The sequence below is a fragment of the Acinetobacter sp. WCHAc010052 genome, from assembly GCF_002165295.2.
In the GTDB taxonomy this organism is placed as follows: Bacteria; Pseudomonadota; Gammaproteobacteria; order Pseudomonadales; family Moraxellaceae; genus Acinetobacter; species Acinetobacter chinensis.
Window position 1 is genome coordinate 3,396,829 of sequence record NZ_CP032143.1, and the last position, 56,902, is coordinate 3,453,730.

At 43.3% G+C, this 56,902-nt stretch carries 62 protein-coding genes and 2 tRNA genes (2 of these 64 running past the window's edge); 26 read left to right on the forward strand and 38 right to left on the reverse strand.

The genetic code is table 11. The features are described from left to right. The 3 genes in view from CDG61_RS16585 to CDG61_RS16595 are tightly spaced (at most 27 nt apart) and all read left to right on the forward strand, a layout consistent with a single transcriptional unit that may run on beyond the window. Window positions 1–919, forward strand: partial view of a LysM peptidoglycan-binding domain-containing protein gene (locus CDG61_RS16585; RefSeq protein ID WP_087551150.1) — the 3' portion only. The gene continues 236 nt to the left of window position 1, outside the view; the window shows 919 of its 1,155 coding nt (coding positions 237–1,155); its start codon lies off the left edge, out of view; the stop codon is at window positions 917–919. A 19-nt stretch (window positions 920–938) separates the two neighbouring features. Next, entirely contained in the window at window positions 939–2,084 is a 1,146-nt protein-coding gene (gene dprA / locus CDG61_RS16590) for a DNA-processing protein DprA (protein ID WP_087551149.1), read from the forward strand. Window positions 2,085–2,111: 27 nt separating this feature from the next. Continuing rightward, window positions 2,112–2,681 (forward strand): L-threonylcarbamoyladenylate synthase, encoded by a 570-nt coding sequence (locus CDG61_RS16595; protein WP_087551148.1) that lies wholly within the window; start codon window positions 2,112–2,114, stop codon window positions 2,679–2,681. A 509-nt stretch (window positions 2,682–3,190) separates the two neighbouring features. Here the strand turns inward: CDG61_RS16595 and CDG61_RS16600 are convergent. Together CDG61_RS16600 and CDG61_RS16605 are read right to left on the reverse strand one after the other, a co-directional pair. Beyond that, window positions 3,191–4,075 carry a DMT family transporter gene (locus CDG61_RS16600; protein WP_087551158.1) on the reverse strand — a complete coding sequence of 295 codons (885 nt, stop codon included), beginning with the start codon at window positions 4,073–4,075 and terminating at the stop codon, window positions 3,191–3,193. 116 nt (window positions 4,076–4,191) lie between these two features. Continuing rightward, the gene (locus CDG61_RS16605) at window positions 4,192–4,836 is read right to left on the reverse strand and encodes a TetR/AcrR family transcriptional regulator (protein WP_087551147.1); all 645 of its coding nucleotides are present in this window, start codon (window positions 4,834–4,836) and stop codon (window positions 4,192–4,194) included. 130 nt (window positions 4,837–4,966) lie between these two features. Here CDG61_RS16605 and CDG61_RS16610 point away from each other — a divergent pair, with 130 nt between their 5' ends. The 5 genes from CDG61_RS16610 to CDG61_RS16630 all read left to right on the forward strand — a co-directional run bounded on the left by CDG61_RS16610 (window position 4,967) and on the right by CDG61_RS16630 (window position 8,923). Continuing rightward, entirely contained in the window at window positions 4,967–6,196 is a 1,230-nt protein-coding gene (locus tag CDG61_RS16610) for an MFS transporter (RefSeq protein ID WP_087551146.1), read from the forward strand. Continuing rightward, window positions 6,184–6,972, forward strand: coding sequence for an AraC family transcriptional regulator (locus CDG61_RS16615; protein WP_416240694.1), 789 nt, complete (start codon window positions 6,184–6,186; stop codon window positions 6,970–6,972). The genes CDG61_RS16610 and CDG61_RS16615 overlap by 13 nt, the downstream gene beginning before the upstream one ends. Before the next feature lie 142 nt (window positions 6,973–7,114). Then, entirely contained in the window at window positions 7,115–7,660 is a 546-nt protein-coding gene (locus CDG61_RS16620; protein ID WP_087551145.1) for a glutathione peroxidase, read from the forward strand. 173 nt (window positions 7,661–7,833) lie between these two features. Continuing rightward, on the forward strand, window positions 7,834–8,193 hold the full coding sequence (locus tag CDG61_RS16625) for an RcnB family protein (protein ID WP_087551144.1): 360 nt from the start codon (window positions 7,834–7,836) through the stop codon (window positions 8,191–8,193). Window positions 8,194–8,335: 142 nt separating this feature from the next. Beyond that, window positions 8,336–8,923: a hypothetical protein gene (locus CDG61_RS16630; RefSeq protein ID WP_087551143.1), complete on the forward strand. Its 588-nt coding sequence runs from the start codon at window positions 8,336–8,338 to the stop codon at window positions 8,921–8,923. Window positions 8,924–8,931: 8 nt separating this feature from the next. Here CDG61_RS16630 and CDG61_RS16635 read toward each other — a convergent pair whose 3' ends face one another. Then, a complete protein-coding gene (locus CDG61_RS16635) occupies window positions 8,932–9,771 on the reverse strand; it encodes an SDR family oxidoreductase (RefSeq protein WP_087551142.1) in 840 nt (279 codons plus the stop codon). A gap of 39 nt (window positions 9,772–9,810) precedes the next feature. Beyond that, window positions 9,811–11,298 (reverse strand): flavin-containing monooxygenase, encoded by a 1,488-nt coding sequence (locus tag CDG61_RS16640; RefSeq protein ID WP_087551156.1) that lies wholly within the window; start codon window positions 11,296–11,298, stop codon window positions 9,811–9,813. A 140-nt stretch (window positions 11,299–11,438) separates the two neighbouring features. Here CDG61_RS16640 and CDG61_RS16645 point away from each other — a divergent pair, with 140 nt between their 5' ends. Together CDG61_RS16645 and CDG61_RS16650 are read left to right on the forward strand one after the other, a co-directional pair. Beyond that, complete coding sequence (locus tag CDG61_RS16645) at window positions 11,439–12,068, forward strand: TetR/AcrR family transcriptional regulator (protein WP_087514185.1); 630 nt, start codon at window positions 11,439–11,441, stop codon at window positions 12,066–12,068. A 144-nt stretch (window positions 12,069–12,212) separates the two neighbouring features. Next, entirely contained in the window at window positions 12,213–13,214 is a 1,002-nt protein-coding gene (locus CDG61_RS16650; RefSeq protein WP_087551155.1) for a pirin family protein, read from the forward strand. On the opposite strand, the gene CDG61_RS16655 is transcribed toward CDG61_RS16650, so the two are convergent. Beyond that, window positions 13,211–13,675, reverse strand: a complete 465-nt coding sequence (locus tag CDG61_RS16655; RefSeq protein ID WP_087551141.1) for a hypothetical protein — start codon at window positions 13,673–13,675, stop codon at window positions 13,211–13,213. The genes CDG61_RS16650 and CDG61_RS16655 overlap by 4 nt on opposite strands. Window positions 13,676–13,888: 213 nt before the next feature. On the opposite strand from CDG61_RS16655, the gene CDG61_RS16660 reads away from it, so the two are divergent. Beyond that, complete coding sequence (locus tag CDG61_RS16660) at window positions 13,889–14,524, forward strand: CatB-related O-acetyltransferase (protein WP_228199593.1); 636 nt, start codon at window positions 13,889–13,891, stop codon at window positions 14,522–14,524. 10 nt (window positions 14,525–14,534) lie between these two features. Here the strand turns inward: CDG61_RS16660 and CDG61_RS16665 are convergent, their stop codons facing one another. The 11 genes from CDG61_RS16665 to CDG61_RS16715 form a co-directional block, all read right to left on the reverse strand. Then, window positions 14,535–14,828 (reverse strand): hypothetical protein, encoded by a 294-nt coding sequence (locus CDG61_RS16665; protein ID WP_087551139.1) that lies wholly within the window; start codon window positions 14,826–14,828, stop codon window positions 14,535–14,537. A gap of 132 nt (window positions 14,829–14,960) precedes the next feature. Continuing rightward, the gene (locus CDG61_RS16670; RefSeq protein WP_087514189.1) at window positions 14,961–15,380 is read right to left on the reverse strand and encodes a F0F1 ATP synthase subunit epsilon; all 420 of its coding nucleotides are present in this window, start codon (window positions 15,378–15,380) and stop codon (window positions 14,961–14,963) included. 27 nt (window positions 15,381–15,407) lie between these two features. Continuing rightward, window positions 15,408–16,802, reverse strand: a complete 1,395-nt coding sequence (atpD, locus tag CDG61_RS16675; protein ID WP_004684425.1) for a F0F1 ATP synthase subunit beta — start codon at window positions 16,800–16,802, stop codon at window positions 15,408–15,410. A 26-nt stretch (window positions 16,803–16,828) separates the two neighbouring features. Next, window positions 16,829–17,698: a F0F1 ATP synthase subunit gamma gene (gene atpG / locus CDG61_RS16680; protein ID WP_087551138.1), complete on the reverse strand. Its 870-nt coding sequence runs from the start codon at window positions 17,696–17,698 to the stop codon at window positions 16,829–16,831. Between the two features lie 89 nt (window positions 17,699–17,787). Further along, window positions 17,788–19,332 carry a F0F1 ATP synthase subunit alpha gene (gene atpA, locus CDG61_RS16685; RefSeq protein ID WP_087514191.1) on the reverse strand — a complete coding sequence of 515 codons (1,545 nt, stop codon included), beginning with the start codon at window positions 19,330–19,332 and terminating at the stop codon, window positions 17,788–17,790. A 63-nt stretch (window positions 19,333–19,395) separates the two neighbouring features. Beyond that, window positions 19,396–19,932 carry a F0F1 ATP synthase subunit delta gene (locus CDG61_RS16690; RefSeq protein WP_087514192.1) on the reverse strand — a complete coding sequence of 179 codons (537 nt, stop codon included), beginning with the start codon at window positions 19,930–19,932 and terminating at the stop codon, window positions 19,396–19,398. Between the two features lie 12 nt (window positions 19,933–19,944). Continuing rightward, window positions 19,945–20,415, reverse strand: coding sequence for a F0F1 ATP synthase subunit B (locus CDG61_RS16695; RefSeq protein ID WP_086178663.1), 471 nt, complete (start codon window positions 20,413–20,415; stop codon window positions 19,945–19,947). A gap of 38 nt (window positions 20,416–20,453) precedes the next feature. Beyond that, a complete protein-coding gene (gene atpE / locus CDG61_RS16700) occupies window positions 20,454–20,699 on the reverse strand; it encodes a F0F1 ATP synthase subunit C (RefSeq protein WP_016654735.1) in 246 nt (81 codons plus the stop codon). 85 nt (window positions 20,700–20,784) lie between these two features. Further along, entirely contained in the window at window positions 20,785–21,660 is an 876-nt protein-coding gene (gene atpB / locus CDG61_RS16705; protein WP_087514193.1) for a F0F1 ATP synthase subunit A, read from the reverse strand. 108 nt (window positions 21,661–21,768) lie between these two features. Further along, window positions 21,769–22,161 (reverse strand): ATP synthase subunit I, encoded by a 393-nt coding sequence (locus tag CDG61_RS16710; protein ID WP_087514194.1) that lies wholly within the window; start codon window positions 22,159–22,161, stop codon window positions 21,769–21,771. Between the two features lie 171 nt (window positions 22,162–22,332). Beyond that, window positions 22,333–23,172 (reverse strand): metal ABC transporter solute-binding protein, Zn/Mn family, encoded by an 840-nt coding sequence (locus tag CDG61_RS16715; protein ID WP_087551137.1) that lies wholly within the window; start codon window positions 23,170–23,172, stop codon window positions 22,333–22,335. 141 nt (window positions 23,173–23,313) lie between these two features. Here CDG61_RS16715 and CDG61_RS16720 point away from each other — a divergent pair, with 141 nt between their 5' ends. Genes CDG61_RS16720 through znuB form a run of 3 tightly spaced genes read left to right on the forward strand, consistent with a single transcriptional unit; the run spans window position 23,314 to window position 25,373 of the window. Then, complete coding sequence (locus tag CDG61_RS16720) at window positions 23,314–23,811, forward strand: transcriptional repressor (protein WP_087514196.1); 498 nt, start codon at window positions 23,314–23,316, stop codon at window positions 23,809–23,811. Continuing rightward, window positions 23,793–24,575, forward strand: coding sequence for a zinc ABC transporter ATP-binding protein ZnuC (gene znuC / locus CDG61_RS16725; protein ID WP_087514197.1), 783 nt, complete (start codon window positions 23,793–23,795; stop codon window positions 24,573–24,575). The genes CDG61_RS16720 and znuC overlap by 19 nt, the downstream gene beginning before the upstream one ends. Window positions 24,576–24,578: 3 nt before the next feature. After that, window positions 24,579–25,373, forward strand: a complete 795-nt coding sequence (gene znuB / locus CDG61_RS16730) for a zinc ABC transporter permease subunit ZnuB (protein WP_087551136.1) — start codon at window positions 24,579–24,581, stop codon at window positions 25,371–25,373. A 46-nt stretch (window positions 25,374–25,419) separates the two neighbouring features. On the opposite strand, the gene CDG61_RS16735 is transcribed toward znuB, so the two are convergent. After that, a complete protein-coding gene (locus tag CDG61_RS16735; protein WP_087551135.1) occupies window positions 25,420–26,322 on the reverse strand; it encodes a hypothetical protein in 903 nt (300 codons plus the stop codon). Window positions 26,323–26,377: 55 nt separating this feature from the next. Next, window positions 26,378–26,998, reverse strand: coding sequence for a LysE family transporter (locus tag CDG61_RS16740; protein ID WP_087551134.1), 621 nt, complete (start codon window positions 26,996–26,998; stop codon window positions 26,378–26,380). Between the two features lie 165 nt (window positions 26,999–27,163). Here CDG61_RS16740 and CDG61_RS16745 point away from each other — a divergent pair, with 165 nt between their 5' ends. Then, entirely contained in the window at window positions 27,164–28,084 is a 921-nt protein-coding gene (locus CDG61_RS16745; RefSeq protein ID WP_087551133.1) for a Dyp-type peroxidase, read from the forward strand. Between the two features lie 74 nt (window positions 28,085–28,158). Here CDG61_RS16745 and CDG61_RS16750 read toward each other — a convergent pair whose 3' ends face one another. From CDG61_RS16750 to CDG61_RS16765, 4 genes are all read right to left on the reverse strand, one after another. Beyond that, a complete protein-coding gene (locus CDG61_RS16750) occupies window positions 28,159–29,055 on the reverse strand; it encodes a hypothetical protein (RefSeq protein WP_087551132.1) in 897 nt (298 codons plus the stop codon). A gap of 1 nt (window position 29,056) precedes the next feature. After that, complete coding sequence (locus CDG61_RS16755) at window positions 29,057–31,246, reverse strand: LysM peptidoglycan-binding domain-containing protein (RefSeq protein WP_087551131.1); 2,190 nt, start codon at window positions 31,244–31,246, stop codon at window positions 29,057–29,059. A gap of 27 nt (window positions 31,247–31,273) precedes the next feature. Further along, entirely contained in the window at window positions 31,274–34,546 is a 3,273-nt protein-coding gene (locus CDG61_RS16760) for a type VI secretion system Vgr family protein (RefSeq protein ID WP_087551130.1), read from the reverse strand. A gap of 148 nt (window positions 34,547–34,694) precedes the next feature. Then, a complete protein-coding gene (locus CDG61_RS16765) occupies window positions 34,695–36,392 on the reverse strand; it encodes an NAD-dependent malic enzyme (RefSeq protein WP_087551154.1) in 1,698 nt (565 codons plus the stop codon). Window positions 36,393–36,753: 361 nt separating this feature from the next. Between CDG61_RS16765 and argS the strand changes: the two genes are divergently transcribed. Further along, window positions 36,754–38,559 carry an arginine--tRNA ligase gene (argS, locus tag CDG61_RS16770; RefSeq protein WP_087551129.1) on the forward strand — a complete coding sequence of 602 codons (1,806 nt, stop codon included), beginning with the start codon at window positions 36,754–36,756 and terminating at the stop codon, window positions 38,557–38,559. Between the two features lie 27 nt (window positions 38,560–38,586). Further along, entirely contained in the window at window positions 38,587–39,186 is a 600-nt protein-coding gene (locus tag CDG61_RS16775) for an SPOR domain-containing protein (RefSeq protein ID WP_087513003.1), read from the forward strand. 89 nt (window positions 39,187–39,275) lie between these two features. On the opposite strand, the gene CDG61_RS16780 is transcribed toward CDG61_RS16775, so the two are convergent. Further along, a complete protein-coding gene (locus CDG61_RS16780) occupies window positions 39,276–40,175 on the reverse strand; it encodes a DMT family transporter (RefSeq protein WP_087551128.1) in 900 nt (299 codons plus the stop codon). 170 nt (window positions 40,176–40,345) lie between these two features. On the opposite strand from CDG61_RS16780, the gene CDG61_RS16785 reads away from it, so the two are divergent. Further along, on the forward strand, window positions 40,346–41,209 hold the full coding sequence (locus tag CDG61_RS16785; protein ID WP_087513001.1) for a helix-turn-helix domain-containing protein: 864 nt from the start codon (window positions 40,346–40,348) through the stop codon (window positions 41,207–41,209). Here the strand turns inward: CDG61_RS16785 and CDG61_RS16790 are convergent. The 10 genes from CDG61_RS16790 to CDG61_RS16835 form a co-directional block, all read right to left on the reverse strand. Next, window positions 41,186–41,800 (reverse strand): alpha/beta fold hydrolase, encoded by a 615-nt coding sequence (locus tag CDG61_RS16790; RefSeq protein WP_087551127.1) that lies wholly within the window; start codon window positions 41,798–41,800, stop codon window positions 41,186–41,188. The genes CDG61_RS16785 and CDG61_RS16790 overlap by 24 nt on opposite strands. A gap of 24 nt (window positions 41,801–41,824) precedes the next feature. After that, the gene (locus CDG61_RS16795; RefSeq protein WP_087551126.1) at window positions 41,825–42,484 is read right to left on the reverse strand and encodes a glutathione S-transferase family protein; all 660 of its coding nucleotides are present in this window, start codon (window positions 42,482–42,484) and stop codon (window positions 41,825–41,827) included. A gap of 100 nt (window positions 42,485–42,584) precedes the next feature. Then, window positions 42,585–42,983, reverse strand: coding sequence for an OsmC family protein (locus tag CDG61_RS16800; protein WP_087551125.1), 399 nt, complete (start codon window positions 42,981–42,983; stop codon window positions 42,585–42,587). Window positions 42,984–43,076: 93 nt separating this feature from the next. Further along, window positions 43,077–44,024: a pirin family protein gene (locus CDG61_RS16805; RefSeq protein WP_087551124.1), complete on the reverse strand. Its 948-nt coding sequence runs from the start codon at window positions 44,022–44,024 to the stop codon at window positions 43,077–43,079. Window positions 44,025–44,250: 226 nt separating this feature from the next. Then, on the reverse strand, window positions 44,251–44,532 hold the full coding sequence (locus tag CDG61_RS16810; RefSeq protein WP_087551123.1) for a DUF2798 domain-containing protein: 282 nt from the start codon (window positions 44,530–44,532) through the stop codon (window positions 44,251–44,253). A 32-nt stretch (window positions 44,533–44,564) separates the two neighbouring features. Further along, window positions 44,565–44,867 (reverse strand): DUF3861 domain-containing protein, encoded by a 303-nt coding sequence (locus CDG61_RS16815; protein WP_087551122.1) that lies wholly within the window; start codon window positions 44,865–44,867, stop codon window positions 44,565–44,567. Window positions 44,868–44,913: 46 nt separating this feature from the next. Beyond that, a complete protein-coding gene (locus tag CDG61_RS16820) occupies window positions 44,914–45,405 on the reverse strand; it encodes a PadR family transcriptional regulator (protein WP_087551121.1) in 492 nt (163 codons plus the stop codon). Window positions 45,406–45,561: 156 nt separating this feature from the next. After that, a complete protein-coding gene (locus CDG61_RS16825; RefSeq protein WP_087551120.1) occupies window positions 45,562–46,506 on the reverse strand; it encodes a restriction endonuclease in 945 nt (314 codons plus the stop codon). Window positions 46,507–46,714: 208 nt separating this feature from the next. Continuing rightward, window positions 46,715–48,283 carry a glutamine-hydrolyzing GMP synthase gene (gene guaA, locus CDG61_RS16830; protein ID WP_087551119.1) on the reverse strand — a complete coding sequence of 523 codons (1,569 nt, stop codon included), beginning with the start codon at window positions 48,281–48,283 and terminating at the stop codon, window positions 46,715–46,717. Between the two features lie 301 nt (window positions 48,284–48,584). Further along, complete coding sequence (locus CDG61_RS16835; RefSeq protein ID WP_087551118.1) at window positions 48,585–49,001, reverse strand: DoxX family protein; 417 nt, start codon at window positions 48,999–49,001, stop codon at window positions 48,585–48,587. A 194-nt stretch (window positions 49,002–49,195) separates the two neighbouring features. On the opposite strand from CDG61_RS16835, the gene CDG61_RS16840 reads away from it, so the two are divergent. Continuing rightward, complete coding sequence (locus CDG61_RS16840; RefSeq protein ID WP_087551117.1) at window positions 49,196–49,831, forward strand: DedA family protein; 636 nt, start codon at window positions 49,196–49,198, stop codon at window positions 49,829–49,831. A gap of 12 nt (window positions 49,832–49,843) precedes the next feature. Here CDG61_RS16840 and CDG61_RS16845 read toward each other — a convergent pair whose 3' ends face one another. The 5 genes from CDG61_RS16845 to CDG61_RS16865 form a co-directional block, all read right to left on the reverse strand. After that, entirely contained in the window at window positions 49,844–50,434 is a 591-nt protein-coding gene (locus CDG61_RS16845) for a LysE family translocator (RefSeq protein WP_087512989.1), read from the reverse strand. A gap of 216 nt (window positions 50,435–50,650) precedes the next feature. Further along, a complete protein-coding gene (locus CDG61_RS16850; RefSeq protein ID WP_087551116.1) occupies window positions 50,651–51,043 on the reverse strand; it encodes a hypothetical protein in 393 nt (130 codons plus the stop codon). 15 nt (window positions 51,044–51,058) lie between these two features. Further along, window positions 51,059–51,895, reverse strand: coding sequence for a ParA family protein (locus CDG61_RS16855; RefSeq protein WP_087512987.1), 837 nt, complete (start codon window positions 51,893–51,895; stop codon window positions 51,059–51,061). 85 nt (window positions 51,896–51,980) lie between these two features. Continuing rightward, window positions 51,981–52,376 carry a SirB2 family protein gene (locus CDG61_RS16860; protein WP_087551115.1) on the reverse strand — a complete coding sequence of 132 codons (396 nt, stop codon included), beginning with the start codon at window positions 52,374–52,376 and terminating at the stop codon, window positions 51,981–51,983. A gap of 14 nt (window positions 52,377–52,390) precedes the next feature. After that, the gene (locus tag CDG61_RS16865) at window positions 52,391–52,702 is read right to left on the reverse strand and encodes a BolA family protein (protein ID WP_087551114.1); all 312 of its coding nucleotides are present in this window, start codon (window positions 52,700–52,702) and stop codon (window positions 52,391–52,393) included. 224 nt (window positions 52,703–52,926) lie between these two features. Here CDG61_RS16865 and CDG61_RS16870 point away from each other — a divergent pair. The 7 genes from CDG61_RS16870 to CDG61_RS16900 form a co-directional block, all read left to right on the forward strand. After that, a tRNA-Gly gene (locus CDG61_RS16870) sits at window positions 52,927–52,999 on the forward strand. A gap of 47 nt (window positions 53,000–53,046) precedes the next feature. Next, a tRNA-Gly gene (locus tag CDG61_RS16875) sits at window positions 53,047–53,122 on the forward strand. 390 nt (window positions 53,123–53,512) lie between these two features. Further along, the gene (gene ribBA, locus CDG61_RS16880) at window positions 53,513–54,634 is read left to right on the forward strand and encodes a bifunctional 3,4-dihydroxy-2-butanone-4-phosphate synthase/GTP cyclohydrolase II (RefSeq protein ID WP_087512984.1); all 1,122 of its coding nucleotides are present in this window, start codon (window positions 53,513–53,515) and stop codon (window positions 54,632–54,634) included. An 11-nt stretch (window positions 54,635–54,645) separates the two neighbouring features. Beyond that, window positions 54,646–55,116, forward strand: a complete 471-nt coding sequence (gene ribE, locus CDG61_RS16885) for a 6,7-dimethyl-8-ribityllumazine synthase (protein ID WP_087512983.1) — start codon at window positions 54,646–54,648, stop codon at window positions 55,114–55,116. 3 nt (window positions 55,117–55,119) lie between these two features. Next, window positions 55,120–55,569, forward strand: a complete 450-nt coding sequence (nusB, locus tag CDG61_RS16890; RefSeq protein WP_087512982.1) for a transcription antitermination factor NusB — start codon at window positions 55,120–55,122, stop codon at window positions 55,567–55,569. 15 nt (window positions 55,570–55,584) lie between these two features. After that, window positions 55,585–56,502: a thiamine-phosphate kinase gene (gene thiL / locus CDG61_RS16895; protein ID WP_087551113.1), complete on the forward strand. Its 918-nt coding sequence runs from the start codon at window positions 55,585–55,587 to the stop codon at window positions 56,500–56,502. 22 nt (window positions 56,503–56,524) lie between these two features. Beyond that, window positions 56,525–56,902, forward strand: partial view of a phosphatidylglycerophosphatase A gene (locus CDG61_RS16900; RefSeq protein ID WP_118998486.1) — the 5' portion only. 99 nt of this gene lie beyond the right edge of the window; 378 of the gene's 477 nt are visible here — the first part of the coding sequence; its start codon is at window positions 56,525–56,527; its stop codon lies off the right edge, out of view.

Here is a 56,902-nt window from a genome sequence, read left to right on the forward strand (position 1 = left end):
CTGGCCTGAAATCTGGGCAAGTAACAAGCATGTAAAAAACCCGCACTGGATTTTTCCTGGCGACCGCCTGCTGATGTGTACCTATAACGGTAAACCGATTATCGGTAAAGATGAAGGTGATGGCTGTGAAGGTATTATCCGTCGCTATACCGGTGGCACCAAACTGCAGCCACAGGTTCGTGTTGAATCACTGAACAATGCCATTCCAGTTATTCCTCTTGAATATATCAAACAGTGGCTGGAGCGCAGTACCATTATTCCTCAGAGTGCCATTGAAGGAACACCATACATCCTGGGTACCAGTGATCAGCGTGTAATGGCTGCCAAAGGTCAAACTGTCTACGCACGTGGCAACGGTCTTGTTGCAGGTCAGCGTTACTCCGTTTACCGTGAAGGTGAACCGTACATGTTCACTGACGCAAAAGGCAAAAAATACAATGCAGGTCTGGAACTGACTCAGGTTGCATCAGGTATTGCCATCCGTGGTGAAAATGACATCACCACCCTTGAACTGACCAATACCTATAATGGTGAAGTCCGTCGTGGTGACCGTGTACTGCCTGAATATGATCCAATGCTGCCGACCCTGTTCTATCCAACGCATGCTGAAGATATTACCGCTGGCGGTCAGATTGTCCGTGTGATGGGTTCTATTGGAACCGCTGCGAAAAACAGTGTTGTAACCATTGACCGTGGTACTTTACAGGGCATTCAGGTTGGACATGTGCTTGCCGTTTCCCAGAAAGGCGAAACTGTCACAGATCCAAAAACACATGAACGTGTTCAACTGCCAGGACAGCGTATTGGTAACATCATGGTTTTCAAAGCATTTGATAATCTGAGCTATGCATACGTACTGGACAGCGAATTACCGATCAAAGTCGGGGCAGGTATCCAGCCACCGCTGATGGACGAATAACCTTTCGGAAGTCATAAACATGCTGAACCCTTTATCACAAGCGCAGATTGAAACAATTACCTTGTGGTATCTGGTTCAGCATTCTCTTTCTGCTTTTTATAAACTGAAACAACATTTTGGCAGTGTCCATCTGGCGATAGCCCCCAAAGGTCTTGCGCAGTGGTCTCAGCTGAATCTGCATAAAAATCACATACAGCGTGCACAGGAATTTCAGACTGACGCTGGACAACAGAAATTTGCAGAACTTCTGCAAAGCATTCAATCTCATACAGATTTTGTTCTGATCCCTGAATCCACCGACTATCCTGCTCAGCTTCTTCCTTATACCAGCCCTCCGCCCATTCTGTTTGGACAGGGAAATGCTCAAGCTTTGCTGCAACCTCAGATTGCGATCGTCGGCAGTCGCAAACCCAGTCCTCACGGACGTCAGATTGCCTATGATTTTGCCTTTTATCTGAGCGAAAAGGGTTTTTATATCAACAGTGGACTGGCTCAGGGTATTGATGAAGCTGCCCATAAAGGCGGGTTGAAGCACCAGCGAACCATTGCAGTCATGGGAACAGGACTGGACCAGACTTATCCGACAGCCCATACCCAGCTCAGACAGCAGATTACTGAACAGCGTGGTGCGGTCATCACAGAGTTTTTACCTGGTACACTTCCTCTTCAGCAGCATTTTCCACGGCGTAACCGCATTGTCAGTGGACTAAGCCTGGGCGTCATCGTTGCAGAAGCCAGTCTGAACAGTGGCTCACTGATCACAGCTCAACTTGCCGCTGAACAGGGAAAAACCGTGTTTGCCATACCTGGACATATTTACAGCGAGTTTCATCAGGGATGTCATCAACTGATCCGTGAAGGTGCAATCCTGATTGACCATCCTGAACAGGTGATTGAGGACCTGGCACTGCCTACCCAGTGGATGGTGCAGCAAAAGAAAGAGACCAGCACGGTTCCAGAAACACCTGTCCTGCCTGAGCATCTGATTGCTTTATACCAAACCCTGGACTGGAACGGACTGAACATGGATCAGCTGGCAAACAAACTCAGTATGGATATTTCAACACTGACTGGTCAGCTGATGGAACTGGAGCTTCAGGGGATGTGCATTCAACAGAGTGGATTATATCTGCGTTGTCGTCAGGGTCATTTAGGTTCACAATAGTCCTTTATTTTTTTAAGGCAAGATCCCATGATCACCACCTCTGTTGTTGAAGCTGCTCAATGTCTGCATAAAGGACAGGTTCTGGCATATCCTACAGAGGCTGTATGGGGACTGGGCTGTGACCCTCTCAATGAACAGGCATTTCACGAGATTCTGCGTCTTAAACAGCGTCCCATTGAAAAAGGCGTCATTCTGCTTGCTGCACAGATTGCACAGGTAGAACCTTTGCTGAAAGATCTTTCTCCTGAAATGTATGAACAGGTGATCAACAGCTGGAGCAACCGTAAACCGAATGAGCGTGCCACCACCTGGCTGTTGCCCGCAGGTGAGCATATTCCTGCATGGATTAAAGGCAATCACTCAAAGGTTGCTGTACGCGTCACCACACATTCGCTCTGTGTCGCACTCTGTAATGCCTTTAATGGATTTATTGTTTCGACCAGTGCAAATCCTGCCGGACTTGAACCTGCACGCTCCCTTCAGGAAGCCAGCCGCTACTTTTCAGGCGATATGAATTATCTGAACGGTGATCTGGGACTGAGCCGTGAACCCAGCCGGATTATTGATGCTGAAACAGGTGAAGTAATCCGTGCATAATGCGGATTATTCCAGTACATACATGAGCAGTCTGATGAATTTCATCGACTGCAATCTGCTCCAGAAACACGATGTTCAAAAAATAATCAAAAGAAGCAGCTGTAATTTACAGTAGAAATATTCAGGCAAAAAAAAACTCAACCATAGAAGACTGGTTGAGCGTTAAAAAGGATGTGCAAAAAACACATCCAGAGGGTCTTTAAATCCACCAGACAACAAGCTGATTAGTTAAGAAAAACTTAATCATTGTCTGTACAGACATTATGTAACAAATGCTTTCTTTATACAAATACAATATTTATATAATTCACTTAAAAAAACAGACAGACTGTCATCATTAAAATTTAACAATTAAATATATATCACTATTTTATTAAATTATTTTATCTATATTCAGTTTTATAAAATGCCAGTATGCACATTAAATCACCAAACTCAAAATAATGTAATTTTCAATCAATTGTTCATCAATTATACAACTACTGTTCGCTCTACCCAGCCCAGAGACATCAGTGTCGTTTCTGGGCGAGTAAAATCCCTGCAACAATCACGATTCCACCCACAGTGTGATAGACCGTCCATGCTTCTTTCAGCCAGAAAAAAGCAATAATCGCAGTGAAAACCGGCATCATGTTCATAAAGATACTGGTCCGGTTCGGTCCGATCCATTGCACAGCGAGCATCCATAACAACGGTGCAATCAGTGATGGAAAAATACCGGCATAAATCACACTGGGAGCATTCTCTGCATTGACCGTATCCAGTCCCATCCATAATACAAACGGCAGGTGGTACAGCAGTGCAAATCCAATCTGTACATACAGACTCTGCATCAGAGGAATTTTCAGCTGCCACTTTTTCAGAAATACGCCATAAAATGCATAAAAGAAAACAGCAGCAATCATCAGCACATCACCCAGATGCCCGCCTGACTGAACCAGTGCCGTAATATTACCCTGCCCCATGACATAGATCAGACCTGCAAAAGAAATCAGACTGCCCACAACCGCATAACGGTTCGGAATATCTTTTAGAATCAGCATGGAAACAAAAATGGTAAATACAGGAATAAAGGCATTGATAATGCCCATATTGGTTGCGGTCGTATAATGTGCAGCTGTATATGCCACACCCTGATACATCACCATTCCGAATGCGCTCAGAACAGCAAGCTGTTTCAGATGTGGACGGATATCTGCCCACTCCTGAATCACCCGAAACAGCATAAAAGGCGTAAGAATCAGAAAAGCCACCAGCCAGCGGTAAAAACTGATACTGACAGGAGAAATATAGTCTGTGACATAGCGGGTCACAGCAATGTTCATAGACCAGATCAAAACGGCGAGCAACGGTAAGGCAATCATCCACCAGGCTGTTTTAATAGGTTGTGTCATGTTCGTTCCCATCATTTTCAGTCATGGTATTTTCCCTCAGGTCTGAGATGTTTGAAATATGGTATTTCAGACATCTCTACCGCAGACACGACATCTTCATCACTGAAAATCTGTCATCAGAATGTGTCCCAGCTTTTCATAGCATGCTCAGCCACCCGATTCAGCTGTTCAATCGTGGCTCCATCCCTTGCCTGTAAAGTCATGCCCTGAATGATGGTGGTATAAAAATCTGACATAGCCTCTATTGGGCTGTTCGGACTTAAATCCTGATCCTGTATGCCCTGTTGCAGACGTTCATAAATACGCTGTTTGACCCAGTGCCGTTTCTGTAACAGCTGTTCCTGAATCTGATGGTTCTGCTCGGAGCAGTTCATGGTTGCCACCACCAGCATGCATCCTGCCGGTTTATGATCCTGTACCATCTTTTTAATATTTTCATGCAGGTAAATTTCAATAGCGATTCGGGCGGTTCGGGCTTCCTGAAAAATCCTTTCAATCGGGCAGGCTTCAGTGGTCAGATAATAATCCAGACAGCGATAGAACAGCTGACTTTTATCCCCAAAACTGCCATACAGACTGGGCGCGGTAATATTCAATGCCTGAGTCAGATCACTGATACTGGTTGCTTCATAACCATATTCCCAGAACAGCAGCATGGCTTTGTGCAGTGCTTCCTGCTCATCAAAACATCTGGGTCTGCCACGACCACGGCGAACAACCAGATCAGCATGTCCTGAAACAACTTTGTCTGATTCTGTCATAAACATCACACATATTTTTATAACAATTACTATTAAATTAATTGACACGGGTAAAATGATCAAATATTTTATTTTTATAATGATCGCTATTTAATTATTCAAACAAAATACCTGAATACGGAACCTGATTATGCCAATCTCTCCCAACAGTCAGAACAGCGAAATACGCTCTGAAGCTCCCCCCACTACAAAGGGCAGCTGGTATGCCCTGCTTTCTGTCGCCATTACTGCTTTTGCCCTGGTTACCAGTGAATTTTTACCGATTGGCGTACTGAACAGCATTGCCTCAGATCTGCATATTTCAGCAGGCACGGCAGGTCTGGTGATTGCCCTGCCTGGCATTATGGCAGCCCTTGCCGCACCCCTGTTACCCGTGTGGATCAAAGAACTTGACCGTAAATACCTGCTGATCGGACTGACTGTCATTATGGTGATCGCCAATCTGATGACTGCTTTTTCCACGAGTCTGTCCATGCTTCTGTTCAGCCGTTTCATACTCGGTATCGCCATTGGCGGTTTCTGGGCAACCGCCATTGCCCTGAGTGGAAAACTGGGACCACAGCATCTGCCGATTGCTAAAGCCACTGCCATTGTTATGGCGGGGGTTACGCTTGCAACGGTACTCGGTGTTCCTCTGGGGACCTGGTTAAGTGAATATTTTGGCTGGCGCAATGCCTTTTTGCTGACAGCCATTATTGGTGCTGTGGTCCTGTTGCTGGAACTGATTTTCCTGCCTGCACTGAAACCGGATTCAGCGACTCATTTCCGTGATCTGCCTGCCTTACTGAAAAATAAAAAAGCCCGTAAAGGATTGATTATTATTATCCTGGTCGGACTGGCACACTTTTCATCCTTCAGTTATCTGGCTCCATTTTTTAAAAATACTGCAGGGTTTGACAGCTCCACCATCAGCAGTCTTCTACTCCTGTACGGTGTTGCAGGTATTTTCGGTAACGCTTTTGCCGGCTACAGTGGCAACCTGAATGTCCGTTATACCTTTGCCTTTATCTGCCTGCTCTTTGCCATTGTATTTTTCAGCTTCCCTGTGTTTGCCGTTTATCTGCCAGGTGCACTCATACTGACCGCACTGTGGGGTTTTGCATTCGGTGCATTCCCAACAACAGCCAATATCTGGATGTTTGTGCATGCGCCTGATGCCGTTGAAAAAGGGATGCCGCTGTTTGTCGGTTTCTTCCAGGTCATGATTGCCACAGGGTCATTACTGGGTGGCTATGTCGTGGATCATTTCAATGCAAGCATCCTGCTCTACAGCGTGCTCAGTTTTATTCTGATCGCTGTGCTTTCAATATTTACATGGTCACGTGGTCTGAATAATCCTAAAATGGAATGCACCTCATAACCGATCAGTCCGCCATGCAGAATAATGTTGCGCTTAAAGATCTGATGGAAATTGAAGAATTTCATTTTCACAAAGATGAAACAATCACCCCACATAGCTGTCTGTGGGGTGATTTCAATTTCAGTCTGAATGGTCTGCTCGAGTTTTCAATCGGATCTCAGGTCTTTATGTCGCCACCCAGTTATGGCATCTGGATTCCACCCCGGACAGAACACTGCAGCATTGCAGTGGATACCCAGCTGACCCATTACATCTGTATCCGCATACATCCCTCACTGTGTCATTTATTCAGCCAGGACAGCAGAACCCTGAGTATTACACCCTTTTTAAGACATACCGTGATGGAACTGCTGGCTCGGAAAAAGGCCGGTTATCCTGTTGCACACTACCAGCAGCATCTGCTTCAGGTTCTGCTGGATCAGCTGCAACTGGCACCCTGCCATCATCAGTATTTACCGCAAAGCAGTCATGTGGTTCTTGAACCTGTACTGAAACTGTTGTCTGATCCCGAAAAGTTTAATCTCAGCCTGCAACAGTTACTGGGTACTTTTCCTTTGAGCGAACGGCATATTTTAAGACTCAGCCAGCAGGAGCTGCAGATTCCGATTTCTGAATGGCGCAACCGGGCAAAAATTATTTATGCCATCGGGCAGCTGCGTAAAGGCATCAGCATCAAGAAAACGGCCTATGAACTCGGTTATCAGCACAGTTCCAGTTTTATTGAATTTTTTAAACGGCACACGGGACAGACTCCCTCCCAGCTTCACGAAAACTGATGACAGTGCAGTTATGAAAATCTGAATCTGCCATATTCACATACAAAATTCTTCTGAAAGTTCCGCTGGAATCACTTGCCGATCGTGATAATTCCCGATACAACTTGCATGCTGAAATAACAATTTAAATCAGGACAATACTATGAGCACTTCGGTTTACAATATTCCGGTAAAGACGATTCAGGGCAATGACGTCACGCTGAACCAGTACGAAGGAAAAGTACTGCTGATCGTAAATGTGGCATCCAAATGTGGACTGACCCCTCAGTATGAAGGGCTTGAAAAACTGTACACAGAGAAAAAAGCTGAAGGCCTGGAAATTCTGGGCTTTCCTGCCAATAGCTTCCTGGCACAGGAACCGGGTTCTGATGCAGAAATTCAGGAATTCTGTTCACTGAATTATCAGGTGGATTTTCCGCTTTTTTCAAAAATTTCTGTCGCAGGTGATGACAAGCATCCTCTGTATACAACCCTGACTCAGGCTGTTCCAGTCCGTACCGGAGAAGGACCGTGGTGGAAAGATCTGGTGGATTATGGACTGACTCCTAATGAGCCACCTGAAGTGCTGTGGAACTTTGAAAAATTCCTGATCAACAAACAGGGAGAAGTCGTTGCCCGTTTTGCACCTGATATCAAAGCAGATGATGCCCGTATTGTTGATGCCATCAATGCTGAACTGGCAAAATAAATCCTGACAGATTAAATAATTCTCATGAGGTGATAATAATCACCTCATTTTTTACATATATATTCCATTTTTATTCATTATTTTAATCATAAGATAACATTCCCTCCTTTCTGCATCAAAAATTCAGGCATTTAATGACGCTTATAGAGCAATATCTTTATAAGAGTCTGATCATGAATACATTTACTAAATCGCTGATCCTGTCCGTTTCTGCTGCACTGATTTCCGTTTCTGCATCTGCAGCACCTCAGGGTCATCCGTCTGAACAGCATCATCAGGTTCAGCACAGCACACAGAGCACCACGCATCATCAGCACGGTCAGACTCAGAAAAAATCAGTCCATCCTTCCCATGACTGGAAAGCAGGACAGAAAGTTCCGGCCCAGTATCGTGGACAGGGCTATAAAGTTGATCACAGCAAATACAGAAAACTCAGTAAACCTGGTCATCAACAACAGTGGATCAAGGTCAATGGAGATTATGTGTTAACCAGTACATTAACCCATACCATTATCCGCATCATTGCGGGCTAAACCGTTCATGAACAAAAAAAAGAGTGCGCTAAGTGCTCTTTTTTATTAATGTTTGTTATGACTTTGCAACTTTAACATTTATCTCCACATTTCAATTCTATAGTCAGTACACAGCAGAGCAACGTTATAAAAGCAGAGAAAGATGAAAAAACTGATTCAGGGTGCATTACTTCCATTTGCGATTTTTACAGCAGGGATTCTTTTGATTGGCTGTGAACAGGCACGTGAAGCACCTGTCCAGGACAATACAGCAGCTGAACAGTCCGTTTCAGAACAATCCCCTGTTGCGCAGAAATCACTGCCGAGTGGCAATATGCTCTATATGGTTCGTGACACAGCCGACCTGCAAATGAAAGCAGGACAATATATGCAGCAGCTGCAGCAGACTCAGTCTGATCTTCAGACAGCTGTTCAGAATAAAGACCAGCAGTTACTGTCCACCTCAGCCAGCGAGCTGAAACAGCAGTTAACCGGTTTCAATACTGCACTGGAAAGTCTGAATCTGAAAAGCCAGGAAGTGGAATCCATCCGTCAGCAGATGCTGCATGCCAGTCAGCAGTTACTGAGCAGTTCTTTTCTGAATGGTGACCTTGATTTCAGCAAAATCAACTTTGCCCAGATTCAACAGCAGATCGGAAGCGTACAGTCAGAAATGCTGAAACTTGCGACCATGCTGCTGCCACAGGAAAAGAATACTGAGCAGGAAAATACAGCTTCAGCAGAGCAGTAAAGCTGTATTTATTTTCCTGTCAGTCGGCTGATACGGTCTGCATAACCTGCATGTGCAGCCTTATCCAGTTTTTCAAGAATTCTGCGGTCACCCAGCAGTCGGCGTCCCTTGTCCTGTACCCAGGCAGGCAACAGATGATAGGCACTGTGCGCCACCTGTAAATAATCCGGAACCGCCACCAGCAGTCGGGGTTTAACCAGTACACCGACAACAGCCTGCGCCACCTGCTCAGGCGTTACCGCAGGAATACCCTGATCTGCGCCATCCGTACCTGAAGACAGTTCAGTCAGTACTTTGGATGGCATAATGGCTGAAAAATGAACTCCGGTGTCTCTGTAATCGGCTGCAACAGCTTCAGTCATACCGACCACAGCAAACTTTGTTCCGGTATAAACTGCTGCACCAGGGATCGCAAAACGTCCTGCCAGCGATGCGATATTGACAATATGACCCTGTCCCTGTGCCAGCAGGACAGGTAATGCCTGCTGCATGCCATACACCACACCACGGAAGTTAATGTCGATCTGGGCATCAGCCAGTGCTGGATCTTCCTCAAGAAATGCACCCATAGGCATAATGCCTGCGTTATTGACCAGTGCATACAGCTGGCCATAGTGAGCAATCGTCTGTTCAATAAATGCTGCAAACGAAGCCCTGTCTCGGACATCCAGTTCAAAGGCAACTGCACCCAGCTTTTCTGCTGCCTGTTTTGTCAGCTGAATATCGACATCACCAATACTCACTTTTGCACCCTGAGCAACCAGGGCTGTGGCTATAGCAAACCCGATTCCTCTTGCACCACCTGTGACTGCGACCACCTTACCTTTCAGTTTTTGTTTCTCTGACATTTTATTATCCTTTTAAACTCTTTTATTTTTACAGTTCTGTCATACAGATACTGATTCCTGTTGCTCTGATGCATGATTCAGGCGATATTCCGCCAGATTAAAAGCACTCAACTGCTCTCTCAGCTTAAATGTCGTCCACGGCCAGGCCACACTGTTACGACCATTCCGATCCAGAAAATAACTCTGACAGCCACCTTTATTCCATACAGTCGACTGTAAGGCAGCCTGAATTTTTTCATTATAAACAGCTGTTTTTTCAGGATCAGGCTCAATGGTCTGAATATCCAGCTCAATCGCCTGCCGCAGCGCATCCATAATATAGGTCAGCTGTGCTTCAATAATGATGAATGCGGATGAACTCACTGCCACATTCGGACCAAACATCAGAAAACCATTGGGACAGTCGGCGACCATTGTGCCTTTGTATCCTTCCGGACTCCCTTGCCAGACCTCTGCCATGGACTGACCAAAACGGTTAAACACCCGTTTGGCTATCGGTGGTTCTGCGATTTCAAATCCTGTTCCCAAAATAATAATATCTGCCTCACACTGACTGCCATCCGAAGCAATCAGGGTATTTCCTTCCACTTTGGCAAGACCGCTGGCAATGACACTGACATTAGGTTGTGCCAGTGCGGGATACCAGTTATTGGACTGAAGAATCCGCTTACAGCCAATAATAAAGTCAGGCGTCAGTTTCCGTCTCAGCTCAGGATCTTTAATGGTCAGCTGCAGATGCAGTTTTGCCAGACGCTGAAACTGCTTCATCGCTGTCGGACTCTGGATACCGCCATTAATGGTTTCAAAAATGCCATATACGCCACCACGCATCAGTTGCTGGGTCAGTGGCAATAACTTAAACAAAGCCTGAACCGGTTTCGGCAGATTCATGTCTGATTTCGGCAAAATCCATTGCGCTGTACGCTGAAAAACCGTCAGCTGACTGACCTGAGGCTGAATCTGAGGAACAAACTGAATCGCAGATGCTCCCGTACCAATCACGGCAACACGCTTACCCGTCAGGTCAATATCATGACGCCATCGGGATGAATGAAAAATCTCTCCTGCAAAGTTCTCAATACCACTGACTGCAGGCAATACAGGTTCATGCATAGGACCACATGCCATGATGGAAAACTGTGCTCTGAATTCGCCCTGATTGGTCTGTATAATCCAGCAACCGTCCTGATCTGACCAGGTGGCACTCAGCGCTTCATGCTCCAGACGGACAAAAGGCATGATCTGATGTTTTGCAGCAACATCCTGTAAATAGGTTTTAATTTCTGCCTGCGGTGCGAAAACCCTGCTCCATTTCGGATTGGGTTCAAATGAATAGGAATACAGTGCAGAAGGTACATCGCAGGCACAGCCAGGATAGGTATTTTCACGCCATACACCTCCGAGTTCATCTCCTTTTTCAAGCAGAATAAAATCCTCTATTCCCTGCTCTTTCATTTTGATCGCTGCGCCCAGTCCTGCAAAGCCGCCACCAATAATGATCACTTTATGGAATTCTGACGTATTCATTTTATTTTTCTGATCATCCATCTCAGTCAATCCGATCACATAATATACAGTTGGAACAGACTGTCAAAAACGGAATGGATTGTCAATGCACATAATTGTCGTTATATTGAGTCAGAAATGTCTATTTTATTTTCTTGATCATGTCAGATTTATCGTCACTCAGTCGTGCAGAACGTCAGAAAATTCAGTTGCAGCAGGACATTATTCAGGCTGCTTTCCTTGAGTTCTCTGAACGTGGCTATCATCAGACCGCTATTGCAGATATTGCAACACGGCTGGGCATTGGTCATGGGACGTTTTATCGTCATTTTCAGAACAAAAGAGATATTCTGGAAAAAGTCATCATTGATACTGTGACAAAAATCAACAGTCTGCTGACCGGTGAAAATGCTCCCGCTGCGGTCAGTACGCTGGCGGCTTATCAGGAACAGTGTGAACGTATTGCAGAACGTCTGATTGCATTTGCACAGGAAAATCCGCTGGCACTGAAACTGATTCTGCTCGAAGCAACATCCATAGATGCGGAAATGACTCAGTATGTTCAGAGCATGATTCAGATGTCAGCCACCATCACCGCCCATTATCTGCAAAATGGCGTGGAACAGGGCTTTTTACGTCAGGATCTGGATACCGAAGCCACAGCACATGCCATTATTGGCATGATTACCAACGGAGCCTTACGCTTTCTGACAGCTCCTGATGATCTGACTGCACTTGAGAACTATGCTGTCTCTGTCATTCAGCTGATTGTGCAGGGAATGAAAAACTGAATATCTGCATAGCCCTGACCTCTATAACCTTTAAAAATTCATAAGTTTACAAATTACTGCTGAACTCTGTCCGGTTTCTGGCTTACATTAAAAACAGAAGCTGTCCGTGACTGCGACAGAAAAAAGCAGATGAGACGTAAAAATATGAACAATAATATAATTTATGAACTGACACCGATTGAATTCAGACTCGATCTTAAAGATCCCTTTCTTTTCACTGCACATCACATTGATCATTTCCCTGCTGGAAATGCGCAGCTGGGTCCTGTCTCCCCTGCTCAGAATCATGAATACAACATGTACTACGGAGAAACTGTCCCAGGTTTCCCCGAACATCCACATACCGGTTTTGAAACCATTACCCTGGTGGAACAGGGCTTTGTTGATCATTTTGATTCACTTGGAAATGGCGGACGTTATGCTGCAGGCGACGTACAGTGGCTCAGCACAGGAAATGGTGTTGAACACTGTGAAATGTTTCCCCTGATTCATCAGGATAAAAGCAATCCTTTTGAACTCTTTCAGATCTGGTTCAACTCATCGGCAGAACAGAAGAAACAGGATGCCGCCTATAAAATGATGTGGCGTGAACAGATTCCACATGTATTTGAGACGGATCAGGAGTCCAGAAAATCGGATATCCGTGTCATCTCTGGGCACTATAAAGAGACTGAAGCCATCAGCCGACCGCCTCATTCATGGGCTGCGGACAGTCGCAACAAAGTCAATATTTATCTGCTGACCCTGGAACCCTATGCAGAACTGACCATTCCGGCCACCTCACCCACCTCCAGCCGTTTTGCCTATTTTTACCAAGGCAACACACTTAAGATTGAAGACCAGACGGTTCAGCATAAATACCTGGCAGAACTGAAACCCGATGCAGAAATTCATTTAAAAGCAGGCGGGCTTGAAGCCCGTATATTATGGTTGGAAGGTGAACCGATTGGTGAACCTGTTGCCATGCGGGGACCTTTTGTACTGAACAGTGCCCAGGAACTGGATGATGCTTTTCGTCGTTACAGAGCAACCCATTTCGGTGAATGGCCATGGGACAGTCCAGCTCCTGTATTTAAGCGTGAACAACCCCGCTTTGCCAGTTATGAGGGAGGTCAGCGTAAAGAATTTCCAGAATCTGAACTTTAACTTTTCAGATGATACGGGGAGTGATTGCACAGTGCATCCTTCCCTTGCGCCCACCTTAAATCCTGTTTAAATCTTTGCTGAGCAAATCTGAACTTTGCAGGCAGAAACAGCGTAATCCGTGTTTTTTCAGGTGCAAGCGCTTCTACTGTGGTTTTTTGCAGATATGCTCCCCCTTCAGTTCGTGCAAACAGTGTTCCCATCTCCAGATGCTGTTCCAGGCGGTTATCTGTAAATACAAAATCTTTTTCTGCTGAAAATGCAATACAGTGCTGATAGGCCTGTTTCAGATTCATATATGCCTGCACATAGGGAATGTCCAGTTCGGCACTTAAACCATTGTCCACGGCATCAGCAACAAGACTGGCTTCTGTCGGTGAGTTTGGTGTTGTGACAAACTGAGACTGACAAGCTGAAAATAAAAAGCAAAACACAGCAATATGTAGTTTTTTATTATTCTTCATAGAGTTTTTCCAGAACTTCTGATTATATTAAAGTCAGTTCATCATTTGAATATGCTTCAGACTACATATAAAAGCGATAATAACTTAGAGTAAAAGACCATGCTTTATCAGAATATAAAAGATATTTTAGAGGAAAAACGGATATTTTTTTCAAGAAACGGAGAAGCACGACATCAGGATCAGGATGCTTTTATTTTTTTCCCAGATTTAAAAATGGAGCCTTATTCTGCCATTTTAAGAGGCAATATTCTCTGGAGTATTGGCAGTTTTTCATATTCCTACAGTATTCTGCCTGCCAATACCAAAATGGGACGCTATTGTTCCATTGCCAAAGGTATTTCTGTCCTGGGGGTAAGACATCCGCTGGAATGGTTAACCACCAGCAGTTCCACCTATGACCCTAGATTCCATATTTTCAGCAAATTTCTGCAGGATCACAATTCAGATATTACAGCCATGAATGTACGACGCCGACCCAGTGCAATGAGAGACCATGGTCTGATCATTGGGCATGATGTATGGATTGGGGCAAATGCGGTTTTAAAAAATGATCTGATTATTGGCAATGGGGCAGTGATTGCTGCCAATGCGGTCGTGACCAAAGATGTCCCTGCTTATGCCGTTGTTGGAGGAAATCCTGCCAAAGTGATCAAATACCGGTTCAGTGAAGAACAGATACAGAAACTGCTGGAATCAGAATGGTGGAATTACGAATTTCCAGACATCCAGAAACTGGATATTGAAAATATTGACGAATTTCTTGAACAGTTTGCTCAGATTAAAGCAAGCCTACAACCTTTCAAACCTGAACCACTCACCGTGAATGATTTCAGATCGGTCGAAAAATAACAGTCCACTGTCATCCTTTCTTCCACAGCATAAATGCCTGCTGCATTGCCTGTTTGTCCTCAGGTGATGCTGAAAGCTGTTCCAGCAGACTGAAATCTCCGCAATAAGATTCTTTGACGATACGGTCTGCAAGTTCCTCAATCGCAATCCGTCCCTTATTTTTATAATGTTCAGCAACATCATCCGCCAGCCTTATATCCCAGCAGGACACCACGGAACTCATATCTACAGCGATGCTGAGATAATATTGATTGTGGTTCTGATAAAGCTCCCAGAAATGAGGCTGTTGTTCGATCAGATTCATAACATGTCAAAAATTCATTGATATTTTCAAGATTATGCTGAAAACAGATCCAGGTAAAATAGACTTTAGCTTATTTTATTTACCCATAAAAAAACCACCCTTTCGGGTGGTTCTTCAATCTCCAACTGCGTCTTACTGAGCGCGGTTTTTGATTTTGCGGATGGTTTCCAGCTGAGCAGCAGTTTCTGCAAGAGCAGCCAAAGCAGCAGCAGCGTCCAGATCGCTCTTCTGATTTGCAAGCAAAGTTTCAGCATTTTTACGTGCTTCAATAATTGCCGCCTCATCAAGGCTTTCCGCACGTACAGCTGTATCTGCAAGAACAGTTACAACATGCGGCTGAACTTCAAGTACACCACCTGATACATAGATTAACTCTTCTGTACCGTTCTCAAGCTGAACGCGGATTGCGCCCGGCTTAAGTAAAGTGACTAACGGAGCGTGACCAGGCATGATACCCAATTCACCGCCAGCACCTTTTGCGATAAGCATTGTTACAGTGCCTGAGTACAAAGACTCTTTAACACTTACAACGTCACATTGCATAGTCGACATGTGAATCTCCTAAATGAGAGTTGCTAATTAAAGCTTCTCGGCTTTAGCGATCACTTCGTCAATACCACCAACCATATAGAACGCCTGTTCTGGAATGTGGTCGTATTCACCAGCTAGAAGACCTTTAAAGCCACGAATCGTTTCTTTAAGCGGTACAAGTTTACCAGGAGCACCAGTAAACACTTCAGCTACGTGGAACGGTTGAGAGAAGAAACGCTGGATCTTACGTGCACGGTATACAGTAAGTTTGTCTTCTTCTGCCAGTTCGTCCATACCAAGAATTGCGATAATGTCTTTCAGTTCTTTATAACGCTGAAGAACGTTTTGAACTGAACGAGCGATTTCGTAATGCTCAGCACCCACTACAAGTGGATCCAACTGACGTGAAGTTGAGTCAAGTGGATCGATCGCTGGATAAATACCAGAAGATGCGATGTCACGGCTCAATACAACAGTTGCGTCCAGGTGAGCGAACGTAGTTGCAGGCGATGGATCTGTTAAGTCATCGGCAGGTACGTATACCGCTTGGATTGACGTAATAGAACCAGACTTAGTCGATGTAATACGTTCCTGAAGAACACCCATCTCTTCTGCAAGTGTAGGCTGATAACCTACAGCAGATGGCATACGACCTAACAGTGCTGATACTTCAGTACCTGCAAGTGTATAACGGTAGATGTTATCTACGAACAATAGAACGTCACGGCCTTTACCGTTTTCGTCTTTCTCGTCACGGAAATATTCAGCCATAGTCAGACCAGTCAACGCTACGCGTAAACGGTTACCTGGTGGCTCATTCATCTGACCGTAGACCATTGCTACTTTGTCAAGAACGTTGGAATCTTTCATCTCGTGATAGAAGTCGTTACCTTCACGAGTACGCTCACCAACACCAGCAAACACAGATAAACCTGAGTGAGCTTTCGCGATGTTGTTGATCAGTTCCATCATGTTTACGGTTTTACCAACACCCGCACCACCGAATAAACCAACTTTACCACCTTTAGCAAACGGGCAAAGTAAGTCGATGACTTTAATACCAGTTTCTAAAAGATCAGTAGAAGCAGCCTGTTCAGCATAAGAAGGCGCCTGACGGTGAATCGGTAAACGCGCTTCAGTTGCAACTGGACCAGCTTCGTCGATTGGGCGACCAAGAACGTCCATAATACGACCAAGAGTCGCTGTACCAACTGGTACAGAGATAGGCGCGTTAGTGTTAGTTACGTTCAGACCACGCTTAAGGCCTTCAGTAGAACCCATTGCAATAGTACGAACTACGCCATCACCAAGTTGTTGCTGAACTTCAAGTGTAGTTTCAGTGCCATCAACGTGGAGAGCGTCATAGATCTTAGGAACGCTGTTACGTTCAAACTCGACGTCGATAACCGCGCCGATGATCTGAATGATACGACCGCTACTCATTGCTGTCTCCTCAATTCAAAATAATGTTAAACGGCAGCGGCACCACCAACGATCTCAGAAATTTCCTGAGTAATCGCGGCTTGATGCAGCTTGTTATAAATAAGTTGCAGGCTCTTGATCAAATCACCAGCGTTGTCAGTTGCAGCTTTCATTGCAACCATACGAGCTGACTGCTCACACGCGATGTTTTCGATCACACCTTGATATACCACAGACTCGATATAACGAACCAGTAAGCCATTTAAAAGCTCTTCAGCTTCAGGCTCATAGATATAGTCCCAACCGTACTGACGGTTAAGAGTCTTGTCATCTTCAGCAGCTGCTAAAGGAACAAGCTGTTCAATCTTCTGATCTTGAGTCATGGCATTGACAAAGCCGTTTGACACTAAATAAATACGATCTAACTCGCCTTTATCAAACGCGTCCAACATCACCTGTACAGAACCAGATAACTGTTCAAGACTTGGTGTATCACCGACGTTTGTCGTTGCACCAAGTACTTTACCGCCGTAGTTTTTAAAAAACGAAACCGCTTTTTGACCAATCAAAGCAAACTGAACTTCAATTGACTGCTCTTGTTGCTGTTGTACGTGTTTGACCACTTTTTTGAACAGGTTAATGTTCAAACCACCAGCAAGGCCGCGATCTGAAGAAACAATGATATAGCCAACGCGCTTCACAGGGCGTTCAACCATATAACGGTGTTTATATTCAGGATTCGCCTGGACCAGATGAGCAATTACACGGTGCATATTTTCGGCATACGGACGGCCCTGAGCCATGCGCTCTTGCGCACGACGCATCTTAGAAGCCGCTACCATTTGCATCGCGCGAGTAATTTTCTGCGTGCTCTTGATACTGGCTACTTTGGCGCGAATTTCTTTTAAATTTGCCATACGCTTAACCTAGTATTCGAAAGCCCTTTCGAGCTTTCGAAGGTTGATTCCGTGAACCAAACCTTAACTATGCTTCAACAGGTTGAAACTTAGTAAGTTTGAGTCGCTTTAAAGCTTTCAATACCAGCTTTGAATGCTGCTTCGATATCTTTATCCCAAGCACCAGTCTCGTCAATTTTTTGCATTAACGCAGCTTGTTCTGAACGGAAGTAAGAAACCAGCGCAGCATCAAATGCAACGATTTTCTTCACTTCAACGTCAGCCATGTAGCCTTCGTTAGATGCATAAATTGAAACAGCCTGATCAGCGATTGAATATGGAGCATACTGTTTCTGCTTCATTAATTCAGTTACGCGCTGACCGTGTTCAAGTTGCTTACGGGTTGCTTCATCAAGGTCAGAAGCAAACTGAGCAAACGCTGCAAGTTCACGGTATTGAGCCAAAGCGGTACGGATACCACCAGACAATTTTTTGATGACCTTAGTCTGAGCAGAACCACCAACACGTGATACAGAAATACCCGCGTTCACAGCAGGACGGATACCTGCGTTGAATAATGATGTTTCAAGGAAGATCTGACCATCAGTAATCGAAATTACGTTCGTTGGTACGAATGCAGATACGTCACCCGCTTGAGTTTCAATGATTGGTAATGCAGTTAATGAACCAGTCTGGCCTTTAACTTCACCATTCGTGAATTTCTCAACATAGTCAGCAGAAACGCGCGAAGCACGTTCAAGAAGACGGGAGTGAAGATAGAATACATCACCTGGATACGCTTCACGACCTGGTGGACGACGTAACAGTAATGAAATCTGACGGTAAGCAACTGCTTGCTTAGACAGATCATCATAAATGATCAGAGCGTCTTCACCGCGGTCACGGAAGTATTCACCCATTGTACAGCCAGAGTATGGAGCCAGGTACAGCATTGCTGCTGGATCGGCTGCAGCTGCTGCTACAACAGTTGTATACGCCATAGCGCCAGTTTCTTCCAGCTTGCGCACAACGTTAGCGATAGTCGACTGTTTCTGACCAATAGCTACGTATACACATTTAATGCCAGAGTTTTTCTGAGCGATGATCGCATCGATCGCCATTGCTGTTTTACCAGTCTGACGGTCACCAATGATCAGCTCACGCTGACCACGGCCTACAGGGATCATTGTATCTACTGATTTATAACCAGTCTGTACAGGTTGATCCACTGATTGACGCCAGATTACGCCTGGTGCTACTTTTTCAACAGCATCAGTTAATTTAGCATCAATTGGGCCTTTACCATCAATCGGGTTACCCAAAGCATCTACTACACGGCCTAAAAGTTCTGGACCAACCGGAACTTCCAATACACGACCTGTGCAACGAGCTTTCTGGCCTTCCTGAAGGCTTAAGTAGTTACCTAAAACAACGACGCCCACTGAATCCTGTTCTAGGTTCAGTGCCATACCGTATAAGCCGCCGTCGAATTCGATCATTTCACCGTACATTGCATCAGCAAGGCCGTGAATACGCACAATACCGTCGGAAACCATAACAATGGTCCCTTCGTTCTTAGCGGTCGCGCTGGTGTCCAGATCGCCGATACGCTGTTTAATGAGCGCACTGATCTCGGATGGATTCAGTTGTTGCATTGCGCTATACCTCAATCTTTTATAAGTTCAGTCTTCTTCTATGCAGTAATTTTTATTCAAAAATTACGCAAGAAGACGAGTCCGCATTTTTTCCAGCTTGTTAAGCGCAGAATCATCTATCACTTGGTCGCCTGCACGAATAACCACACCAGCAATAAGCGCTGGTTTAACTTCAACAGAAACGTTTACAGCAGCTTCAAATTTTTTCTCTAAAGCATGTGTAAGCAGTTGTTCCTGTACAGAAGTCAATGGGAATGCCGATTCAATCACGACATCCACAGTATTGTTATTCTGTGATTTGAGCTGTTCGTATTCAGCAGAAATTTCAGGAAGAAGCGCCAAACGGTTGTTTTCAGCAAGCAATGTCAAAAAGTTTGACACAGCTGCAGTTTGGTCTTCGCCTAATACTTTTGCAAAAAGACTTACCTGCTCAGCAGGAGTAAGCTCAGGGCGATTTAAGAAAGCTGAAAATGCATCGTCTTGCACCGCAGCACTGAGCAGTTCAAGTGCTTTTGACCATGAGTCAGTTGCACTTTGCTCAGAAGCGTAAGCAAATGCTGCTTTAGCGTATGGGCGTGCCAACGTCAAGAGTTCAGCCATAATCCGCCCCTCTTAAAGTTTAGCAGCCAGCTGAGTCAGCATGGCATTGTGAGCTTCTGCATCAACTTGCTGGCTGAGAATTTTCTCAGCACCAGTCACTGCAAGAGCAGCAACCTGTTGACGTAATTCTTCACGGGCAGCATTGATTTCAGTATCAACAGCTTCTTTAGCCTGTTGACGGATACGCTCACCTTCAGCAGATGCCTGAGTACGCGCTTCTTCTACCAGTTGTGCACCGCGGCGGTTCGCTTGTTCAATCAATTGAGCCGCTTGCGCTTTAGCTGCATCCAGTTCAGCTTTAACCTGAGCTTGCGCATCGGCAAGGTCAGCTTTCGCTTTCTCGGCTGCATTTAAGCCATCAGCGATTTTACGCTGACGCTCACTAATCGCATTGATTAGTGGTGGCCATACAAACTTCATACAGAATGCGACGAAAATCGCAAATGCAATCGCTTGGCCAATCAATGTGAGGTTGATATTCATTGCTATTCCTCAATAGTTTAATTTAGGAATTAAGCTGATTAACCTACAAATGGATTAGCGAAGATGAAGAACAAGCCAATACCAACACCGATCATAGGCACAGCATCAAGAAGACCCGCGATTAAGAACATACGAGTTTGAAGTTGTGGAGCCAATTCTGGTTGACGAGCAACAGCTTCAAGGAAGCGACCGCCTAAAAGACCAAAACCAATCGCAGTACCTAAAGCACCAAAAGCGATCAAAATAGCAGCTGCAATCGCAACAAGACCAAGACCTAGTTCCATGATAATTCCTCAGAGGTTAGGTTTTATACCAAATTAAATTAAAAAAAATTATACCCAACCATCCGTTGACAGTCAGGCAATACCATTAATGCTTTTCGCTTGCCATGCTTAGATAAACGATGGTCAGCATCATAAAAATAAATGCTTGCAGGGTGATAATCAAAATATGGAAAATCGCCCATGGCACAGACAATGCCCACTGGATCCAGAACGGTAATAATGCAATAAGAATGAAGATTAATTCACCCGCATACATGTTACCAAATAATCGTAGAGCCAAAGAGATTGGACGTGCAAGGAAAGTTACCAATTCCAAAAGTAAGTTAAATGGAATTAAAAGCGCTTTAGCAATTGGATTACTTGGGTTAAATGGGTTCAGTGCTAGTTCACCTACAAAACCACTCACACCTTTTTCACGGATACTGTAGAAAATGATAAGAGCAAATACAGATAAAGACATACCAAGGGTAACGTTAGGATCTGTAGTAGGTACAATTTTGAAATACACACTGTGCGGATCCATACCGAACACGTTGCTACCGATAACAGTTGCAAGATGTGGAATGAAGTCCACTGGCACTAAATCCATTAAGTTCATGAGGAAAATCCACACAAAAATAGTGAGTGCCAACGGTGCAATCAAACGAGACTTCCCGTGGAAAGTATCACGAACACTTGAGTCCACAAACTCGATAATCATTTCGATTGCAGACTGGAACTTGGTTGGAACACCAGAGTTTGCAGCTTTCGCCACACACCAGAACAGCAAACAGAAAATCAGACCCAGTCCGATAGACCAACCCATTGAATCCAAGTGAATAGCAGTGAACCCCATCTGTTGAGCTTCAGCACCACTTTCAGCCAATTTCCATGTACCGTCTGGCATTTTGCCATAGGTCATATTGGTCAAGTGATGCTTGATATACTCGGTCGAAGTAAGGGCATGTTCTTCAGCAGCCATAAATCACACCTGGTCAATGTAAAAACTAATAGAATCAGACGAATATCGCGTGCTGCCTGATATCTCGCCTGCTCCTGAAAACCTTTTCAATTTTTGCTGTGTTTATACTCATTTTTGTAAACGGGTTGCCCAGAAAGGCGCAATCCACGTCATTGCTTGTACAAGTATAAAACCACAAAACAATGCCACCGGGGATAACGGTTTCACATTGCTTAAAATTAAAATGAATCCAACAATCACGATCGTAAACTTACCCATCATGCCTCGATACATGTTCGAAAGAACCTGTTTAGATGCTCGCGCGCCTGCTGCTCGAAATGACTGCCAGGAAAAATAACAACTGGCAAGCCAACATATACATGCACCGAGTGCTGCACTGAGAGCCGCAGTCGAGTCTTTCAGGACCCATCCTATCAAGGCTGAAACAGGAATCATTAAGGCTTGCAGGAAGACCAAAGCTTTTGCTAATCGTCGGTCAATCAAGCGACTGGCTCGGCTCATTTATTATCTACTCACAGCATTAATGCTTGACAAGTTTAGCTGGTGATCGTTTTTAATCGCGAGCATTATAGAGTTACCCCCCTGAACATGCAATCTTTTCCCGACCTTAGTCGCGTTTTTTTCGATGTACAGGCTGGTTTTGATATAATCAGTTTCTGTTCATTTTTTGCATTATTTTCGTGCATTCAGTACACACCCCTGCACATGGTCTGCCAGGGTTTTCCATGCTGAAATGAATTCAGTTGATCCGCTCATATTTTCATCCACCACCTGAAAAACCACCGGTGCCAGCTTACCATACTGATTTTTACCAGCATGCCCTTCGGCAAGCAGACACATACGTGGCATCGGTCGGCTGTCATTCAGATACTTGATCTGAGCAATTGAAGGTGCAACATGTGGATCTTCAGTCAGCGCACCTGCAAATTTCAGATTCAGCACACGTTCCAGATACTGATACGCATCATGATATGACCAGTAAGGCTTCGCTGTTGCAGTTGTGCTGTGTTTTTGTGCAGCCTGAAGCAGACTGCCTGAAAACGCCCTTGCATTAGACCAGTATTTTTCTTTATTTTCAGGCATTTGCTGTGATCTGAGTGCTGCAATAAAGAACGCAATCCGGACAGCATTGTTGGGATCAAGCCATACATGGGTATCCACTGTGTTTTTCAGTGCAGTACCACGCGCACTGCGCTGAGGTAAAGCAGTCATAATGCCCGAATCAAGCAAAGCAACGGCTTTCTGGTTATCACCCAGCACCTTTTCAAGTGGCGCTTCATGCGCTTTTCCCAGCCAGATCACCAGTGAAGCATCCATGATGGCTTTACGATGCGCAGGTGTCAGTGTGACATCATGTCCCGCCTGATCTTTCAGTAACAGTACCGGCTCTTCCACACCTTTTGTCACTTCCTGTGCAATCAGAAATACAGGATGCGTGGATACCACCAGACTTTGTGCCGATGCAGCCATGCTGAAAAGCATAAGCATACTCAATGCTAAAAAACGAGACATGAAAATAGATCACTGATTAAACAATAGGTGTTATAATATAACAAATCGCTAAAAATACCTATGCCTGATCGAAACTCTGATGGCTTCGTGTTAAAATTATGGGCTGCATAAAATTCAAATATTCTGTTTTAGAGGTCGTTTATGAGTTCCTGTTCGCACGAACATCACAATGCACTGCATGGCGTACATGACCATCATAATACTGAAAGTCGCCTGACTGAAGCAGAAGCTCTGTGTGCCAGTACCGGTGCCCGCCTCACACCTTTGCGCAAAGAAGTGCTGGAACTTATCCTGAATGCATCAGGTCCTATGGGCGCATATGACCTGCTGGCGAAAATAAAAAGTGAATCTGATCGTCCAGCTGCGCCACCTACAGTCTATCGAACACTGGACTTTTTACTTGAAAAGGGTCTGATTCATCGACTGACTTCCATCAATGCCTATATTCCCTGCTGCCATCCCCGTGAAGGACATCAGGCTGCATTCCTGATCTGTACAGAATGCCGTAGGGTCAAGGAGGCATCTGCACAGGGACTTTTACAACAGATTGATGAAATTGCAACATCAGATCAGTTCAGTGCCCATCACAGTATTATTGAAATTTCAGGAATCTGTCAGCAGTGTCGCAGCAAGCAATAAGCCCCTCCCCTCTGATCAGTCTGTCTCAGATCAGTGTCAGAATTGATGAGCGGGACATTCTGAAAAATGTCGATTTTTCACTGTATCCAAAAGAAATTGTGACGCTGATCGGCCCCAATGGTGCCGGCAAATCCACACTGATCAAAGTGCTGCTTGGTATTGTCAAACCTGTTTCAGGTCAGATTCAAAGCACACAGAAACTGAAATATTCCTATGTTCCGCAGAAGTTCAATCCCTCTCACAGCCTGCCACTCAGAGTCTCTGATCTGCTTGAACTTGAACCTTGTGATGCAACCATAAAAGAAGAAATTATCCGAGATACCGGTATTTCCAGATTAATGCAGTCCAAAGTTCAGCAGTTGTCCGGTGGGGAACGTCAGCGTGTCCTGCTGGCACGTGCACTTTTACGACATCCGGACATTCTGGTACTGGATGAACCTATGCAGGGACTGGATATTCAGTCTGAAGCTGAACTGTATGATTATGTACGCAGTCTGCCTGAAAAATATGGCTGTGCCATTCTGATGGTGTCTCACGATCTGCAATGGGTTATGCAGGGAACTCACCGTGTGGTCTGTCTGAATAAACATATCTGTTGCAGCGGTTCACCTGAAAATATTCAGCAGCACCCAGAATATCAGGCAATATTTGGCACAAACCGGGTGTTTTATCAACACCATCATGATCACTGTGCGCATGGTGACAGCGCAACCCCCTGCCAGCATGATACCCGTCCACATATTCACCCAGAACCGGAAGCCTGAGCCATGATGGAATGGTTACAACTGTTACTGCCTGCATGGATTATGGGAACGCTGCTGGTTTTCCTGACTGCCCCTTTAGGTTGCCTGATGCTGTGGCGACGCATGTCTTTTTTTGCTGACACCATGGCACATGGGACACTATTGGGCGTTGCAATTGCGGGCGCACTCAGTCTGCCCCTCTGGACCGGTGTAACACTGCTGGCACTGCTGCTGGTGGGTGTACTGTGGGTTCTTCATGACCCCCGACTGCCAAATGATGCCTTGCTGGCTCTGTGTTCCGCCACCCTGCTCTGCTCAGGACTGCTGTTTATTCAGCATATTCCGAGTCTGCGTCCAGAACTGCTCAGCTACCTGTTTGGAGATCTGCTGACTATTTCCTGGTCGGATTTACCGATGTTTGCCGGAGTGATCACCGTTGCACTGCTGATCCTTTACAGACACTGGAAAGCGCAGATTCAGATTGCCATTGATCCTGATATTGCCATCAGCGAAGGTATCAATACCAAGTTGCAAAGACTGATTTTCATGCTTTTACTGGCGATGTTTACCGTACTTGCCTTACGGGCAGTCGGCTCACTGCTTATGGGAGCTTTACTGGTGATTCCTGCGCTGACGGCAAGACTGCTGGCGCACTCACCAAGACAAATGGTGATCTGGGCATTCATCATTGCACAACTGGGGGTTACCGCTGGTTTATGGTCCAGTGCCGGACTGAACACTTCTACAGGTTTAACCATTGTCCTGACCATGGCAATTTTGTTTGTTGTTGTGTTTATTTCTCATAAAATGAAAAAATAAAGTAATTTTTATAAGGCCATGTAATTACATAGCCTTTTTACTTTTTTTAAGGTTGCGTCATTTCACCACTATAAAACACACGATTAGGATTACCAGTAGAACTCATTGTAATAATTAGATGGGATTCCTCATCCTCAATAAAAGTGGATACTTCCAAAGTCTTATCATTATCACATTCAAATAGTGCTCGAATTCTTAGCTTTTTCTGAATCAAATTAGAATATCTATCCGTGTCAATTAATTCACTTTGAATATTTTGACAAAAACCTATTGAATCTAATTCAGGGCGTTTCGCATTTTGAAATTCCATGTAGAAACTCAAACCTTGACTATCCTTAAACCAAAGATTCAAACTAAGGTGAGAGGGTCCTAAAGTTTTCAGATTCGGTATCTCTGAACTTATATTTTGAGTTTCAATATTTTCATCCTCTCCAAATCTATTACTCTCATACAATAAGCCTTGATTGAACTCAAGATTATTTGATTCATCCGAATATGATAATTCAGAAGTCTGTGTCACCTCATCAGCTGCTTCCACAGCTTGAGAAACTGTTGTTGTATCAGCATTGAGAGTTTCAAAATTTGGACTTCTATTGTTTAGTAAGTAAATAATAAAACCTATGGATATAGTTAACAAAAAAGCTAATACCATAGTCATTTTTGATTTGGTATTTACCGTTGTTTGATTTATTGTTCTCATTTTTAAAGTAGTGTTTTTAGCCTTTTTCTCAGCCAAAGTTTCAAAACTTAGCCCAATTGCAGCAACTATTAAACCAATAGCCCAAATTGATAATGGCACAATCACTGAGCCAAATATAAAAACCCCTACCATTCCCCAAAAACTTCTAGGTTCAATAATTGAATAAGCAATATAATACGGAAGCAATATAAATGTTAAATACATTCCTAAAGCGACCAAATAGCCCAAAATCAATAAAAATGCACGCATAATACACAAAAAAAAATAAATTTAAAATTATGATTATAGTAACAAATTTAAAATATTATTGATGCACTAAGCTCAACAAACCTGCAGCACAACTGAACAGAACTGCAAATGTTCGGTTCATATACTTCTGCTGCTTTGGAGATTTCAGCAGTCTCAGTACCTTTGCTGCAAGCCCTGTATATCCTGCCATAACAATCAGATCAATAGTCACCATTGTGGCAGCCATGATCACATACTGAATCCATTGCGGTCTGGAAAGATCAAGAAACTGAGGTAAAACCGCAAGTAAAAATACAATTGCTTTCGGATTGCTCATATTGACAATAAAACCATTGCCTATCAGCCTGATAATGGATTTTGACTTCTGTTCCTGCTGAATCTGAATATTCTGAACAGGCGCACGCCATTGCATCCAGGCAAGGTACAGCAGATAAAATACACCAAACCATTTGATCGCCTGAAAAGCCAAAGGCGTAGTCGCAAAGAGTACACCGACCCCCGCAGCAACAATGCTGATCTGGACCAGCAGAGCCAGCTGTAATCCTATAACCGTCCAGTAACCGCGACGAAAACCATAGTTCAGTCCACTGGACATGGATGCAATAGCTCCTGCTCCTGGTGAAACACTGATTACCCAGCATGCCAGCATATATGCCAGCCAGATCTGAAAAGACATAAAAATAGAAAAAAGGACACTGATTGAAATATTATTATATGACTTTTCATGTTTATGATGTAAAAACTTAGATCACTGAAAAACGTCATTGGGCTGTTCACTCAGATGATCATAAGGCACAATACAGACAGCCACTCACTTTATATAAGAATTCAGGAGCCATGAATGACAGCTCAAACCGTAATTTTACCGTTACCTTCAAATCATGCCCGTTTTATTGTTTTAAATTTAAAAAATCTGTCAATTGATGGTTTAAAAGAACAGCTCAATGCACTGTTGAGCACCCGTGACCGTTTAATCACTCAGCATCCCGAAGCTGAAATTAAAACGTCTATCGCGTTCGGTCCTGAACTCTGGAGCAAACTGCACCAACAGTCACCAGAAGGATTTAAACAGCTCAGCCCCGTTCATGGCTCCTTTGAAATGCCTGTGGTTCCAGCAGATGTACTGATTCATATTGCATCTACCCGCTCTGATCTATGCTTTGCAATGAGCCAGTCTTTTTTTGATGGTATCCAGGATCAGGTTGACGTGCTGGATGAACGTGTCTGCTTCCGCTATCTGGATGGACGGGATCTGACAGGATTTATTGATGGAACGGAGAATCCTCAGTTTCCTGATGATCGTGGTGAGACTGCTCTTTTAGGTGAAGATGCCGGAATTTTTGCAGATGGCTCCTTTGTTTTTGCACAACGTTATGTGCATGATCTGGAAAAATGGAAAAAATTAAAGGTTGATGCTCAGGAACATGTCATTGGCCGTACAAAACTCGAAAGTATTGAACTTGATGATGATGTTAAGCCTGAAAATTCACATATTGCCCGTGCAGTGATTGAAGATGATGAAGGTGAAGAGCTTGAAATCTTGCGTCATTCTTTACCTTATGGTGATGGTAAAGGTGAACAGGGGCTGTTCTTTATTGCTTATACCAAAGATTTAACCCGTATTGATAAGATGCTGATCAGAATGTTTGGTACCAGTGGTGATGGTATTCATGACCGCCTACTCCATTTTGTCACTGCCGTAGATGGTGCTTACTTTTTTGCACCGAGTGAAGATTTGTTGGAAAATGTTTTGGAAGGGTGAGGAAGACCCGAAGCAGCTTGTGAGCTGCTTCTTTCATTTAATCCTTCTTAATTAACAACTTTATCTCAAAAATGTTAATTTAAATTAACCACCATCCTTTTTGAGCCTTCAAAATAAATCAAATGAAATTCTTTATCTATTTCTACATTTCTTCCTGCATAAATAATTTTTTCAGTAAGTAGTCTATTCTCTTTAACTTTCATTACTCTTACATAAGATCCATCTTCATCCTGAAATGGTGAAACAATTAAAATCAATCCATTAGCACCATGTAACACGACAGCACTTCCATCCTGTGGATTTATAAAATTATATTTTTTAAGCAGCTTATCCCCAGGTATTAAATTGAAATTATTACATTTTTCACCATTCTGATTCCTTAAACACTTGAAGTGTATATCTGACCTATATGGCAATTTAGTAAATTTTTCTTTTTTATTATCGTCGGATTCAACTATTTTAAAAAAAATTCCGTTCTCAAATCTATAACATTCATTTTCCACATTAATATTATTATCTTTATACGAGTAAGTCGTACCGAACAGACATAACTTATTGCTGTTTTTATAATATTCAATTTTTGCAGGCTCTTTATTTATCACCCTTAATTTATCATCAACAAAATTACCAACCATTTGCGACAAAGGAAAAACCATGTTTTTAATTGGATCTAAAACTACAATTAATTTAACAACCCTATCCTCTCCACCATTATTTCTTTTCTTATCAATAGTTAAAAGTATTTTATTGTTTGAGAAATTTATTTTATCATTAATATGATTACTATAAAATGATAGATTCTCACGAGAACAAAAATCTATCAATTCATTATCAAACTTACAGTTTGATACATCTTTTTTACTAATGGCTTGATTAAATCCAACCACTCCATCCTTATCCCATTTTGAGTAAGTATTGTTTGCAGATAAAAATCCTAATATTAATATTAATAGAGCCTGATTTAATTTCATTTCAAACCTTTTTGAATTCGTGGTATGATTTAATTTTTTCAAATATTTTTTTAACTTTCAGCGTAGAATGAGAATTAGCTCTGTTAGTACCAGACTGATGATAACCAATTGATCCATCCGACATTACTCCAAATTTATTCTTAAACCCTTTTGGTAATGCTATAGATGCCCACTCTTTAGAAGCATCAACCATTGCCTGATCAACTGTTGCAGTTCCTGTACAAATAAGATTATAAATTGAAGAACGGCCTTTTAATAAATGTTCCTTAAAAACTCTTTCTTGCATAGTTTCATCATATAATTCATTACCTGATAAATTTAATCTAGTTTTTGCTGCATCCAAAGTTGAAGGAATTGTCTGATATTTCCCTGTTGCAAACCGTCTTCTTTTATCTTCCCAGGTATAATTTTTAGCGGCATCTAAAAGGTTATTAATACTTTTACCTGTAATTGTTCCGGGCAAATCATTCATTTTACCAAATTTAACTCTTTTTCCTTCAGGAGCACCAGCATTCCAGGCCTCATAGCTACCTTCGCCGCTGGCAATAGCATCTCCTAATTCAACTACCAACTCATCAATAGTTCTATCAGTTAATTTTGAAGTAGTATTTAAAGTCCCTGCTATTCCTGAACAATTTAAAAGAGAAGTTAAATTTAGTTTTTGAGCGATATCAACCATTGCCTGACCATTTAATTCACTTACTGTTTTTTTGAAAAAATTATCATCAAGATAAATATTTGAAAATCTTGTTATATCAAAATGAACCCAGGTGGTTGCACCAGTATCTCCATTGTTAAATTGTTTCGGTTCTAAATATATTTTATCAGTATGTCGTTTCTCACCAGCTCCCATCTTCACAGCCATAACATCTTTTCTAACAAATTCGATATCTTTCAATTCTCTAGTTCTGGTTCGATTTTTATTAATGTGTAAATCCAGTGCTAAACCCATATGATTCACACTGGTTCTTCCTTTTTTCTTGTTATTTTCTATGCAACGGTAACCGGATTCTATATATGCAATTTCGAGCCCCATAGATTTAAATTCATTTTTAAGATAAAAATTCAAGCTCTTTAAAATCCATATTAAAGATCTGTGTAGACCAGGATATTCAATTGCTGTATTGTTTCCAGAAGCAACTCCCTTTTTATTATTTCCATAACCTGAACATTCACCGCATTGGCATGATGCTTTGGCCATAAAATCTGAAATAGGGTACTCATAATAAAACTTATCCAAAGCCACCAACAGACTACCGCAAATTTTACCAGTTTCAGGCATTCCCATATAATCTCTTTGGAATTGCTTAATACATACTGCAGTTAAAGGTGTGAATTCATCTGTTGGCAAAGCACCTCCAAAGCCAGCCAATCGGATATTAATTTCTCTTATTAATTCACTTTTTCCATTAGAAACACATTGAGGAGCTGTCTTGCATAAATTTAGAACATTTGCTTTAGGCATCCCACCATCCACACTCCGGTCTTCTTTAGTTTCAATTTTCACGGTTTCTTTTAAAGCTGCCTTGCTTTCTTCGTACCATTCATTGAGCTGATTCAGAGCATTTTTTTGATACTCTTCCAATGTAGAGAGCATATCTTTATCATTTTTTTTATCAGGTTTCACTGACCCGGAACCTTTTTCAGCCTTGTTCCAAGCCGGAAATATTTTAGAAATAAAATCAGTATCATATTTGGTATTATTACCATTAGCAGGAATATTTAACGGTAATTTAATTACTTGCCCAATACTGATTTTATTTGAATCATCAATATTGTTCACTCTATTAAGTGCTCTAACAGTTGTATGATGCTGTTTGGCAATCTCTGTTAATGTTTCCCCTTTTTGTACAATATGTGTTTTACGTTTATATTCACCATTACTGCCTTTGTTTTCTATTGTTTTTAAATCCAACAGTATTTTGGGACTGATGACCTTTACTAACATTCGATCTTTCGACATCCTGAATGTCTGTACTTTACGCATCTCACCGTTAAAAATACTTTTAATGTACACATCTAAAACTGTACCCCTATCCCTCTGAATTTCATGAAGACAACCCCTAGAATTTGTTGTTCCTTTTACAACATGCTGACCGGATTTATTATTTTTAACCTCATATTTCACTTTAGAAATCGGGTTTCCTAAAAAATCTAAAATTTGTACAGTTACTAAAGATTTATTATTCATTGTTTATTCTTCTACTACTTATTTCTGTTAAATATTCTTTGATATATAAGCTAATTCATCCACATCAAACCCCTCAATATTTAAACCCCACCCTTCATCGGTTCCGACAAGAATTTGAACTTTAGAAGGATCTGTAGTTACTATTTTCCCTGTACGTCCATGTTCATCGATCCGACCTGAAACAAAAGCATTAGTATCCGCAATAAATGCTTTATAGCTGAGTTGGCTGAAATCACCCTGCCAGAACAAATCATAAACATCTAATTTATTGCTATACATAACATCATTTTTCAGCTGGGGAATTTCATAAGGTACTTTCGCCCCACCGACAAAACTATGCTGCCCTGCCTTCGCCTCAAATTTCCCACCGGTCGTAACAAAAACACCTTCTTTATTGATTTTTAACTGTGAACCTCCTGCTGTCAGGATTATTTCCTTTGGACTGATGATTTCAATTTTATCTTCCGTAGAAATCAGCTTGACCACCCTACGGGCAATCATCTCAATGGCATCATCCTGTGCCTGTAATTCAACTTTGCCTTTTGCTGCAAATGCACTGAATCCTTTTTGTGCTGCGAACAGACTGATTCTGTCCTGGGCATGATGCACAATATTTTTTTGCGCGCTGATATTGACCGACCCCTGAGCACTTTCTGCAATATCCTGCGATGCCTGTAAAACAATGTCTTCGGGTGTGGTTAATGCAATTCCTGCAGGAGAGGCCAGCAACATTAAAGCCTGACGGAAAATTTTGCCCTGTTCTATCTTTTTATCATCGTTGCTGTTTTCAAGCCCTTGGGTATAACCCTCCATAAACCCCTGTAAGGTGCTAAGAGCCTGCGCAGGATTGACATTCAGCTGACTGCCTTTACTGAAGGTTCCACAGGTACTTTGAAGATCAAAGTCCTTCATTTCGATATTGGCAAGCACCTTCCCGATATTCTTCAGTGCATTCAGCGGATCTGAATCCAGCTGATCTTTCAGACTACTCAGCTTGCCCTGAATAATGTCAGCCCCATGATCTTCAATATTTTCAATAAAGCTCTTCAGGTTTTCCACAGCCCCCGGCGCATTACTGAAACAGTCCAGAAAATTCTGGGCAATGTCTTTTGAATCTTTTCCAAATTTCTGTATATCTTCGATAAAACTGCCACTGTTTTTCAGTGCTGAAAGTGGATCACTGCTGATTGCATTTTTAAACAGCTCCACCGTCATCTGTAATGCATGATCTGTACTTTTCATTTCGAGGGACTGAATCAGTTTCGGCAGCCGATTGATCACACTCAACGCATCTGCCTGCTGCCGAACAGCCAGGCTGCTTAACATTTTCATCTGCTCAGTTCCCTGATTCAGTAAAGACTGAGCCTGTGCTGCCTCAAGGTGATCAGCAACTGCCTGATCCTGAGCATAGGTACTGATGAGCATGCCTTTTCCTGCCCGCATTGCTCCAAATGCATCGGTTCTGAGCTCAAAACCTTCCCCTCGCCCATTGCTTATTTCTTTATCTTTTGGATGGCTCAGATTTCCAAGATTCAGCTGTGTTGCAGCATGACTGCTTTGCAACTGTGCGCTGATCTGTCCTGCTGTATCATCAAATCTAAGCTGATTGAAACCTGAACCTCCGACTTCAGAAGAACGGATTCCACTGAGTTTTTTACTGTCAGGTAGCTGCCCCTTGAGGTCAAACATGGTGTGGTGACGTTCAGCTTCATGTATCCGACCCACCACAAATGGACGGTCAACGTTTCCATCAAAAAAGTCGATCACCACCAGCTCGCCAATACGGGGATGAAACCGGGCACCATAACCATCACCTGCCCAGGGCGTCAGTACATCGACCCATGCCGAATCTGTGTCATTGTCATTTGTTCCTGCTCCGCCATCATGCTGATGATCATCTGCACGGGTAAACATAAAACGGACTTTGATACGTCCCCAGGCATCCACATAAATACTTTCCCCCTCGGGACCAACTACACGGGCGCGCTGAGGATGTGCTGACGGTCTGTGAATTAAAGGGTTATATTCAGGAACAACTGAAATACTGCGACGGATCAGTTTCAGTTCACATGCCTGCCGCTGTTCAGCTTTGACATTCCAGTGGCTGATGTCCAGTAATGCAGAGAGTTGTGCGGTGAGATCTTTAGGCAGGTTATTCTGATTAAAAAACTGTTTTCCAAGAATCAGGAATTCACGGTCTACGCTCTCATGCTGATCAATTTCGGAATGACCTGTCAGCTCGAACCAGTAGCCAGGCTGTGCATCACGCACACTACTGACCGCAGTAAAATAACGTGACTGTAAATCATAATAATCTGACCACTGCCGATTCAGTTTTTCCAGCTGCTGGCGACCTGATTGCGATACCTGATCATCACCCTTTAAATCTGCTGTCCATGCAGGACTGAGCGTCCATGCCTGCTCCAGATTCAGGCTCTCATTTGCCTGTGAATCACTGTGTAAATGATGACTCAGCAAACCATCGGACTGATCCTGTGTCAGCTGTTCCGCCTGCCACCGCTGTGCCTGAACGGAGGAGGACTGTAAACTTCGATGCCCTGTAAAAGACGAGACTGTGTCAGAATTTTCAGCGGCATGACTCCGATGAAAGCGGATATGCCCCCGCTCCAGCGCTGAATAAGCGTTGTTATGATTGAGCAGTCTTAATTTTTGAGGCTGTATCGGAACAGCTGACCGAACCACTTTATGCTGTGCTTCATCCACCAGCCACGAAATCCCTTCACTACGCCATAAACGGGTCAAAAATTCATAATCCGTTTCATTGGACTGCATCACAAATGGACGGATTTCATCTGCATTTTCAAGACCTTCAATATCCAGACTCAAAGCAGCTGCAAATAATGGACTTTTACTCTGCCATTCACTGAACAGTGTTTCACTGATCTCACGGATACTTTTATTCATGAAAACGCGGCTGTTACGACGCTTATGCCAAAGCGAAGTGGCATCTTCCAGGGTCAGTTTGTACAGGGTAAAAGCCCCATCACTCTGCCCCTGACTGACGGCAGTGATAATTCCAGTGGTACGGAACAACTCACCACTGTCTGTGACCTGATCTACAGCAGCCTGCGCCGCAATAAAACTTTTTAAGGGGATATGAGCATGGGTGGACAGACAGATAATTTCGGCTTTCAGCCCCTGATTAATAAAATGCTGTCCTTCGATACGCTGTATAAAGACCTGAGCGTTTAAAGTGTCACTGGAAAAAGTCAGATGCAGCGCACGTCTTTGCGCACCAAGCCCCATGCTTTCCAGCATGTTATGAATTGTATTTATCATAGAGTTTTATTGTTGTAAGTAAATCTAATAATTATGGCTGCATTCTATTCAATGTTTTTTAGGTCGTCTAGATATAAATAAATGATTTTAAAACATAAAAAAGAGGAGTGCTTCACTCCTCTTTTTTAATTCTGTGATTCAGTTCCAGTTAGAAAGGAACACGTTTGTAGTTTCTGTAAGCCGGTTTCCAGAAATTATCTTCAATCGCCTTATGTAACTGCTCATCTGAAATCTGTACTGCGACACCATCTGCCATGGCTGCTTTTGCCACTTTAAATGCGATGATTCTGGAGACTGTCTGCAGTTCATTCAGATCCGGTAACAAGTCTGCTTCAGGATTTTTCAGTTTTGGAGAACAGTCCGCCAGAGCAGTGCTTGATACCATCAGCATGTTGTCCGTCACCCGGGTCGCACCGACAGCCACAACCCCAAGACCAATGCCCGGGAAAATATACGAGTTATTACACTGCGAAATATTATGGGTTTTCCCCTGATAATTGACCGGTGTAAAAGGGCTTCCTGTCGCAATCAGTGCTCTGCCTTCTGTCCATTGCAGAATATCAGATGGTATTGCTTCCACCTGAGATGTCGGGTTGGACAATGGCAGGATCACCGGATATTCACAGTGTGCTGCCATCATTTTAATAATTTCTTCGGTAAATAATCCTGGCTGACCTGACACACCAATCAGCACTGTTGGCTTGGCATTTTTCACAACATCGAGCAGTGAAATGTTGCCTTCAACACTTGCCCAGTCCGCAACAGCATCCACTTTCTGAACCAGGCGTGCCTGGAAATTCAGCAGATTGGGCTGATTTTCTGTCAACAAACCAAAACGATCCACCATATACACACGTGCACGAGCTTCTGCATCCGTCAGCCCTTCTGCCACCATCTGTGCAATGATCTGTTCAGCGATACCACAACCTGCCGAACCTGCCCCCAGGAAAGTAATGGTCTGATCTTTCAACTGCTTACCGGCCGCTCGGCTCGCTGCGATCAGCGTACCGACAGAAACAGCAGCCGTTCCCTGAATATCATCATTGAAACAGCAGATCTGGTCACGATATTTTTCCAGCAAAGGCATGGCATTTTTCTGGGCAAAATCTTCAAACTGAACCAGTGCTTTTGGCCAGCGGCGTTTAACTGCTGCAAGCACTTCGTCCACAAAGGCATAGTATTCATCACCACTGACCCGTGGCTGTGCCCAGCCCATATACAGCGGATCATCAAGCAACTGCTGATTATTGGTGCCGACATCAAGCGTAATCGGTAAAGTATAGGCAGGACTGATCCCACCACAGGCGGTATACAGCGACAGTTTCCCAATTGGGATTCCCATACCTCCTATCCCCTGATCACCCAGTCCCAGAATCCGCTCACCATCTGTAATCACAATCACTTTCACATTTTTACGGTTAATATTGTGAATGATTTCATCAATGTGCTTACGGTCAGGATAGGAAACAAATACCCCACGGTGACGGCGGTAAATATCTGAAAAACGCTGACATGCCTCGCCCACAGTTGGCGTGTAGATAATTGGCATCATTTCACTGAGATGATTTTCAATCAGGTGATAAAACAGCGTTTCGTTGGTGTCCTGGATATTCCGTAAATAAATATGCTTATTGATCGCTTCATTGAAAGAACAGTACTGCTGCCATGAACGCTCGCTCTGTTCTTCAATACTTTCCGTCACATGAGGAATCAGTCCATGCAGATTAAAATTGGTACGTTCCTGCTCTGTAAATGCAGAGCCTTTGTTCAGCAGAGGAAGTTCCAGCAGTGCATTGCCGGCATAATGAATATATAAAGGGTGTTTATTTAAATTTTCGGTCGTCATTTCCATTCTCAGTTCAGTGGACAATGGTTACTGCTTTATTCCACTTTAGTCTTAGACTAGCTTAAGCCTATTTACAGGCTTACTGGCATTTAGATACGTGATAATGATATGTGCAGTATTTTACACAATGATAACTTCATTGTTCCACAATGCTCAAAAATAACGCTGCCTATATTTTTCAAAGAAAATACCTATGACTCAAAGCCATCAGATCCGGTCTTTTTTCATGGCATCTGACTCACAGAACTGTTTTTTCAATGTTATGCAGAATAAATATTATCCTGTACAAATGCATTCCCCTAAACAGCCCGAAATTTGTTATATTTAGCGTTTTTCTGCGACATTTATTTTTCGACTGATTATGAATACGGCAATCCAAGCAGCTCTCGATCATGCGGTGCAATCCCTTCAGGCTGAAGGTGTACTTCCATCCGACTGGAACAATACAAGTACTTTGACACGTACCAAAGACCGAAGTCACGGCGACTTTGCGTCCAATATCGCAATGATCGGCTCAAAAGCTGCTGCGATGAAGCCTCGTGATCTGGCGGAAAAAATCCTGTCCAGCCTTCCTGAAGTTGCTGATATTTCCAAAGCAGAAATTGCAGGTCCCGGTTTTATCAACTTCTTTTTAAATGCAGACCAGCGTTTTGCTGTACTGAATCAGATTCAGGCACAAAAAGACAGCTTTGGTAAAACTCAGGCAAATGCTGCTAAACGCATTCAGGTTGAATTTGTTTCAGCCAACCCGACGTCAAGTCTGCACGTGGGTCATGGACGTGGTGCTGCCTATGGTATGACCGTTGCCAATCTGCTTGAAGCAACTGGCGCAACAGTTGACCGCGAATATTATGTCAATGACGCAGGCCGTCAGATGGACATCCTTGCGACCTCTACATACCTGCGTTATTTAGAGCTTACAGGTCAGGAACTTGTATTCCCTAAAAATGCCTACCAAGGTAACTATGTTAAGGAAATCGCACAGAGCATCATTGATAAAGATGGCGATGCCTATGTCCGCCCTGTTGCTGACGTATACAAAGATGTCCCTGAAGATGTTCAGTATGCTGAAGAACTGGATGCCGATGGCAACAAAGTTGTCCTTTCAGGCGATAAAGAAAAACATATTGATGGTCTGATTCACAATTCTCAGAATCTGACCGGTGAAGGTTACCGTGTTTTCCATCAGGCAGCACTGCATGCCATTCTGGATGACATTAAAGATGACCTCGGCGAGTTTGGCGTAAGTTTTGACAAATGGTTCAGTGAAGCATCATTAACTGAAAAAATTGATGAAGCTCTGCAGACCCTGGATCAGCGTGGTTTCCTCTATGAAAAAGATGGAAATATCTGGTTCAAATCAACTGAATTTGGCGATGAAAAAGACCGTGTAGTGAAACGCCGTAACGGTCAGACTACTTATTTTGCGTCTGACATTGCCTATCATTTAAATAAACTGCAACGTGGCTATACCGATATCATTGATATCTGGGGTTCTGACCACCACGGTTATATTGCCCGCGTAAAAGCTGCCATTGATGCAATGGGTTATGACTCGAAAAAACTGACTGTTCTGCTGGTTCAGTTCGTGAGTCTGTGGCGTGGCGGTGAAATGGTTCAGATGTCTTCGCGTTCCGGTCAGTTCGTGACTTTACGTGACCTGCGTAAAGAAGTCGGTAATGATGCTGCACGTTTCTATTATGTGATGCGTAAATCAGAGCAGCACATTGACTTTGACTTAGACCTTGCAGTTTCACAAAGTAAAGACAATGCCGTGTATTACATTCAGTATGCACATGCCCGTGTAAACCGTATGGTCGATCTGAAAGCACCTGAAAAAGGCATTGCTTTTGACCGTAATACACCTGATGCCTACGATGTTTCATTACTGAGTCTTGAAGCTGAAACAGAAATTCTGGCAAAACTGGCTGCATATCCTGAAATTGTCGTGCGTGCTGCCAACAGCTACGAACCTCATCAGGTTGGTAACTACCTGAAGGAACTCGCTGCACTGTTCCATGGCTGGTACAACCTGGATGATGCCAAAGTGCTGGATGAGCAGAATATTGCTTTATCTCAGGCGCGTCTGCTGTTATCAATAAATGTACAACAAGTGCTGAAAAATGGTTTAACATTACTCGGTGTTTCAGCACCTTATGAAATGTAAACCATAAAAAAACCAGAGGAAATCCCAGTGTTTGGAAAAACGCAACGTGGTGTATCAGAACGACCGAACAAACCTAAAAAGCCATTGATTCCTGCATGGTTAGGTACACTTGTCGTCATTCTGATCGTGATGTGTTTTGCAGTTGCACTGATGCTCTGGAAGCCCTGGGAACCTGTAAAGCCGAAGACCAATGAAGTCACATCGACTCATTATCAGGAAGAAACCAACAAGGATTATCGCTTCTATGACCTGTTGCCACAGCAACAGGTGACACCGATTCCTGACCAGGCGATTCCTGAAACGAAAGACAGAGGTGCTGTCGTGATTGTCGAAGCTCCGGACAATACCACTGAAGAAATAACCGCTGAGGGTGATGACACAGCTGCACCTGCACACCAGACCAGTTATATTCTTCAGGTTCGCAGTTATCCTGATCCAGACAGTGCAGATGCCCGTCGTGCGGAAATTATCTTAAATGGTCTGTCAGCTGATGTGATGAAAACAACAGAAGGCGGACAGACCTGGTACCGTGTGATTTCAGGACCATACGAATCCCAGGAAGCTGCTGTACTTGCACAGCAAACCCTGCAACACAGTGGAATCGATTCGATTGTGGTCAAACGCTGATTTTTAATGATCAGAACTGATTTTCAGAACTGAAAAAGCAATCCGAATGGATTGCTTTTTTATTGCGCTTTCATCAATCGTCATTTCATTCAAGACCTTCTTCCTGCTAAAGCAACGACCCATTTCGGCTGTTTAAAAAGAATATAATTCCCCAGTAAAATACAGGCAACACCCACAACTGCACCTGCATGCCACTGATAATTTTCCCAGACCGTCGAAATACTTAAAGCAACCAGTGGAAACAGCAAGGTACTGTAAGCTGCCTTACCCGCACCTATCCGACCAATAAGCACAAAATAAGCAGCGAAGCCAATAATTGAACCAAACACAGCTAAATAACCCAGTGCCACCAGTGCCTGCACCGAAACTTCAGGGAAAAATTCCTGCCCCATCAGCACCGCAATAATCCCCATAAAACCTGCACCATACAGCATGCCGTAAGCATTGGTACTCGCCACATCCAGCTGTTGTTTCTGATGACGGATACTGATCATATTGCCCAGCGAAAATCCATAAGTACCCAGCATACACAGCGCAATACCAAGCAATGTCTGCCATTGTAACCGGGTCGTGATAAGGTCATGCCAGAAAATAGCCACGATGCCGACCAGCCCACACACAGCAGCAGGAACAAAATAAATAGACACTTTCTGTTTAAAGAAAATTCGGTTATTGATGGCATTAAACAGCACGGCCATGGAAAAAATCATCGACTCCAGGCCGCTGTTGATATAAGCCACAGCGCTGTAGAAACAGATAAAATTAAAGCCAAAAACGCACAGCCCCTGTAAAAAACAGTACAGATGGTCGGTGCTGGACAGACGTCTTAACCTGCCTGTAAGACATAAAAAGGACATGAGCAAAACTGCCGCAATGGCAAAACGCCAGAACACTCCGACCACGGGACTGAACTGACCATGCTGGGCCGTAATGGCAATCCATGTGGTTCCCCAGATCAGCACCACCAGTAAATACAGTCCTGTATTCATCACTTCATCTCATTTGAACATCTGTCCTAAGTTTGCCCTGTCCGGCTGAATGATGATTTTTCATTTCTGTGCTGACTTATATATTCTTGCGATTTTCTACAGCTATTTTTTGTCTAATCTGATCAATATCGCTAAACTGAATTTTTATGGCTCACTTTCTATACACATCCATGCCGTACCAGACCATTTCACAGTTGCAACAGCATAAAACACAACTGATGGATACCATCCAGATTGGATCAGGTATGCAGATGGCAGTGTGGAATAATCATCATGATCGGGTGCGGGTGTGCAGTGATCATCATACTTTAAGTCTTTATATTCAGGATGGTTACGAAAGTTACCGTAAAACACATTCGGGGTGGAAGAATGGCGGAGGTCCTGACCGTTTTTGCCTGATGCCAGAAGGACAGGATTCCACCTGGGATATTCGGGGCAATCTGACCTTTGCACATCTGTACTACACCGATCAACATTTACGCGATATTGCACAGAAAATATGGGACAAAGAACCTGCCCACATTGAACTGTATGAGCAGGATTTTGGACAGGATGCTTTAATCAGTACAGGCTATCGACAGTTTCTACTGAACTGTGACTGGCAGGACCCAGCCAACCAGTTGCAGTTAAGCAGTGCATCTACCTTATTACTCAATCATTTACTGCAGAATTACAGCAATGTGCAATGGAAATTACCGCGTGTCACAGGTGGACTGGCACCTTTTATATTAAAACGTGTACTGGAATGGATTGATCAGCATTTACAGACAGCGATTACCATTGCCAGCCTTGCTCAGCAGGCAGATTTAAGTGAATACCATTTTGCCCATATGTTTAAACAGTCTATGGGTTTACCACCGCATCAGTATGTATTACAACGGCGGTTAGACAAAGCTCATCGGCTGATTTTAAACAGTCGGGATGAACTGACTGATATTGCACTGTTCTGTGGTTTCAGTTCAGCCAGCCATTTCAGTGTGCGTTTTAAACAGCATTATGGTTACAGCCCATCACAGCTCAGAAAAGGGTTTTAATTTATCCAGAAAATTCTGTATCAGATCTGCGACCTTATCTGCATATACAAAAGCCAGATCATGCTGACCATTTTTAATGATCCGCAATTCGGAACTGCTGATTTTTGCATTTAAATACTCACCCACAGCAACAGGGCTGATCGGATCGGCATCACCCCAGATGAGTAATACCGGACAGTCTATTTTATACAGCAGCTCGTCCTGCTGTGACTGATGACTGACAAACCAGTCAGGTACCGAAAACGTCTGCTGATAATCCTGACGCCAGTCCGCAACCTCAAATGAACTTAAATCTATCCCTCCTGAAGTGGCAACCAGTACCAGTCCATTAACCAGTTCAGACTTCTGCAACGCCGCCTGCACAGCAAAGATGCCACCCATGGATTGCGCAATAATCACTGAAGGTGACTGAATCTGATTTAAAACATAACGCTCCAGATCTGCAAAACTCTGAACATCAGCATGTGCAGCATGTCCACCAAACTCAGGGTAGGCAATGACTGTTTTCCCAGCATCAACAGACAGACGCTCCATCACAGGTTGCCAGAAAGCTGTATTTCCCGATGCACCAGGTAAAAAGATGAAATTCATAGGCTGTGTTATGTTCCGCAGCTGTCAGCTGATATCAAAGCTGTAACCGCTGAGCTTTTGTGCTTTCTGGAAACCAGGAAACTGTTTGATACGGTCTGAGTACGCTTTCAAATGTGTATATTTCCCCTGAAAGCGTTCCTGCATGGCAATCACAGGGAAACTCATCTGAATATCTGCAAAGGAAAACTGATCTCCAGCCGCAAATGTATGTCTGGAAAAATAATCCTCCAGAAACACTAGATGTTCTTTTAATCGTGGATTGATAAAACCGCCCCGTACGCCCTCTGTTATTTTTTTCGCCACAGGTCGGATAATAAATGGAACATGCTTTGGCACATTGCTCATCACCAGTGTCATGACCAGATAGGGCATCAGCGAACCTTCTGCATAGTGCATCCAGTAACTGTACTGCATGGCATCTGCGGGGTTCTGTGGTTTAAATTTATGATCTTTATCATAAGTACTTTGCAGGTATTCCAGAATGACTGCTGACTCGGCAATGGTCAGGTTATCATCTGTCAGTACCGGAGATTTACCTAGAGGATGTACCTGTTTTAACTCAGGTGGTGCAGCAAAAGTCGGCAGACGCTGATAATGTTTAATCTGATATTCAACGCCGAGTTCTTCAAGTGCCCAGATAATACGCAGGGAACGGGACTGTTCCAGATGGTGCAGTGTAATCATTGTTTCTGCCTTGTTTTTTTATCATCTGACTATACCGAATTCAGATAAAAAAAGACACTTTGTTGAGAACAAAATATCTTATTTATTGCATCAGCATGTTTTAAACAAGCGTGGTGTTAATTTCCACGCTGCGTAACAGAGTCTTCGTCACCGGCGTTTTCTGGCAGATATCCAGGACTTTCTGATTCAGCTCATCACTTAAAGGATGAAGAAATGAGACACGACGGTCTATCCATTCCTGCCCCTCTTTATTTGCACTGAAATCCGCCTCCACTGTAAATTCACCCAGTTCAATGCCCTTATGCTGAGCATACATCCGCAAAGTAATCATGGTGCAGGAAATCAGTGCTGAACAGAGTAAATCATAGGGTGCAAGCCCTTTGTCCTGACCACCAAAAGATTCAGGTTTATCCGTCATCAGCTGATGTTTCCCACTGTGAATTTTACCTGACCACGGTTCAGGAAGGGTCTGAACCTTCGCATTTGCAATCATCGCCATGATATTTTCCTTATTTTTAACCCGCTGTTGTTCTGTTATTTTTTCTTATGAGATCAGCAGACTCACCGTTGCTGACCTCATACTGCAATACTGCTATTTTGAAGGACGCATTTTGTCTGGGAATGCCGGTGCTTCAAGACGGTCACCCTGATAATCCGGAATCCGACCAAAACGGGCATCTCCCTTAATCCATTGCTCACGGGCAATGCGAAGTTCGTCCTGAGTCCGTCCAACAAAATTCCACCACAGCAATATTGGAGATTCGAAAGGTTCACCACCCAGCATCAGCACCCGACTGCCAGCATGAATCTGAATTTCTATTTCTTTCAGACCTGGTTCAAGCACAACCAGATTATCTGCATCGAGTTCATGCCCATTAATCACAGCAGTGCCTTCCAGTGCCATAAAACCATATTCATATAATGGGTTCAGTGGAATACGGGCAGTGGTTTCCTGAGCGGCAGTCATGTCCACACCCAGCAGCTCACTGTGTACTTTGACCGGTGAACTAGTTTTCAAATACTCCCCCACCAGCACTGTAAATTCTATATTGTCCTGCTCAACCACTGGCAGTTCTGGATAATGATCGAACTGAGGTGCCATATTGATTTTGTCATCAGGCAATGCAATCCATAACTGTGCAGCATGCATTTTTGTTTCGCTGTCCGGTGCAACCTCAGTGTGAGAAATACCGTGACCCGCTGTCATTAAATTGACCTGTTTAGGACGGATCAGCTGCTTTGAGCCGATGCTGTCCGTATGCATCATCGTCCCTTCAATCATCCAGGTAAAAGTCTGCAAACCGATATGTGGATGTGGTCCAACATCAAGCCCATCCCCTGTCGGAAAACTCACCGGTCCTGCATGATCCAGAAAACACCATGCGCCAATCATACGCTTCTGACGGCTGGGCAAAGCACGTTTGATCACAGTCCCTTTGCCTATTTCTGCCGAACGGATGGTAAAGTCCTGAATAAACTGATTCGCGTATTTCGTGCAGTCATCGGAACTGGAAATTTCGGTAAAATCTGTATTGGTCATATTGTTATCCTGTGAAATGTCTAAGCTGGCGTTTCAGGCTGGCATGATCACCTGTTTAAGTTCAGTGTAATGATTCAATTTTCATTGACCTATACCTGATTTAATACACTGAATTTCAACTATGGGACAATCAGAGTTTTGTTTTTGTTGTATATGTTCTTTTCAGCGGCAACATACATGATCGCAAATCACTTCTGATCATAACGGTCATGCAGTCGCAGGCAGATTATTTTGCTGTGGGAGGTGCAGTATCAATAATCAGGCTCATCAATCTGCGAACCAGTGGCAGGAAAATCAGAACAACGGGGTATGCCATTAACCAGGAGATCATCCAGGTCGAAAACCACCGGCTTAAAAAGCCATCAATCCAGCCCAGATTCATCAGCATATTGGCAAATGAAATGGTTCCACTCATCAGGCATGACAGTACCAGTGGCATTAACCAAACCATATATTTCATGGGTAACTTTGGCACAGAACCAAAAATCATTGCACGCTCAGGTTGCATAAAATACTCTTTTAATCATCAGGATAAATTGTTCAGTTTTCTTTTTTGACCTGCTGTTTCAGGTGTTTCATAAACTGACCAAACTGTGGAAGAAAGTCTTTAAACAGTTCGTGATTTTTATTTTCCAGCATAACTTCACTGAACAGTTTCAATCCAACTGCAAAGGATTGCGTGGTTCGCTCATCAAACAGTTCTGCCTGCTGCATTTTCTGCAGCACAACAAAAATATCGTCATGGTTGCCGGTGTTAAATTCAAGTTTTTCGGTATAAGTGGATGGGTTACCCTGAGCATCTGCAAGGTGTTGTACGGTCACATGGTACTGGTGTTGTTTCATGATTTTTACTCTTTTAAATCAATGTTCTTTAACAATGCTTTAAGATTTAAAGCCTGCCGATCTCAACCGCTGCCTGATCAATTTTTTCAGCAATCTGCTGGATCTGTTCTGGATTGACCTGACTGGATTTCAGTTTTAAACGCAATGCAGTTTTTAAGTTTTCCATGGCTCGATGGATATCAAGCAGCTCATCTTTTTCATGAATATCACGGCGCATCTGCAGTTTTTCCAGCAAAGTCTGAAGTACCTTTTGCTGCTGTTGCAGATGCATTTCTCCTGCTGGAGTGATGCTGTACTGTTTACGCTCAGCATCTGTCTGCTGTACCGTGACAAACTGCATATCTTCCAGCCAGTTCAGTGTTGGATAAATTGTTCCTGCACTGGGACTGTATCCACCGCCGACCAGATCACTGATTTCTTTAATGATTTCATAACCATGTTTAGGCGACTGTGCGATCAAATGTAAAACCAGCAGTTTCATACGCCCTGCTTCAAACAAGCGTCCACGGCGTTCACCATGCTGTTGTTTTTCAATCATGCGTTTTCTTTAAGTTACAGAATGACCATTAAGATATATCTTAATGTGTCTTTTGTAAAGTTTTCCTTCTCATTCGAAACTTAAAATTTTGTTTTATATTGAATATTATTTTTATTCTTAAAAGTTAAGATATAAAAAAAGAGCGTTTAGACGCTCTTAAAAATTATCTTCGTCAAAGCGATCCTGGTCTATTTTATAAATATGGAAGCTTCTTTCAATTTGTACACCTAAACCAAATTCAATCATTAAAGATGTTAATTTATCGCCATCAATTAAGACAATTCCTGATTTTTTAGCTGATTCAATAGCTTCTTTACTAAAACTAGAAGTTGTAATAAATACACCCTTCTTTGCAACCTGATCAGCTAAAGCACCTTTGAATTGTTGAATATCGGGACGCCCGACTGTATTTTCCCAACGCTTCGCCTGAATATATATTTTATCCAAACCCAAACGATCTTCACTAATAACACCATCAATACCACCATCGTTAGTTTTACCAATGGCTTTTGCTGCATCTTGATGTGAACCGCCATAACCCATAGCGACTAAAAGATCGACAACGAGTTGTTCAAAAAATTTTGGTGTATTGCTTTTTATAAGTTCTAATAATTCCTCACTTAATTGAGTATGAAGTTCCTGCGCTTGAATTTCGATAATTTCCGGTGGGGTCAACCCAATATCAATGTCTTGCTCAGTTGCTGAAACAGTTTCATCTTTAGGTAAATTCTCTATTTCAAGTGTTAACTTTGATAAATCTTTTTTTATTTTTCTAAACTCTCGAAAAGATTCATATCTGGATAAATATTCTTTATCCAGTTTATCAATTTTATCTAACTCAATTTTTCGTCCAAGATCCGTTAATTCAAAATGAGCTCTACTTGTATATTCAATCAAACCCGCTTTTTGTAGATATGTCTTAGTCCATTTCAAACGATAAAAAATAGTATTTCTACCATCACTCATGGTCGTATTAATCTCTTCCTCTGAACAATTCAGCTCGACAATCAAATTTCGGTATGCTTCTTGAAGACTATAAATTTTATCTTCACTCTGCATAATTTTTAAAAGAGGCATCATCAAGTCATAGTGATTATACATATCAATAAAGTACTGCTGTTTTTAAGTATCTTAAACTAAAAAAGAGCACCTAAGTGCTCTTTTTTATTCAATAATTTCCCCAGCTACCGCAAGCATAGCTCTTGGCGTAATTTAGGCAAGAAGCTTCGCTTCTTGAAATCCCTAACTGGCGCAGGCATAGCCTTTGCCGTAAAACTGGCATGAAGCGATGCTTCATGAAAGCCCAGTTTTACTCCCATTCAATCGTAGCAGGTGGCTTAGACGAAACGTCATAAACAACACGGGAAACATCAGCAATTTCATTCATGATACGTGTTGAGATTTTATCAACAAGATCATAAGGAAGATGTGCAAAACGCGCTGTCATAAAGTCAACCGTTTCAACCGCACGTAGTGCAATCACCCATGCATAACGACGACCATCACCTACGACACCAACAGATTTAACAGGCTGGAATACAGCAAAGGCTTGCGCAGTTTTATCATACCAGCCGCTTGCACGAAGTTCCTGCATAAAGATGTCATCAGCTAAACGAAGAATATCAGCATATTCTTTTTTCACTTCACCCAGGATACGTACACCAAGACCTGGACCTGGGAATGGGTGACGGTAAAGCATTTCAAATGGTAAACCTAAAGTTGTACCTAAACGACGTACTTCATCTTTAAATAAGTCACGGATTGGCTCAACCAGTTCAAACGCTAAATCTTCCGGTAAACCACCTACGTTGTGGTGTGATTTGATCACATGCGCTTTACCATTTTTAGTCGCAGCAGATTCAATCACGTCAGGATAAATCGTACCTTGAGCAAGGAAATTTACACCATCAAGCTTACGTGCTTCTTCAGCAAATACTTCAATGAACTCACGACCGATGATTTTACGTTTTTTCTCAGGATCAACTTCACCTGCAAGCTCGGACAGGAAACGATCTTCAGCATCAGCACGAATCACACGGATACCCATGTTTTTCGCAAACATGTCCATCACTTGCTCGCCTTCGTTCAAGCGAAGTAAGCCGTTATCCACAAATACGCAAGTCAGCTGATCGCCAATCGCTTTATGTAAAAGTGCAGCTACAACAGATGAATCTACACCACCTGAAAGACCTAAAAGAACTTTCTGATCACCAATTTGCGCGCGAAGTTGTTCAACACGTAAGTCGATGATATTTTCAGAATTCCATAAATTACGGCAACCACAGATTCCATGAACGAAGTTAGATAAAATCTCAGCACCTTTTGCAGTGTGCGTTACTTCTGGGTGGAACTGGATACCATAGAAACGACGAGCTTCATCAGAAACCATTGCAAATGGACAGCTTGGCGTGCTTGCAGTTACCTGGAAACCTTCAGGGATACGGGTAACTTTGTCACCGTGGCTCATCCAGACTTTCAGCTGATCTTTATTGTCTTCAAGATCACCGATCAGTTTGTCACGCACCTGAATGTTAACTTCTGCATAACCGAATTCATGTACATCACCTGGCTCAACTTTACCGCCAAGCTGTTCAGACATGGTTTGCAGACCATAACAGATACCCAGTACAGGTACACCCAAGTTGAACACAACTTCTGGCGCACGTGGACTGCCTTCTTCATGCACACTTTCTGGACCACCGGAAAGGATGATCCCGTTTGGGTTAAATGCACGAATGTCTTCTTCAGACATATCAAATGCATACATTTCAGAATAAACACCAGCTTCACGTACACGACGTGCAATCAACTGGCTATATTGAGAACCGAAATCCAGAATCAGGATGCGATCTTCAGTAATTTGGGTATTGGTCGTCATGATATACAACTATGCAGGCAAACGAATATAAGCGCGACATTTTAACATTTTTCTGGGCAGGACGCACTTTATTCAGTCGGGTGATGTTTCACTTTATAAGTGATTTTATAAACTGATTGAAAATAAAAAATTTATTGCTGTATTTTCACCGTGATCACAACAATCAATTCATCCTGAATCAGTGTCTGAAATACATGGTTCAGATGTTCTGTTCTTTCATTATGAATCATTGTTTTAATCCGGCTGCTCCATAAAACGGCAAAAGCCAGGCAGATGCCTGACTTCACTTATCGGTGAGCAGTTATTTTTCAATCATATGATCAAGACTGAATTTACCTGCACCATGCAGCATCAGGAAGAACAGACCACCGGTCATGGCTAAGTTTTTCATGAAGTTGATTGCATCATCCACGCCACCATGAAATAAAAATGCGGTGATTAAGCTGAATACAGCCAGACCCAGTGCTGCAAAGCGTGCCTGAAAACCAAACAGCAATGCCAGACCACCACCCAGTTCCACCAGAATTGTCACTGGCAGCAGTGCAGCGGGAACACCCATCGATTCCATATAGCCTGCTGTCGCGGTATAGGCAGTAATTTTCCCCCAGCCCGCTACAATAAAGATATATGCCATCAGGATACGGGCAACCAGGCTGATCACAGCATTGATTTGAGCTTGCTCACTCAGATTTTTAACAACAACATTTGGATTTAACATGTTCAGACCTTTTTTGAATATTGTTCAGAAGATGTGCACAGATTAAGTCGTTTCTTATTGGTGTTAAATATGGTTTTTTAATACCCATCATTCCATTTTTGCAACAGACTGCCGAGAAATTAATTACGTTTTAATACTGACTTTAAAAGCACAGACTGATAGCATCTGAGCACTATTTTATGCACTCAAGACTCATGGAACTGATTGATTTTATCTTACATGTTGATGACCATCTGCTCGAATTTATTCGTAATTATGGCGTTTGGATTTATGCAATTCTGTTCCTGATTATTTTTGTCGAAACAGGTCTGGTGGTCATGCCATTTCTGCCTGGCGACAGCCTGCTTTTTGCAGCAGGTGCACTTGCAGCGTCCACTGGTGCAATGGATCCCGTCATACTGATTGTTCTGCTGTTTATTGCTGCTGTCCTTGGGGATACGCTCAATTACCATATCGGTAAATATATTGGTCCACGAGTGTTTGAAATTGAATCCCGCTTTATCAATAAGCAGCATTTAATCAAAACCTCACAGTTCTTTGAAAAACACGGAGGAAAAACCATTATTTTTGCCCGTTTTATTCCCTTTGCCCGCACCTTCGCCCCTTTTGTAGCAGGTGCAGGCAGCATGAACTACAAATATTTTCTGACTTATAATGTGGTAGGTGCAATCTGCTGGGTCGGCTCTTTCATTATTCTGGGTTATATGTTTGGCAATATGCCGATTGTGAAAGACAATTTCACTCATTTAATTTTCGGTATTATTATTTTAAGTGTGCTGCCAGGCGTGATTGGTTTTCTGCGTCAGAAATTTTCTAAAAAATCGACCTGAGCAGAACAGGTCTCAGAAAAAACGGAACATCACCGGTAACATACAGATGATCAGTAACAGTGCCGACCCTTTATACAGCAGGTCGGCATTTTTTTGCTGGTATTTTCCTGCCAGTATCGCCTGTCCAAACAGCATCCAGAAAATTGCTGTCGGTAACAGCACCATACAGAAAACACCCAGTACCAGTAACGTAACAGCTGGAGAGTCCCAGGCGGTCTGAGGAAAAATCCCTGCTGCAAACAACAAAGATTTCGGATTTTTCATGGTTGCGAAAAACAGCTGCTTTGGACGTATAGCTGTATATTTCTGATTATGGTGCTGTAACTGTGATTCTTTCCATAAATGAAAAGCCAGCCAGATGACATAAGCAGCACTCAGTACATGTAAAAGTGTAATAAAGTGAGGCCAGATAGGTGCTGTCAGGTGAATAACCAGTGCCCATAGGCTGATGGAATACAGATAACCCATCATTTCAGCAGGAATAAACAGACTGGTGCGGGCAATACCCTGTTGATGTGCAGAACTTGCAAGTAAGGCATTGGTCGGACCTGGAATCATCAGAACCGCGAAAACAGCCAGTACAAAAAGCCAGTTCTCAATCATAGACACCTGTTTTATCAAAGGAAAAGAGTGACACACCTTATACGAAAAAGATAAATTCTGCCAAATAATTCAAAGTCCAAAGATGACCTGATGCGCCATTATTGAGACTTTATTTTTTATAATTCTTTATTATTTAAATATTTTTTTTGAAACATTTTGCTAAAATTTCATTCAGTCATAACCGCTGAAAAACAACAGTCATGACTGAAAACTGACTCATGAAGCCTGCTTAATCCGAACGATAATTGGGCAACCTTTAAATTTTGCGGCCTGAACCACTGCTTCCTGTTCACCCATCAAACGTGCTTTTTCAGTGTTTTTCGTGTTGGAAGACTGTCCCATATTGACCGAAATACTTGGACCGATCCCCCAGCCACCACGACTGCCCCAACCACCGCCAAGCCCGACACCTACACCGACTCCTGTGCGTTTAGGAGGCTGAACCCCATTATCCAGATGCTGCTGAATACGGTTATATTCACTTTGCAGCTGCGAACAGTTCAGCGCCTGATACTGTGTCGGTGACACATAAGTCGGTTTAACCGTTGTTGCGCAGGCACCGAGCAATAATGTGCTGCCAGCCAGCAGGCTGAGGTAAATTGTTTTCATACTCTTATTCCAGATTTATTTCTGTTCTATCTCATTGAACAATGACTGATAGGCCTGCGTCAATTTATGATCTGTTGCAAGATGAATGAGCGGTAGATTTTTATGATGAGATTCTTTCATCAGTACTGACGGTGGCAACATATGATTCAGTACCGGCAGACCTTCATCCTTTAACTGCTGAACCACCTCACGTGGCAGTTTTGCCTGCCCCTGGAACTGATTGACCACAATCCCCTCAATTTCAAGGCGGTCATTATGATCATCCTGAGTTTCCAGCACGTTCTGAATCAGGGTCTGTAATGCACGTTTAGAGAACACATCACAGTCAAAAGGAATCAGCACCCGATCTGAAGCAATCAGTGCGGACAGTGTGAAAAAGTTGAATGCTGGCGGAGTATCAATAAAGACGCGGTCATATTTACCTGCCAGCTGCTGTAAAGCATCCCGTAGTTTATAAATCTTATGTTTGGACTCAAGTGCATGTGCAAGTGATCCGAGATCCGGACTGGCAGGAATTACATCCAGGTTTTTAAAAGGTGACTGATGTACATAATCCTCAAGACCACGGGATCTGTTTTTCAGAATCGAACCAATCGCATTGCCCAACAGACCCTTGCTCTGTCCTGTACCCAGCACTTCTTCAAAATAATTCTGAATATTCGGTTCCAGTGCAGGCTTGTCCACATTATAAGTGGCATCATCACCCAGCAGGTACTGACTTGAGTTTGCCTGTGGATCAAGATCAATCACCAGGGTTTTCAGCCCCTGAAAAGCGCTGATCGCAGCCAGATTAACTGTAATGCTCGACTTACCTACTCCACCTTTCTGGTTGAAAACCACGCGTGTAAGCATTGGAACCCCTTATTTCAATTATATTTATATGCGAAAAAGCAGTTTAACGCAGAACTGCTCCATACTCGAAAAAAATGTCTGACAATTAACCAAAATTTGGTTTAATCATCACCAGTCCAATAATTCCCAGCATAGCCACAGCAGCAAGAAACAGCCCTGCTCTGCGCTGTGTCAGAAAAACGGTATCTGTTTTACGGTATGCCTTACTTAAAGAAGACAATAACACTGCAAACAGAATAAGTTTGGCATAGAACCAGCTCTGAACTTCAAAATTTTTCAGATAAAGCAACACAATCCCCGTCAGGACAAGGACGGTCATGGATGCATGCTGAAGTGCAACAAAAAGCTTACGCCCAGCCGGATTGGGCAGATGCCCCTGCGTGCCTTTAAATAAAGTCAGTGCCCGTGCAGCAATAACTATACAGACCACAACTACAGCAAACAGGTGAATGGACTGAAGCGTCAACTGATAATTTTCCATCTGTCAGCTACCTGTTATGCTTTTGGCGCATGTGCGCAGTCTGGGCTGGATGTATCCTGTCCCTGCCATTCGGAAGGTAAAAATGCATGAATAGCCAGTGCATGTATCAGCCCTGCTCCAAGCAGACCTTCAGCTGCTGCATAGACTTTCTGGTGTCTCTGTACCAGACGCAGTCCATTGAAAGCATCACTGACCACAACCACTTTAAAATGTGATTCCTTTCCAGGGAAATATCCACCGTGACCTGATGATTCATTCACTACTTCCAGATGTACCGGAGAAAATGAAGATTGCAGACGTTCTGTCAGTTGCTGTTGCAGACTCATGGCAAAGTCTCCTGAAAGTTAAAACTGAACTGATTATACCTGTTCTGCTCTGTCTTTTTGCTGTTTAAAATTAAATCATTAGCGTAACAACAGAGTACCTCCATGCAAAAAACAGCTCAAAAACTCTCATTTTTCAGCATAAGTGTTTTTATTTTATTCAATTGATCCAAGTTTTTTCATAAAGTTATTGACCCTGTTTTTACATAATGTATTATACACCGCATGCGGGAATAGCTCAGTTGGTAGAGCATAACCTTGCCAAGGTTGGGGTCGGGAGTTCGAGTCTCCTTTCCCGCTCAAAATTTTTTCATTTGGTTTTTTATTTAAAAAACTGAACAGACTCCGCGGGAATAGCTCAGTTGGTAGAGCATAACCTTGCCAAGGTTGGGGTCGGGAGTTCGAGTCTCCTTTCCCGCTCCAGATTCTAAAAAAGCCCTGATCGAAAGATCGGGGCTTTTTTTATCGTTGATCTGAACAATCTTTTTGAAAAAATTGTCGATAATATGTTTTTTCAGATCAATCCTGGCCGCTTTATTTACAGTGCGTCCTGCCTGGATCATGCAGTCAAAGTCACCCCTGCATCATCTTTCTGATGATAAGATCATCATCCTGTGATCAGCTGCCTGTTTATTGGACAGCTTTCTCTGTTTTAAAATTTACACCCCTTTTCAAGTTTTAACGGGGTGTGTATAACAATGAACCAATAGAGAAAACCAAGAAGCATAGGAAAATTTCGTAAAAACACGTTAAACTATGCGCCAGTCAATGCAGTTAATATGTCGCTTGAGACAGATAAAAAGGTGAAAATTGATGCCGCTCAATACAGTTGAAGAACTTGTAGCAGACATCCGTGCAGGGAAAATGGTCATCCTGATGGATGACGAAGACCGTGAAAATGAAGGCGATCTTGTGATTGCTGCTACGCATGTCCGCCCTGAAGACATCAATTTCATGATCACTCATGCACGTGGACTGGTTTGTCTGACTTTAAGCCGTGAACGCTGTCAGCAACTGAATCTGCCTTTAATGGTCGACGCCAACGGCGCACAGCATGGTACAAATTTCACGCTTTCCATTGAAGCAGCAAACGGCATTTCTACAGGAATTTCACCTGCTGAACGTGCCCATACCATTCAGACTGCTGTAGCGGCACATGCAAAACCGGCTGATATTGTACAGCCTGGACATATTTTTCCATTGATGGCACAGCCTGGTGGTGTGCTGCACCGTGCAGGACATACCGAAGCCGGTTGTGATTTATCACGCCTGGCTGGACTTGAACCTGCTTCAGTGATCTGCGAAATCATCAATGAAGATGGTACAATGGCACGTCGTCCAGACCTGGAAGTTTTTGCTGAAAAACATGGCCTGAAAATTGGTACCATTGCAGATCTGATTCATTATCGCATGACCAATGAACAGACTGTGGAACGTATTGATCAGCAAAGCATTGACACAGAATATGGTGCATTTGAACTGTACCGTTACCGCGAAGTCGGTAACCCGGACATTCACCTGGCACTCGTGAAAGGCGAACCGAAAGAAGGCATCACCACTGTACGCGTTCATGGCTTCAGCCCTGCACGTGACCTGTTAAAACTGAATAAACAGGAAGGTGAACCGGCCTGGAATCTGGACCGTGCACTGAAAACTGTTGCTGCAAGCGACCGTGGTGTGCTGGTATGGATTGGTCAGCGTCATCTTCAGGATCTGGGTCCTGCACTGGACAGTCTGACTGCACCGAAGAAAACCAAATCGAGTGCGGCACTGTCTCAGCAGTATCAGACCATTGGTGTTGGCGCACAGATTTTACGTGATTTAGGTGTTGAAAAGATGAAGCTGCTCAGCTCACCTTTACGCTTCAACGCTCTATCTGGATTTAACCTGGAAGTGGTGGAATATGTCACCGCTCATCAAACATCTGAAAAATAATCGAGGTTGCTATGGCGATTCGCCGAATTGAAGGTTTATTACATCTCGCGAGCGAAGGCCGTTACGCGATCCTGGTTGGTCGTTTCAACAGTTTTGTTGTTGAACACCTGCTTGAAGGTGCAATTGATACACTGAAACGTCATGGTGTGTCAGAAGATAATATCGAAGTTGTTCATGCACCAGGTGCATGGGAACTTCCTGTTGTCGCTAAAAAACTCGCAGCTGCGGGCCGTTTTGACGCAGTGATTGCATTAGGTGCAGTCATTCGTGGCAGTACACCGCACTTCGACTTTGTTGCCGGTGAATGTGCCAAAGGTCTGGGCGTTGTTGGTCTGGACACTGGCTTACCGGTAATTAATGGCGTATTGACTACGGACAGTATTGAACAGGCGATTGAACGCTCAGGTACAAAAGCAGGTAATAAAGGCAGCGAAGCTGCACTTACTGCTATTGAAATGGTTAACTTGTTAAAGGCTATCTAAAGCATGTCGCAAACACTCCAGGCAACCTATGCAGCAAAACGGAAAGCACGCCGTTTTGCCGTGCAGGGCATTTATGAATGGCAAATGAGCCACAATCCTGTACATGAAATTGAAGCCCGTACCCGTGCTGAAAATGCCATGCACAAAGTGGATCTTGGCTATTATCATGAACTGCTGACCCAGGTGGTTGCCAGCACTGAAGAACTGGATGCTCTGCTTGTTCCTGTTCTTGACCGTGAAGTTACAGCACTGGATGGCGTTGAACTTGCAACGCTCCGTCTGGGTGCTTACGAACTGAAAGAACATCTGGAAATTCCATACCGTGTGGTACTGGATGAATCCATTGAACTGGCAAAACACTTCGGTGGTGCAGACAGTCATAAATACATCAATGGTGTACTTGACCGCCTTGCAACATCACTGCGTGCAGCAGAAAAACAGCAATCCAACTGATCCGAAAGATTGCTGATGGCTGAGTTTTCAATTATAGACACCTACTTTAAACAACATCACAACAGTGGTGCTGATCTTGGTGTCGGCGATGACTCAGCCCTGCTCACGCCACCTGCAGGACAACAGCTGGTGATCTGTGCAGATACACTGGTTGCTGGCCGGCATTTCCCTCTCGATACTTCTGCACATGCCATTGGCTGGAAATCTGTTGCTGTCAATTTATCTGACATAGCCGCAATGGGTGCAAAACCACACAGCATTTTACTGGCACTGAGCTTAGACCATATTGATCACGAATGGCTGAAAGGTTTCAGCCAGGGTCTTTACGACTGCTGTAATCAATATGGTGTAAGCTTAATTGGTGGAGACACCACCCAAAGCCCTCATCTGACCATTTCTGTCACTGCCCTCGGCTGGATTCAGCAAGATCGTGCTGTACAGCGTTCCGGTGCAAAGCCTGGTGATCTGATCTGTGTCAGTGGCACACTTGGTGATGCAGCATTTGGATTACAGCATCTGGGACATCCACTGCAGCAGCGGCTGGATTACCCGACTCCACGCTGTCAGCTGGGTTTTCAACTCCAGGGACTTGCCTCCAGCATGATTGATGTCTCTGATGGTCTGGCTCAGGATCTGGGGCATATTTTAAAAGCATCCGCATGTGGTGCAGTGCTGGAACTGACCCAGTTACCTGTTCACACGGAAATAAAAAAATTACAACACGAAAAGCAGTGGCAATATGCGCTGGCGGGTGGCGATGACTATGAGTTATGCTTTACAATCAACCCGCAGAATTATGAAAAACTTTTGCAACAACAATTAGATGTCAATATTACGATAATTGGACAAATTACCAGTAAATTGGGATTAACTTATCAGCAGAATGGCATAGATTACTCCATTCAATTTCAAGGGTATCAGCACTTTGCATAAACCACCCATCAACTTCCGCAGTATGAACTGGTTCGACCGCTGTGTCGTATTCAGTGGTGTCGGTTTTGGTTCTGGTCTTGCTCCAAAAGCACCGGGTACCTTTGGTTCAGCTTTTGCCCTGCTGTTTATTCCTTTATGGCTTGCTTCCGGATTTCAACTCAGTGTACTGCTGATGATCCTGATGTCCTTTAGTGGTATTTACATTTGTGACCGAACCGCTAAAGTCATGGGCGTTCATGATGATGGCCGGATTGTCTGGGATGAATTTGCAGGACAGTCCATCACATTTTTACCCCTGATTTACATGGGAATAATGAACTGGATGTGGGTACTGGTCGGATTTATTCTGTTCAGACTGTTTGATATCTGGAAACCCTGGCCTATCCGTGTAGCTGACCAG

Bases quoted from the DNA above. Each gene is read 5' to 3' on its own strand.
- dprA (WP_087551149.1), top strand. From the start codon at position 939: ATGCTGAACCCTTTATCACAAGCGCAGATTGAAACAATTACCTTGTGG.
- CDG61_RS16595 (WP_087551148.1), top strand. From the start codon at position 2,112: ATGATCACCACCTCTGTTGTTGAAGCTGCTCAATGTCTGCATAAAGGA.
- CDG61_RS16600 (WP_087551158.1), bottom strand. From the start codon at position 4,075: ATGACACAACCTATTAAAACAGCCTGGTGGATGATTGCCTTACCGTTG.
- CDG61_RS16605 (WP_087551147.1), bottom strand. From the start codon at position 4,836: ATGACAGAATCAGACAAAGTTGTTTCAGGACATGCTGATCTGGTTGTT.
- CDG61_RS16610 (WP_087551146.1), top strand. From the start codon at position 4,967: ATGCCAATCTCTCCCAACAGTCAGAACAGCGAAATACGCTCTGAAGCT.
- CDG61_RS16615 (WP_416240694.1), top strand. From the start codon at position 6,184: ATGCACCTCATAACCGATCAGTCCGCCATGCAGAATAATGTTGCGCTT.
- CDG61_RS16620 (WP_087551145.1), top strand. From the start codon at position 7,115: ATGAGCACTTCGGTTTACAATATTCCGGTAAAGACGATTCAGGGCAAT.
- CDG61_RS16625 (WP_087551144.1), top strand. From the start codon at position 7,834: ATGAATACATTTACTAAATCGCTGATCCTGTCCGTTTCTGCTGCACTG.
- CDG61_RS16630 (WP_087551143.1), top strand. From the start codon at position 8,336: ATGAAAAAACTGATTCAGGGTGCATTACTTCCATTTGCGATTTTTACA.
- CDG61_RS16635 (WP_087551142.1), bottom strand. From the start codon at position 9,771: ATGTCAGAGAAACAAAAACTGAAAGGTAAGGTGGTCGCAGTCACAGGT.
- CDG61_RS16640 (WP_087551156.1), bottom strand. From the start codon at position 11,298: ATGAATACGTCAGAATTCCATAAAGTGATCATTATTGGTGGCGGCTTT.
- CDG61_RS16645 (WP_087514185.1), top strand. From the start codon at position 11,439: ATGTCAGATTTATCGTCACTCAGTCGTGCAGAACGTCAGAAAATTCAG.
- CDG61_RS16650 (WP_087551155.1), top strand. From the start codon at position 12,213: ATGAACAATAATATAATTTATGAACTGACACCGATTGAATTCAGACTC.
- CDG61_RS16655 (WP_087551141.1), bottom strand. From the start codon at position 13,675: ATGAAGAATAATAAAAAACTACATATTGCTGTGTTTTGCTTTTTATTT.
- CDG61_RS16660 (WP_228199593.1), top strand. From the start codon at position 13,889: ATGGAGCCTTATTCTGCCATTTTAAGAGGCAATATTCTCTGGAGTATT.
- CDG61_RS16665 (WP_087551139.1), bottom strand. From the start codon at position 14,828: ATGAATCTGATCGAACAACAGCCTCATTTCTGGGAGCTTTATCAGAAC.
- CDG61_RS16670 (WP_087514189.1), bottom strand. From the start codon at position 15,380: ATGTCGACTATGCAATGTGACGTTGTAAGTGTTAAAGAGTCTTTGTAC.
- atpD (WP_004684425.1), bottom strand. From the start codon at position 16,802: ATGAGTAGCGGTCGTATCATTCAGATCATCGGCGCGGTTATCGACGTC.
- atpG (WP_087551138.1), bottom strand. From the start codon at position 17,698: ATGGCAAATTTAAAAGAAATTCGCGCCAAAGTAGCCAGTATCAAGAGC.
- atpA (WP_087514191.1), bottom strand. From the start codon at position 19,332: ATGCAACAACTGAATCCATCCGAGATCAGTGCGCTCATTAAACAGCGT.
- CDG61_RS16690 (WP_087514192.1), bottom strand. From the start codon at position 19,932: ATGGCTGAACTCTTGACGTTGGCACGCCCATACGCTAAAGCAGCATTT.
- CDG61_RS16695 (WP_086178663.1), bottom strand. From the start codon at position 20,415: ATGAATATCAACCTCACATTGATTGGCCAAGCGATTGCATTTGCGATT.
- atpE (WP_016654735.1), bottom strand. From the start codon at position 20,699: ATGGAACTAGGTCTTGGTCTTGTTGCGATTGCAGCTGCTATTTTGATC.
- atpB (WP_087514193.1), bottom strand. From the start codon at position 21,660: ATGGCTGCTGAAGAACATGCCCTTACTTCGACCGAGTATATCAAGCAT.
- CDG61_RS16710 (WP_087514194.1), bottom strand. From the start codon at position 22,161: ATGAGCCGAGCCAGTCGCTTGATTGACCGACGATTAGCAAAAGCTTTG.
- CDG61_RS16715 (WP_087551137.1), bottom strand. From the start codon at position 23,172: ATGTCTCGTTTTTTAGCATTGAGTATGCTTATGCTTTTCAGCATGGCT.
- CDG61_RS16720 (WP_087514196.1), top strand. From the start codon at position 23,314: ATGAGTTCCTGTTCGCACGAACATCACAATGCACTGCATGGCGTACAT.
- znuB (WP_087551136.1), top strand. From the start codon at position 24,579: ATGATGGAATGGTTACAACTGTTACTGCCTGCATGGATTATGGGAACG.
- CDG61_RS16735 (WP_087551135.1), bottom strand. From the start codon at position 26,322: ATGCGTGCATTTTTATTGATTTTGGGCTATTTGGTCGCTTTAGGAATG.
- CDG61_RS16740 (WP_087551134.1), bottom strand. From the start codon at position 26,998: ATGTCTTTTCAGATCTGGCTGGCATATATGCTGGCATGCTGGGTAATC.
- CDG61_RS16745 (WP_087551133.1), top strand. From the start codon at position 27,164: ATGACAGCTCAAACCGTAATTTTACCGTTACCTTCAAATCATGCCCGT.
- CDG61_RS16750 (WP_087551132.1), bottom strand. From the start codon at position 29,055: ATGAAATTAAATCAGGCTCTATTAATATTAATATTAGGATTTTTATCT.
- CDG61_RS16755 (WP_087551131.1), bottom strand. From the start codon at position 31,246: ATGAATAATAAATCTTTAGTAACTGTACAAATTTTAGATTTTTTAGGA.
- CDG61_RS16760 (WP_087551130.1), bottom strand. From the start codon at position 34,546: ATGATAAATACAATTCATAACATGCTGGAAAGCATGGGGCTTGGTGCG.
- CDG61_RS16765 (WP_087551154.1), bottom strand. From the start codon at position 36,392: ATGACGACCGAAAATTTAAATAAACACCCTTTATATATTCATTATGCC.
- argS (WP_087551129.1), top strand. From the start codon at position 36,754: ATGAATACGGCAATCCAAGCAGCTCTCGATCATGCGGTGCAATCCCTT.
- CDG61_RS16780 (WP_087551128.1), bottom strand. From the start codon at position 40,175: ATGAATACAGGACTGTATTTACTGGTGGTGCTGATCTGGGGAACCACA.
- CDG61_RS16785 (WP_087513001.1), top strand. From the start codon at position 40,346: ATGCCGTACCAGACCATTTCACAGTTGCAACAGCATAAAACACAACTG.
- CDG61_RS16790 (WP_087551127.1), bottom strand. From the start codon at position 41,800: ATGAATTTCATCTTTTTACCTGGTGCATCGGGAAATACAGCTTTCTGG.
- CDG61_RS16795 (WP_087551126.1), bottom strand. From the start codon at position 42,484: ATGATTACACTGCACCATCTGGAACAGTCCCGTTCCCTGCGTATTATC.
- CDG61_RS16800 (WP_087551125.1), bottom strand. From the start codon at position 42,983: ATGGCGATGATTGCAAATGCGAAGGTTCAGACCCTTCCTGAACCGTGG.
- CDG61_RS16805 (WP_087551124.1), bottom strand. From the start codon at position 44,024: ATGACCAATACAGATTTTACCGAAATTTCCAGTTCCGATGACTGCACG.
- CDG61_RS16810 (WP_087551123.1), bottom strand. From the start codon at position 44,532: ATGCAACCTGAGCGTGCAATGATTTTTGGTTCTGTGCCAAAGTTACCC.
- CDG61_RS16815 (WP_087551122.1), bottom strand. From the start codon at position 44,867: ATGAAACAACACCAGTACCATGTGACCGTACAACACCTTGCAGATGCT.
- CDG61_RS16820 (WP_087551121.1), bottom strand. From the start codon at position 45,405: ATGATTGAAAAACAACAGCATGGTGAACGCCGTGGACGCTTGTTTGAA.
- CDG61_RS16825 (WP_087551120.1), bottom strand. From the start codon at position 46,506: ATGTATAATCACTATGACTTGATGATGCCTCTTTTAAAAATTATGCAG.
- guaA (WP_087551119.1), bottom strand. From the start codon at position 48,283: ATGACGACCAATACCCAAATTACTGAAGATCGCATCCTGATTCTGGAT.
- CDG61_RS16835 (WP_087551118.1), bottom strand. From the start codon at position 49,001: ATGTTAAATCCAAATGTTGTTGTTAAAAATCTGAGTGAGCAAGCTCAA.
- CDG61_RS16840 (WP_087551117.1), top strand. From the start codon at position 49,196: ATGGAACTGATTGATTTTATCTTACATGTTGATGACCATCTGCTCGAA.
- CDG61_RS16845 (WP_087512989.1), bottom strand. From the start codon at position 50,434: ATGATTGAGAACTGGCTTTTTGTACTGGCTGTTTTCGCGGTTCTGATG.
- CDG61_RS16850 (WP_087551116.1), bottom strand. From the start codon at position 51,043: ATGAAAACAATTTACCTCAGCCTGCTGGCTGGCAGCACATTATTGCTC.
- CDG61_RS16855 (WP_087512987.1), bottom strand. From the start codon at position 51,895: ATGCTTACACGCGTGGTTTTCAACCAGAAAGGTGGAGTAGGTAAGTCG.
- CDG61_RS16860 (WP_087551115.1), bottom strand. From the start codon at position 52,376: ATGGAAAATTATCAGTTGACGCTTCAGTCCATTCACCTGTTTGCTGTA.
- CDG61_RS16865 (WP_087551114.1), bottom strand. From the start codon at position 52,702: ATGAGTCTGCAACAGCAACTGACAGAACGTCTGCAATCTTCATTTTCT.
- ribBA (WP_087512984.1), top strand. From the start codon at position 53,513: ATGCCGCTCAATACAGTTGAAGAACTTGTAGCAGACATCCGTGCAGGG.
- ribE (WP_087512983.1), top strand. From the start codon at position 54,646: ATGGCGATTCGCCGAATTGAAGGTTTATTACATCTCGCGAGCGAAGGC.
- nusB (WP_087512982.1), top strand. From the start codon at position 55,120: ATGTCGCAAACACTCCAGGCAACCTATGCAGCAAAACGGAAAGCACGC.
- thiL (WP_087551113.1), top strand. From the start codon at position 55,585: ATGGCTGAGTTTTCAATTATAGACACCTACTTTAAACAACATCACAAC.